Below are 48,203 nucleotides of genomic sequence, written 5' to 3' on the forward strand. Positions count from 1 at the left end.
TATGTGTGCACGAGTGGCTCAGTGGTGGAGTATCGCCTTGCCAAGGCGAGGGTCGCGGGTTCGAATCCCGTCTCGTGCTCGCTTTTTGAGGATATCCAGTATGGATATCCTCTTTTTTTGTGGAAAAAGAGTTTGCGATGCAGATGAAGTGTGGATAAGTAACTAAAATGAAAGGGTCATCAAGTGGACAGCAGGTTTCTTGAGTGTTCGAGCCCTGCTGGGCTTGAACGGTTCGAATGTCTACGCTCCGCTCCGGTCGTCGCAGGCGAACGTCCCCCGGATGTTCTGCGACGCCTCGTGCTCTTTTTTATAAGGATATCCAGTGTGGATGTCCTTTTTTTGTGAAAAAATCATTTACCAGCGGTGTCTATTATAAAAAGTTGCTTGAAAAAGTTTGCACTTTATCGAAAAAGTCACTTGAAAAAGTTTATATTTTATCAAAAAGTCGTTTAAAAAAGTTTGTTATATCTTATATAACTCCCTTGAAAAAATGAATATTCCGTTGTACTCTATAGAAAAGAGGTGAAATCATTATGCTGAAAAGAAAAATTGAAAAAAAATTAATCGCTTGGAAAAACACAGAAAATCGAAAACCATTGATTATTAAGGGGTGCAGGCAATGTGGCAAAACATTTTCTGTTCTTGATTTCGCAAAGAAAAATTATAAAAATGTTGTGTATTTGAATTTTTTTGAAAATCCAGACTATGTTGCTGTATTCTCAGGCTCTCTGGAAGTAGATACGATTGTTATGATGCTCTCGGCCTTACTTGGTAAGGAAGCAGTCTTTGAAAGTGGCAATACTGTTTTAGTCCTGGATGAAATTCAGGAGTGCCCAGAAGCTCGAACAGCTTTGAAATTTTTTCGCATGGATGGGCGTTACGATGTGATAGGTACGGGATCACTTTTGGGTGTAAAAGGATATGGAAAAGAACCAAAATCGGTCCCAGTTGGGTCGGAAACGGTAATTGATATGTATCCACTGGATTTTGAAGAATTCCTGTGGGCAAATGGAATTGAAACTCCGGTGATTGAACTGTTGAAAACATGTTTGCAGAATGAAAAAACAGTTCCGGAAGCATTGCACAAGCGTATGAAACAGTTGCTCTTGCAGTATACAGTTGTTGGCGGCATGCCGGATGTAGTACAGACATTTGTAAGCACAAAACAGATGGACGAAGTTCTACAGATTCAACGAGATATTGTTCGGTCATATGAAGATGATATGATAAAATACGCAGAAAAAAAAGATAAATCAAGGATCAAAGAATGTTTTCAGTCTATTCCTAAACAACTCAGTAAAGAAAATAAGAAATTTCAGTATTCAATTGTCAAAAAGGGATCTACCGCTTCAAAGTATGCTGGAAGCTTGCAATGGATCGAGGATGCAGGTATTATTGTGCGCTGTTATAATCTTAGTATTACGGAACTGCCTTTAGACGGAAATGCAGAAGTAAATACATTTAAAGTGTATATGCGCGATTGTGGTCTGTTTGTCAGCATGTTGGAGGATGGTACGCAATACGATATTCTTCAAGGAAATCTTCATGCTTATAAAGGAGCAGTTTTCGAAAATCTGATTGCTGATATTTTCAGTAAAATGGGAAGAAAACTTTACTATTTCCATAAAGACAGTGGACTTGAGGTGGATTTTGTGATCCGTTATAAAGGTGAATGCACATTGGTAGAGGTAAAAGCATCTACAGGTAATACAAAAAGCACCAGAACAATCCTGAATCATCCTGAAAAATACCATGTCAGTCATGCAATCAAACTTGGAGACTATAATGTTGGACGTGCGGAACAGATACTTACACTTCCACTCTATATGGCATTTTTGCTAAAAGAAATATAAAAGTGTGCATCTTTTTCGGGGAGCTACGTAGCACTGACTTTATCTAGATATTATACTTCGCAATATATCAAAATAAAGCTGATATATTGTGAAGTGATTGTCTCATCATTCTGCTATTCGATCTGTTTACTTCTCCTTTTATGTCTTTCTGTGTTTGGGAATCTCAAAAATCCAAATTTCGACATCTTGTGCAGGAAGAATTGATTCTGCTGTGAAATCCACTTATAATTTCAGATATAAAAGCTTCAATAAAATATATAATCTTACGGAGGAACTGTTTCATGCCAGAAGAAAGATACATAACGATCGTCTCAGAGAGGAAAACGATCGCTTTAAGAGTGAGTACGATCTTATATGTTCTGATGAATGGAAAATACGCAAATATCCATGTGCTGGGAGATCAGGTGTATCGGACGACGATGACTCTTGGGGAGATCGAGGAGAAGATCGGGGACGGATTTTTGCGGGTGCATCGCGGCTGCCTTGTAGCAGTCATGGCAATCCATAACGTCACGGATACCATCAATCTCAGCAATGGGGAATCCCTGGGGTATACGGCCCGTAAGAAAGGGGAGATCATGAAAACACTCCGGAATGCCCAGCAGGACGTGATCCGGGGATTTCAGAATCATGGAGTACCGATGACGGACGATGAGTACCATGACTATTACCGCAGTTTCGATCAGCTCCCATTCGCATTTACGGATATCGAGATGGTATTTGATGAGGAGAAACGCGCAGTTGACTGGATCTTCCGCTATGGAAATCCGGAACTTGCGAGGCTGGAAAAACTGCCGTTAGACCGGCTGATCGGAAATTCATTCGGAAGTCTTTTCAGCAATATGGATTCCAAATGGCTTCGAAGCTATGAGCGGGCCGTCCTTTACGGGGAAAAACTGGAGCTCATCGACTACAGCCCGGAGATCGATACAAATCTGAAGGTCACATGCTTCCCGACTTTTCCGGGGCATTGCGGCTGCATCCTGTTCAATATTTCTGAGATCGAATTCGTGAGGAGCAGATAGCAACGATTCGTTCCCATTACGCGTCTATTCGTTCCAAGTCTATTGATTGGCAAATGAAAAAATTGTAGAATACAGTCAGATATTTGAGCTGATGAAAAGTTCGATATATTTAGGAAAAAATGCCTTATCATGACAGGAAAAAGGATATGACAGTATGAGAAAACGACTTCAAAGGGCAGCCGCGATCGGAATGGCGGCAATCCTGTGTATACAGAATGCGCAGTTTGGTCTGACAACATTTGCGGAGGAGCTTTCCAATTTCGCGAAGATGGAAGGAATATTGAACGCACAGGAAATGCGCACGACACCGTCAGATGCTGCAAAAAATTTGTCAGAGGGGGAGAATGCCGATGATAGTGATACAGGAGAAAACGGAGAGATAAAAGAGAATCCGGATGGAAACTCTGCGGGTCAGGAAAATGAGCAGGGTGATGTGAGGAAAGCGAGTGACTCTAACGCGAAGAAAGAGGAGAACTCCGGGATTGGAGACAATACGAAGAAGGATGAAGCAAAGAAAGACCCTGTAAATGGATCCGAGAAAAGTAAGATCCTCTCCTGGAACTGGGTCGATGAGGAAGCGTATTTCGTGGACGGAAAGATTCTTCTGTCGATAGGCGAGGAGGATCAGGTATCCTTTGACGAGCTTATCACGATGCTCCCGGCTGAGATCGATGCCAAGGTCCTCGGTGCGGAGAAGACTGCGATTACGGAGACGATCCAGATCGAGAACTGGACCAGAAATGCTTATGTGCAGGATTCAGAGGGACGCTGGCCGACAGAGGGTGAATTTACCTTTACAGCTGTCCTTCCGGAAGAATATGAGCTGGCGAAGGAAACGTCGCCGATAGAAGCTGTTGTCGGCCTGGATGGGGATGCGGTGATGGAGATGGAAGTGGATCCTCAAAATAATTTCATCTTTTATACATCTGATGGAAATAATGACCTCTACTATTATATGGACAATGGGGAATTAAAACATCAGGGATCTGAGATCGCAGGAGTTGTTGTAACAAAGGATTCTTCATCAGAAACATATCAAATAAATTTGTCAAATACGACATTGAACAGGTTGTCATTCAGACAAAAAACGTTTGAAGTCATATTAACTGGGGCGGTCAAAATTAATATGCAGGAGGAGAGCTCGAATGCTCCACTAAGGGTTTATGACGGTGCAAATGTTGAAATCAAAGGCAGCGGAACGATGAATATCAATAATTACAAGGACAGATCTGCAGGGATCTATGTGGGATCTGGTTCGTCAAAGTTGATAATTAATTGCAGCGGTGGTGTAAATATACAAACAGAGTTCATGGATGGGGATAAGGAAGGTGTAAATGGTGTTATTCATAATACCGGAACTTTGCATATAAAAGAGGGGACAGTAAGTGTTTCGGGAAACAGCCCCTATGGTCTTTGTAATGCGGGAAATCTGACAATTGACACTGGTGCATGTTTAAAATTGAACTCAGCAGGGATGTACAACGATAGCCAGAGTAACATTGAAAATAATGGTACATTAGAAGTAAATAATCATTCCGCTCTTAAATCTACTTCTATGCTCGTGAATAATGGCAGATGGGTTCAGAATGCGCTTGTAGAATCGGCAGAAAAAACAGCCAGCTCGACTACCGTTATAAAAGTTGGAGTAGAAGGAACAATAGAGGGGAACGGGTCAATTGCAAGAGGAATGAAACCAGATTCTGGATTTACATCGACCTCATCTACTCAGACACTCACCTGGATTTTTGAGATTGACTTGAGCAAGTTTTTCAGCAATCCGAAAGGGCAGACGGTAACATATGCTTTAACTGGAAACTATGATTCGAATGTAAGTAAGATAGAGGGGAATAAGCTGTTTATCACAGAGAATGGCGGTGCAGGAAAGGATTACTCTATTACGGCAACAGCAGCAGGTACAAAGTTCTGGTCAGAGAAGTCTGTGACTATAACGCTGACGGTTCGTCCGCAGGCATTGGCGGGAGTTACAATCAAACCTTATGAAGGTACATATGATGGAAAATCGCATCCAATGGTAACAATAGAAGGTGTAAGCAAACAGGCTAAAATCAAGTATAAATTATGCTATTACAATGGATATAGGTTCAATGTGGAAGATTGGACTGAGACATGTCCGACTGTAACAGATGTGTCTGATGCACCTATAGATGAGAATTTAAAGTACACGATATATGACGAAAAAAGGTTATACATTCATATTATTGACGGCGGGAAAGAGTATCGGACACAGGAGGAAGATAAGATTACCTCAAATGATACTAAGTATTTTAAGGCAAAGATTTATCCAAAAAATCTTTCAGATCGAGATATAGAGGTAACAACAGCGGAAAGCCCAGTATATAATCCGAACGTATCTGGTGGAACAGATGACATTAAATCCTTAATTACAGTGAAATATAAGGGGCAAAAACTAGATGATAAGTTTTGGAAGGTATCAAAGATCACTCATTTAGAACCTAATGGAATGCAGAACAATAGATACGGGGATGGTGGGAATTATACAGTAACCCTGAATGCTCCAGATAAGTATTCCCCTAATAATCTAACAGCGATGGAAGCACTTAATAATTTTATTGGAGACAGGAACATTACTTTCATGATTCAAAAAGAAAAGATTCATCCGATTGTATATAATCATGAAGAAGTAAACAAAAAAGTGTATGATGGAACGACAGATGTTCCGGAGACTATATTAACCCAATTTGAAGCTGCTCCACAATATAAGTTTTATGCTGAAAATGCCGACAATGTGAATCGGAGCAGTATACTGAGATTCAATCGAGGTAGTGGTGGAACTGCTGTTTATTCATCAAAGAATGTCGGAACAAATAATGATGTCATACTGTCTGGTCTGGAGTTGGGATACTGGGTGGTAAATAACTATGAACTGACGACCAACCAACTGACTCTCCAAGGCGAGATCACCAAAGCAACGCTGGATTCCAATTCGGAAGCAAAAGCGCCTCTCCCCTACACCGGAACAGCCCAGCGATCTGAGGTTGTATACGACATCAAGGGAATCGCAGGAGATTCCGGTAAGGGTATTCCTGCGGAGAGAAGCACAAACGCGGAGAATGATGGAACGACAGCGAATCCGATCGATGGTTTAGAGATTCTTTATAAGGTGAATGGTGCTGAAGATAGCACTTACAGCACGGAGGTTCCTTTATTTAAAGAAATCGGCACTCATAAAGTGGATTACAAGGTCACATCCACAAACTATGAAGATCGGACAGGTACTTTTGATGTTCAGATCCAGAAAATGAACCTGGTTAACGCTTATGTTGGATTTGCAAGAACTTCTCAGATCTACAACGGATCTGCGATTGATCCTGGTGTGACTGTAAAGGAATCGGAAACCTCAACAACTGTAATAGCGTCGTCAGAGTACACTGTTGCGTACCAGCGCACGAAGGACGCAGCAGGAAACACAGTAACAGAAGATCCGGTTTCTGCTCCTGAAAATGCAGGAACCCATCATGTGATTGTAACAGCAAAGTCAGACAGTGCTTTTGTTGAAGGAACAAAGACAGTAATTGATGGGGTTACGATTCAGCCGAAACCGATCACAGATAACCAGGGAAATGCAACGGTATCTGTATTGATGACTCCGGAATATTTCATCTATAATACGGAAGAACATCAAGTTGAAGATGGGAATATTAAGGTAACGGATATAGCCAGAAACAAAATTCTTACACAGGGAACTGACTATACGATCATGCGTCCGGTTACTCAGATTCAGACCGCAGGGGAATATACATTTACTTTCAACGGAACTGGAAATTATACAGGCAGCTGCACGAAGAAGATCGAGGTCAGAAAGGCGGATTTTACAAACGCTACGGTTGAGATCAACGGTACTTACACTTACAGCGGAGAAGCTCAGGAGCCGGGTAAAGAGGATCCGACTCAGGTACAGGTAACTCTGGATAATATTCCGGTAAATCCATCCGAGTACACGCTGGAATATGCAAACAACGTAGCAGCTGCAGAGGACAGCAGCAATGCAGCACCGACGGTTACTGTGAAAGCAATCGCTGGTGGTAACTATCAGGGAGCCGTAAGCAAGACTTTTACAATCTTGCGAAAACCTCTGACGGTGACAGCTGAGAACAAGCAAGTAACTTATAAAGAGGACGCACCGGAGTTTACGGCAGTTTATGATGGATTTGTCAATGGCGAAGCATTAGAAAACGTTGGCGGAACGATCAGCTTCCTTTGTGAGTATGAGAACGGAAGTCCGGTTGGCAATTATGAGATTCAGCCGGAGGTTACCGGTCTTGCAAACTACGAGGTGACTGCATATAAGGGAACACTCAGTGTTCAGCCGAGAACACCGGTACTTACAGATTCTGCAAATCTCTACACGACTTGTATTTATGACGGAAAGGCAGTAGATCTGGCTCCGGCAACAGACGGTGATGGCGAGATGAGCAGTGTGATCACGAACAGAGAGACGAACGAAGTCTTAACGTCTGATCCGGTTGATGTCGGGAAATACCATGTTGTTTACAGTTTTGCTGCCGGAAAGAATTACAGTGCCGGAAATGTAGCTTATGATTTTGATATTACACCGGCTCCGTTAAAAATTACGGCGGCAGATCAGAAACTTTTGTATCTGGATGAGATTCCGGAATATACGGCAGATTATGATGGTTTTGTAAACGGCGAGAACCTGGAAAGTGCCGGAGGAACCGTTCGCTTTGATTGTTCTTATCAGAAGGGAACAGCAGTCGGTTCATATCCGATCAATCTGGAGGTTACAGGCCTCAAAAACTATGAGGTAACAACAGAATCCGGAACGATGACGGTTGAAAAGAGAACCCCGGTCTTCACCGATTCCGCGAATCTGTATACAACTCGTGTCTATGACGGAAAAGCTGTGGATCTGACTCCGGCAACGGACGGGGACGGTACGGTGAGCCGCGTGATCACGAACCGGGAGACGAATGAGGTCTTAACGTCTGATCCGGTCGATGTGGGAGAGTACCGTGTGGTTTACCGTGTTTCGGAAGGAAAGAATTACACAGAGGGAAGTGTTTCCTACGACTTTGCGATCACACAGGCTCCGCTTGTGATCACTGCAGAGGATAAGAACGTTGTATTCGGAGCAAAAGCACCGGAGTATACAGTTGTTTATGATGGATTTGTAAACGGCGAGACGGAAGCGGTTCTTACCGGAACTCTGGTTGTAACCTGCGATTACACAGTGGAAAGCCGTGAGTATACTTACGAGATCATTCCGTCCGGACTTTCTGCAAAGAACTACGCGATCACCTGGAAGAATGGCGTTCTGACAGCACGCTATCTGGAGAGTGACAATGACGACTATGAGGAAACTTCCAAACCGGCGAACAGCAAGATGCCGAAATCCGGAACCAACAATCCGGGACAGGGAGCGACCGCGAAGGATGCGAAAAAAGGCTATGTGAATGAAAATTCCGGTATTGTTTCCGGAAAGACACTTACCGAGGAGATGTTAAAGAATGACAACGGAAGCCTGAATGATGGCTACAGTCACTGGATACAGACAAACGCAGGCTGGTGGTTCCGTTACGCAGACGGAAGTTATCCGAAGGCAGCGGGAGCAGTAAATTCCGGATCCGGCAATTCTTCGGCAGCTCAGAGTTATGAGTGGATTCAGATCGATGGAAACTGGTGGTCATTTGATTCGAATGGCTATCTGGGTACCGGATGGATCGTTGATCCGGTTTACGGAAACTGGTTCTACGTGGATGCCAACACCGGAATGAAGACCGGCTGGGTCCAGATCGACGGAAAGTGGTATTACTTTAATCCGGTTTCCGATGGAACAAAGGGAATCATGTTCGCAAACCGCATGACACCGGACGGCTGGTTTGTCCGGGAGGACGGAAGCTGGGATGAGAAGCGGTAATGATACCGAAATCAAGCTCCCATGAAAATTGAAGAAAGACAGGAAAAGGTCGGCACGGGAAATGTGCCGACCTTTTTTCGGATGCAAATCCCCGGAAAACACTTGCAATCCGGCCATTTTCTGATATACTAAACTACATTAACGCTTTATTAAACTAATATAGCAGACTAAAATGAGAGGAAGTATGAAAAATGAATGGAGCGATCATCGGTGTTTTTCTTGTGATCATTGCCTATCTGGTGATGATGCTGGCAATCGGTTTCTTCTATTCTAAAGGGAACAATGACTCCAGCGATTTCTATCTTGGCGGAAGAAAATTAGGTCCTTTTGTGACGGCCATGAGTGCGGAGGCATCGGATATGAGCAGCTGGCTGCTGATGGGACTGCCGGGAGTGGCTTATCTCAGCGGTATCTGTGACGCATCCTGGACTGCGATCGGACTTGCCATCGGTACCTATTTAAACTGGCTGATCGTGGCGAAACGCATCAGGAGATACAGCGCAAAGACGAATTCGATCACACTGCCGGATTTCTTTGCAAACAGGTATTGCGATGACTCGAAACTGTTATTGGGAATTTCTGCAATTTTTATTATTATCTTTTTTGTCCCGTATACAGCGTCCGGATTCGCGGCATGTGGAAAACTGTTCTCCACATTATTCGGAATTCCGTATACGGCGGCTATGCTGATTAGTGCTGTCGTCATTGTCGGTTACACGGCACTCGGTGGATTTATGGCAGCGAGCTTTACGGATCTGATCCAGAGTATTGTTATGACGATCGCGCTTGTCCTTGTGGTATGTTTCGGTGTATCCATGAGCGGCGGAGTTCAGAATGTTCTTGAAAATGCGAAAGAACTGCCGGGCTTTTTATCATTAACAGCTACATATAACAGCGAGGCAGGAACCGCTTCCTCTTATGGAACCATAACAACCGTCTCTACTCTTGCCTGGGGGCTTGGTTACTTTGGAGTTCCGCATGTGCTTCTCCGCTTTATGGCGACGGAAAGCGAGGAGAATATATCACTTTCCAGACGAATCGCGACGGTATGGGTCGTAATCTCTATGGCAGTTGCGATCTTTATCGGCGTTGTCGGTTACAGTCTCTCAAAGAATGGCGTGATGGCAGAGTTAAAGGGATCCGCTTCGGAGACGATCATCATTCAGGTTGCGACACTCTTAAGCCAGCATGGATTCCTCGCGATCGTGGGTGCGGGAATCACACTTGCCGGAATCTTAGCCTGCACGATGTCTACCGCAGATTCCCAGCTTCTTGCTGCATCTTCCGCTGTTTCTGAGAACCTGTTAAAGGGGATGTTTGGCGTAAACCTTACGGAGAAGAGAACGATCCATGTTGCCCGGGCGACGGTCCTCTTTATCGCAGTGATCGCAGTATTTTTGGCAGGAAATCCGGACAGCTCCGTATTTGGAATCGTGTCCTTTGCGTGGGCTGGATTTGGCGCTGTATTCGGACCGGTGGTCCTTGCGGCATTATTCTGGAAACGTTCCAACAGGAACGGTGCTCTTGTCGGCATGATCGCAGGCGGAGTCATGGTATTTGTATGGAAATACTGCGTTCGCCCGTTGGGCGGTGCATGGAATGTGTATGAGCTTCTTCCGGCGTTTATCATTGCAATGCTCTGTCTGATTGTTGTCAGCCTTGCGACCGGTGAGCCGTCAAAGGAGATCCAGGAGGAGTTTGAGGAAGTAAGAGCAGGAAAATAATTGTTACTGTACACGGGTAGGAATTTTCTGAACTGAAAATTCCGTACAATACAGTGGTGGTAGTGGATTTTGCCGATTTGGAATGCGAAGCATCGGCAAAATCAGTTACTGTTTGCGCAAGGCGTGAACAGTAACAAATAATTGCCGGAACAGATCAGTGAAATCGGAAGAAAAGACTGGAAAATTCAGGCGAAAAGAACTATAATACGCATTAAGAGACCTGACAAGTAGGTTTTTGTCAGGCCTTTTTCCTTATAAGAATACTGCAGTGAATTTATGGGATAAAAGAAAAGGAGATTGTGGATAATGGACGAATTACAGAAGAAAATTGTGGATTATGTAGAGGCAAACGGCAAGACATATCAGCAGATCGCTTTGGAGATCCATGAGAAGCCGGAGGTCAGCAATTATGAGTTTTTCGCTTCCAAGCGTCTTGCAGATCAGATTAAGAGCGTGGGATTTGAAGTAGAGATGCCGGCGGCAGGTCACAGAACCGGTTTTGCGGCGAGCTATAAATCCGGGAAACCCGGTCCGGTCATGGTTTTCCTTGCGGAGTACGATGCCCTTGTAGGACTTGGACATGGCTGTGGACATAACCTGTTTGGCGCAACTTCTTCTCTGGCGGCCGCGGCGTTAAAGAGCGTGATCGATGAGGTCGGCGGAGAGGTCCGCCTCTACGGAACGCCTGGAGAGGAAGGCGGAGAAAACGGAAGTGCGAAGGGCAGCTTTGTCCGCGAGGGATATTTCAAGGACGTTGACGCGGCTCTTTCCGCCCATCCGGGAGTTGGACATCGCCTTACAGAAAAAACACTTGGATGTGTTCCGGTCGATATCGAATTCTGGGGCAAGGCATCCCATGCGGCTGCGGCACCGGAACAGGGCATCAATGCCTTGGACGCGCTGATCCAGACCTATAACTCCATCAATGCTCTTCGCCAGCATCTGAGTGATGATGTTCGGATCCACGGGATCATCGTAAACGGCGGACAGGCACCGAACACGGTACCGGATTACGCAGCGGCAAAATTTTACTTAAGAGCAGCCGCATCCAGCACTTTAAAAGATGTTTACGCAAAGGTAGAGCGGATCGTGGAAGCCTCTGCGATGGCCATGGGTGCAAAGGGCAGCATGAAGCCGTATCAGAACTGGGTAGAGAACATGGTTCCGACACCATCCTTTGATGCGGTTTATGAAAAGAATCTGAAGTTGTTTGGGGAGACAGCAGATCCGGCAGGAGAGCGCCTTATGGGATCGACAGATATCGGAAATGTTTCCCAGGTCGTTCCGGCGATCCAGCCGACCATCAATATCAGCGACGAGCCGATCAAGGGCCACAGCAAGGAGATGGTTGCGGCGGCATGCTCACAGAAAGGACTCGATTCGATCCTTCTCGGTGCAAAGGTTCTTGCTTTCACAGCCCTCGATCTGATCCGCGAGCCGGAGACATTAAAAAAGATCAAAGAAGAACATGCCTATGAGGTAGAGCATCAGGCAGACTGACCGGGGAGAACCGCCGTTTCCGGTTCCGGTATATAAAAAGAGTGTGAGCTCCTATATTAACGCAGCTCTTCTGACGGAAAAAACTCAAAACAGGAATAGGATCATGCAGCAGTTTCTAAAGCTGCTGCATCCTATAGCTGATTGGAACCTGATTCTGTGATTTCAAACCAGAATGAGGTTCCTTTTTCGTCGGAATCCACCCCATATTTCATTCCGTGGGCATCTAAGATCGTGCTGACGATAGAGAGACCGATCCCGGTACCCATGCGGCGGCCGCTCTGGTGCTGGCTTCGCTGGTAGCGTTCCCAGATAATCTTTTTGTCGTCTTCTGAAATCGGGACGCCGGGATTCGTTACGGAAAGCCGAAGTGTGTGATCATCTTTGGTTTCCAGGGAGACGGTAATGGTATCGCCTTCCGGAGTATGATTGATGGCGTTGTAGAGTAGATTCCGGAGTACCTGACTGAGCTTTAACGGGTCGGCATATATAAAAACAGACTCTTTGGGTGCTTCAAAGCGGACCTGGATCCCGTAAGTCGCGGCGGCTGCCGCACAGTGGGAGGTCTCGGATTCCGCTAAACCTGTGAAATCAAAGGATTCCGGGCGGAGCCTGATATAGCCGGACTGAAGCTGGGAGTAATCTAAAATATCATTTACCATCTCACTCATCCGGTTGGATTCCTCAATGATAAGGTCCAGATCCTCGTTTCTGGCCGCCTCATCTTTCCAGTGAATGTCCCGGACAAGTTCTGCATAGCCGGAGATCACGGAAAGTGGAGAGCGGAGCTCATGGGAAACATTAGCGATGACTTCCTTTCGAAGAACATCGACGCGGGCCAGAGCCTGGCCGAGAAGTCCGACAGATTCCGCCAGTTCGCCGAGCTCATCCTGGCGGTTTACATCGGCGCGGGCGGAAAAATCATTTTCTGCGAGCCGGTCCACCGTGTGTTTGATTGCAAAGATCGGCTTTGTGAAATATCCGGAGCCCACGGCGGCGAGGATGGACGCGGCGATGGTCAGGACCACGGTGAGAATGATCAGCTGCATCCGGTTGAAGGTAAAGGCTGTATCGGTACGGATCATATTTTCAATCAGAAGATAGGCGTTCTCACCGGCGTAGGTGACAGGGATCCCAATATGGATATTGATTATATGGTGATCGCTTTTTAATACGTTCTGATAGATCTGGCGTGCCTTAACATTGGAAAACTCGTCGGAATTTCTGATGAATTTCCAGATGCCGTATTCAGGCTCATTCTGAACACCGGCAAGGAGATGGCCATAGCTGTAAATATCGGTGAGCTCCCCTGCATCGTCTACGAGAAAGATCGTTCCGTCGATCATCCGGCTCAAAAAAGGCAGAAGACGATCATCTTCCGTCAGGTCCCGGTTTGTCAGGTCGCTCATAACCGGCTGCAACTGTTTTAAGGAGTTGGACAGAGCTGTCTCCGCATAGGTATGTTCGAAGAAAAAGACCTGAACAAACCACATGCAGGCTGCGGTCAGGACAACAAGCCCCATCATCATGCCCCAGAGCTGAAACATCAGACCGGGGCGTTTTTTTCTGTGAATAGCTTTCGGCTCAGATTTTTTTGTTTCATTGATATGTTCCATAATTTTCCTTTATCGGTAATTGCTTTTCAATTCCAGTCAGTATCTGAGGTGTGCCCGGCGGGAGCAGTCAGACAGAATTACCGGATCACGGCATCAGGATCAAATTTATATCCGACGCCCCATACGGTCTGGATCATGGAGCGGTACGGGCCGAGACGGTCACGGACAGATTTAACGTGGGTGTCCACGGTGCGCCCGTCGCCGCAGTAGCTGTATCCCCAGACGTCCTGAAGAAGCTTGTCCCGCCTCATGACAGTTCCGGGATTTTTTGCAAGCTCCAGAAGAAGGTCAAATTCCTTCGGAGCAAGGATCAGCTCCTTCCCGGAGATGGAGGCGGTGCGGGAATCCGGGCGGATCTCAAGCTCTTTATATTGATAGGAGAGAACAGTACTTTTCTTTCCGTTGCGTTTTAAGACCGCGCCCACCCGCGCCATGAGCTCTTTCGGGCTGAAGGGTTTTGAGACATAATCATCCACTCCGAGACCAAAGCCTGTGAGCTTATCGTATTCTTCGTTTCTTGCGGTCAACATGATCACCGGAATCTCGCTGGTCTTGCGGATCCGCTCTAACGTTTCGAAACCGTCGAGTCCCGGCATCATAACGTCCAGGATCACGAGATCGAAATGATCATTCTGCAATTTTTCAAGTGCCGCAAGTCCATCTGCGGCCTCATCACATTCATAATGCTCCACTTCTCCATATGTCCGAACCAGTTTCCTGAGACGGATATCGTCGTCAACGATCAATAGTTTTGACATTAATATTGTACCTCTATTCTATAATTTCATGAATTACACGTATATTTAATAAAAATATACACTTTCATTTGCAGACAATCGGTTTGGACATAAAAGTTTTTTCAACATTTGTGTCATAGCCGGCTGGCATTTCTATCTAAAGATATATCATAAAAATCCCATCTGTGAAAGAGTCCTCACAATTTCCTGAAAATTTCCTCACAAAGTGTTCACAAATGACTTTTATATTATTGGCTATAACATTCAAAGAGGCAGAAAACAACAAGGATCATCAGGAAGGGAGCATATAGGATCATGAAAAAAAGGAACATCATCCTGTGTACGGCAGCAGGAGTCGTTGTAGTTGCAGCGGCAGCAGGTGTAATCGTGATGAAAGGAAACTCGTCGGGCGGCGGAATGCAGGGTGGTATGGGCGGCCCCGGCGGTGGTCCCGGAGGAATGGGCGGTATGCAGCAGGAAAGCCAGAATACCGTGGTCCGTGCGGAGGAGCCGGAGACAGGAAGTATTTATCTGACAACGGAGCTGACCGGGACGGTGGAACCGGATGATGTGGTCCATGTATACGCAAAGGCGTCCGGAGATATCACGGCGGTTTATGTGAAGGCGGGCGATACGGTCACGAAGGGTCAGGTCCTTTTTACGATCGATACGGAGCAGGTTGCAAATGCGAAAAATTCTGTGGATTCCGCGCAGGTAAATCTTCAGAAGGCTCAGAGTGATCTCGCAAGAATGCAGATCCTCTACGATGGCGGCGATCTCTCCGAACAGGAATATGAACAGTATACAAACGCGGTGAAGACGGCACAGCTCCAGTACAATTCCGCGAAGACTTCCTATGATCAGCAGGTCAGCTACAGCAGTGTGACGGCTCCAATCTCCGGAAAGGTGGAAAGTTGCAGCGCGGAAGTTTACGACCGGGCGAATATGAATGGGGAGCTCTGCGTGATCTCCGGCGAGGGCGAGAAGAAGGTGACATTCTATGTCACCCAGAGAATGCTGGAGAACCTTGCGGTTGGCGATTCACTGACAGTAGAAAAGAGCGGAAATACATACAATGCAATGATCGATGAGATCAACACCATGGTGGACGATTCCACAGGAATGTTTAAGGTAGAAGCGCAGCTTACCGATACAGACAACAACGCGGCGACGGGAAGTACCGTGAAGCTCACCGTTACGACGGGAAAAGCTGAAAACGTCATGACGATCCCGGTGGATGCTGTGTATTACAGCGGAGGAAACGCTTACGTCTACCTGTATGAAGATGGAAAGGCGAAAAAAGCGTCCATCGAGGTCGGAATCAACGATGACGATTATGTGGAGGTCATAGACGGACTTTCCGCAGATGACCTTGTCGTGAGCACCTGGAGCAACAATCTGTATGAGGGCGCAGATATCCAGCTTTCCGGAAGCAGCGACAGCCAGGCAGTTCCGGAAGGAGCAGGTGATCAGAACAGCCAGGCAGCCCAGAACGGAGAAGCTGGCGCACCGGATGGTCAGGCAGCTTCGGACGCAGCAGGCCATAACGGCGGAGCAGCCCCGGCAGGTGAGAATGCCCCGGCAGACAGAGCAGGCGGCGAGACACCAGCCGCAGATAACAGCGCTGCCGGCAGCAGTGCATCACAGGAGGGCTGATCATGGGACTTACGAGATATGTATTAAAACGTCCGGTCACAACGATCTTAGCACTGCTCTGTATTCTTGTGTTCGGTATCTCCTCCGTATTCAGTGCCACACTGGAGCAGATGCCGGATACAGATCAGCCGATGTTAATCGTGCGTGCATCATATTCCGGAGCGACACCGGAAGACATGGATGAGCTGGTGACAAAGCCCATCGAGGACCAGGTCAGTACGCTGGAGGGCGTAAAGAGCATGTCATCTACCTCCAACGAGGGAAATGCCATGATCATGCTGGAGTATGATTACGATCAGGATATGGATGATGCCTACAATGAACTGACACGTTCCTTAAACAGCATCCGCGGACTCCCGGAGGACTGTAATACCAGCATCATGGAGATGAACATGAACGGTGGAAACGACATCATGCTTTCCATCACTCATGACACTCAGGAAGACCTCTACGACTATGTAGACCAGAACATCACACCGGTATTTGAACAGCTTTCTACAGTTGCCCAGGTGGAATCCATGGGTGGTTCCTCCGAGTATGTGAAGGTGGAACTCGATCCGGTAAAGATGAAACAATATAAAGTGACGGTGAACCAGATCACAAGTGCCATGGCGGCGTCAGATCTCTCCTATCCGTCCGGATCCGCGGAATACGGCGACCTCTCCCTCTCCGTCACAACATCCGCGAAGGCCGGCACACTGAATGATCTGAAAAAGGTTCCGATCACGACCCAGAGCGGAAAAATCGTCTATCTGGAAGATATTGCCGACGTGTACACCACGGAAGAACAGATGGGCGGTGTGTCCCGCTATAACGGACAGGAGACCATCTCCATCTCCGTATCGAAGAAGCAGGACAGCTCCGCCATGAAGCTTTCCTCAGATGTAAAAGAAACGGTTGAATCTCTGGAGGCAGCAGATTCCGGACTTCATATCGAGATCGCCCGCGACAGCGCCGACAGCATCAAATCCTCCCTCCTGGATGTGGCTCAGACGATGGTTCTGGCAGTTATTATTTCCATGATCATCATCTGGCTTTTCTTCGGTGATATCAAGGCATCCCTGATCGTCGGAAGCTCGATCCCGACCTCCATTCTGGTATCCCTGATCCTGATGACGAGAGTCGGCTTTACCTTAAACGTCATTACCATGAGTGCCCTGGTTCTCGGCGTCGGCATGATGGTCGACAACTCCATCGTTGTTTTAGAGAGCTGCTTCCGGGCCATGGATAAGATGGATGGGCGCGGGTTCGTGGAGTACGCGAAGGCGTCTTTAGAAGGTACCGGTCTGGTTGCCATGTCCGTCCTCGGCTCCACCCTGACGACCTGTGTCGTATTTATCCCTCTTACAACCCTAAACGGAATGAGCGGTCAGATGTTCACACCGCTCGGCTGGACCATCGTATTCTGTATGAGTGCGTCCCTGCTTTCTGCGATCACGGTCGTTCCGCTGACCTATATGCTGTATAAGCCAAAGGAACGGGAAAAAGCACCGTTATCCGGTCTTATGAAGCTGCTTCAGTTCGGATACCGGAAGCTTCTTCCGACGGTACTGAAACATAAAGCCATTGTTATGCTGGGATCGATCGGACTTGTCGCAGCCACACTCTTCCTCGCGAGCGGCATGCAGAGTGAGCTTATGACATCCGATGATAACGGTACAATCTCCGTGACGATCACCACAAGACCGGGTCTTCTCGATGAGAAGGCGGATGATATCCTGACTCAGGTGGAATCCATCGTCAGCAGCCACGAGGATGTGGATTCCTACATGCTCCGTTACAACGGCAGCAGCGGAACCGTCAGCGCTTATTTAAAGGATGACAGGAAGATGAGCACGGATGAGATCGTTGCAGAGTGGGAAGACGAGATGGCAGGTTTTGCAAACTGTACGATCGAGGTCGAGGCGTCTGCGTCCATGAGCTTTATGGGAAGACAGAATGATTATGAGGTGATCCTTGACGGTTCTGATTACGACACGGTGAAGGAGACCGCGGACAAGATCGTGAGCGAAATGGTTGCCAGAGATGATGTAAAGAATGTCCACTCCGATGTGGAGAACACGGCTCCGGTTGTATCCATCAATGTAGATCAGGTGGCGGCTTCCGCGGAAGGTCTCACGGCGGCATCCATCGGACAGCAGGTAAAGCAGATGCTTGATGGAACTGAGATCGCGACCCTGACCATCGACGGAAATGAGGTCAGCGTCAAGGCAGAATATCCGGAAGGCATGTACCGCACGGTCGAGCAGGTAAAGAACATGCTGATCACGACAGGAAGCGGCGGAACCGTAGCGGTTTCCGATGTGGCGGATGTTGTCTTTAAGGATAACCCATCCTCCATCTCCAAGACCGATAAAGCGTACGAGGTTACGATCACGGCGGATTATGTAAACGGAAATGTGAAGAACCTCATCGACAGCGAGGTGGTCCAGCCGAATCTTTCCTCCGGAGTGACCATCGGTACAAACTCCAGAAACCGTATGATGGCGGAGGAATTCTCATCCCTGTATCAGGCCATCGCAGTCGCGGTATTCCTGGTATTCGTAGTCATGGCGGCCCAGTTCGAGTCCCCGAAGTTCTCCTTCATGGTCATGACCACGATCCCGTTCAGCCTTGTCGGTTCCTTCGGACTTCTGAAGCTGACCGGCACGACCATCAGTATGACATCTATTTTAGGATTTCTGATTTTAATTGGTACAGTCGTAAATAACGGTATCCTTTATGTGGATACGGTCAACCAGTACCGGCTGACCATGGATCTTAAGACTGCCCTTGTTGAGGCCGGAGCGACACGTCTCCGCCCGATCTTAATGACAAGCTCCACCACGATCCTCTCCATGATCCCGATGGTGCTCTCCACAGGAAGCAGCGCGTCCACGACGAAAGGTCTGGCGATCGTAAATATCGGTGGTCTGACGGCTGGTATTCTGGTTGCATTATTCATTCTTCCTGTTTACTACGCGATCATGAACGGTAAGAAGGAGAGAAAGGTACTGGATATTTAAATTGGGGTTTAAAATAAAAGGTCATAAAAGAGGATTAAATTAAGGATTAAATTTAAAGGTTTCATTAAAAAAGGTTTAAAAGGATAAAAAGGTTTTGGGAACACCCTGGGGGGAATTTATCCCCAGGGCGGACCTGTATCTGCCGCAGAAAGGAATGGATATCAGCATGAAGAAATGGAAGATTGCAGGCTTGTTCGCTATGGCACTTATGATGAGTGTGACGCCGCTCCAGGCGTTCGCGACCAGCCCGGAATTTGCATATACAGCGGAAAAATGGGCATCTCTCCAGGATAACAAGCTGGAATACGGGGAGATCGCGGACCTGATCCACGAGTACAACACGACAGTCCGCCAGAATGAGTTGGACTACCAGAAATATAAGGGAAAGACCAGCACGGATACCGCAAAGGAGTATTATGATTCCGCAAGCGAGGTATCCGAGCGGATCAGCTACCCGGACGATGACAGCGCAAACTACGCGGGACAGATCGCCCAGGCGTTAAACAGCGAGATCTCCGTGGATAACCTGACGGAGCAGGGCGATAACAACGTGGATGACGGTGAGATCAAGCGCCTTGGATATGAGCAGGCGGAGAAAAGCATCGTGCAGCAGGCACAGAAGCTGATGATCTCCTATTACAGCGGAAAGGCATCTCTGGATACCTTAGAGGACGCAGTGACTCAGGCAGAGACCACATACACCCAGGCGCAGACGAGAAAATCCGCGGGAATGACCCTGCAGTCGGAGGTCGACAATGCGGCGGAGGCGGTTACAAATGCGAAGGCGTCCCTGCAAGCCGCGAAGAGCAGTTTAGAGCAGACGAGACAGCAGCTCATTATCATATCAGGCTGGAACTACAATGATTCCGTGGAGATCGGAAGTCTGCCGGATGTGGACACCTCCGCAGTTTCCTCCATCAATGTGGATTCAGATATCCAGACAGCCATCGCGAACAACTACAGCATTAAAATTACGGAGCGCAGACTTGCGAACTCCCAGTCGGAGAACAACAGAGCGACTTATACAAGCACACTGTCGAATCAGAAAGACACGGTTTCCACAAACGTGAAGAACGCCTACAACAGCCTGGTACTCGCAGAGGACAGTTACGAACAGGCGAAGACGAGCTATGAGCTTGCGGAGAAGGAACGGGCAGCAGCAGAGCTAAGACTCTCCGCCGGAACCATCACAAAGAAGACATATGCGAAGCAGGAATCTGCCTGCCTTTCCGCGAAAACTTCCATGGAATCCGCAAAGTTAAGCTTTCTCACCGCGAAGGTCACATATGACTGGGCAGTGGCAGGACTGGCGTCGGCGTCATAAGTTTCTCTTTGCCGGGAATGATTCCTGTCACAGCAGAAAAACGCAAAATGGCATGGAATGTAGTTTGGGAATGAGTTGATGTGAGGTGAAAGAATGAAAACATATAAAAAATGGATGGGCGGTCTGCTATTCGGCGCGGCAATTTTCGCGGCAGCCGGAGGTGGGAACAACGCGGACGGTATCCCCGGAAATATGCATGGATTGATCGCCGGAGCGTTCTCATCCTGCAAAATCGTATCCTACGCAGCGGAATCCGATTCCGTAGATCCAAGCCAGATCACGAAGATCGAGTACAACGATCTACGGGAACTGATCAAAGCGGGAAACTTTTCCTATCTGCAGAGTCAGGACAGCCAGAACCGCCAGAGTGCGCCCTATGAAAAGATGCACGAGACGTTAAAGGAAGAGTACAACTACTTGAAAAAGATGGCGGACTCCTATAAGAATGACGGCGACACAGAAATGCAGGCACTCTACGAGAATAACGCGAAGAACATCCGCACTTCCATGGCGCAGGTGCAGTCTACGATCAACCGAATGAATTCTGCAAGTCAGGAGAAGACCATGGAGGATCTGGCGGATACCCTGACGGCATCGGCACAGAACCTGATGAACTCCTACAACCAGATGGCAGCCAATGTGGTGGCGATGGAAAAAAATGTGGAGGCGGCGCAGAGTTCCTACGACGCGGCGGTGAAAAAACGGTCGGCTGGTCTCATCAAGGATACGGAGCTGGAGTCGGAGAAGAGCAGCCTGGAACGGCAGCAGAACTCCCTGGCATCCCTGAAAGAGCAGCAGAGTGAATTGAAGGAAAGTCTTCTGACGCTGCTTGGACTTTCCGGGCGCACTGATGTGGAGATCGGCACAGTCCCGGATCCGGATATGGCGGCGATCCGTGCAGTTTCTGTGGAGAATGACCTTCAGACAGCCATCAGCAACGATCCCACCTGGGTCAGCGAGATGAAATCAAAGGTCACCGGAACGGATAACCGGGAGCTCAGAAAGCAGCGGATCAGCGAGGCATCCCAGAACGCGGAGATCAGCCTGAGATCCACATACGAGAATCTTCAGAATGCCGTATCCCAGTATGAGGCAGCGGAGAGCGCCTATTCCGCCGCAAAACAGGCGTGGGATACGGTGCAGAAGAAGCAGGCAGCAGGCATGCTCTCAAAGAATGCCTACATTTCCGGTGAATCCGCATGGCTCTCCGGCGAGGCGGCAATGAACACGGCGAAATTGAACCTTGTTTCTGCCTATGAGTCCTATGTATGGCGGGTGGCCGGTGTTGAGACCGGCGCGTCTGCAGGCGGCGCAGCCATGTCCGCCGGAGTTTCCGGCGGTGGCGGGGCACCGGCCGGAAGATAGGAAAGCGGAAGAGATCTGCTGAACCGTTATAGAAATTTCTTCATACAGTCCCGGAGATTTTCTTCCATCCCGGTGAGCTCATCTGCAATTTCCATAACCGCCTTTGACGCCCCGGAGTACTGATTTTTATAACCGCATATGGTCTTGATCCCCATATTACAGCCGTCAGTGACAATACTGGCGGCTTCTTTGTCACCGCCTTTTGCCATCATGCGCATTTCTGTGGACATCCATGACCAGGCAGAGGCCATTTTTCCCGGTTCTTTTCCCTCTTCCTCCATGGCGCTTAAGGTCTTTTTGATCTTTGCGTCCAGCTCCTGATGTTTTTCATAGCTTTCCGTGATATCCTTCCAGAACTCCTGATCCGACACCATATCCCGGATCTGTTCCAGGCTTTCCGCCGCCATCTTGCAGCCAGAATCACATTCGCGGAGAAGATTGACTGAGTGCTCTTCCATCATTGATCCATCCTTTCCATAATAATTGCCATGCAGTTTCTTCAGACAGCTGATAAAAACAACAGCCATGGATCTGTCTGATATTCATCTGCAAAAAAAGTATGAGAGATACGGGGGAAAATTATGCAGGGCACTTCTGGAATGTCACTGACATGCCATAAGAATTCAAGGGCGGTGGAACGTATTCTGCCGCAGACAGAAAAACTTAAGAAAATGAAAAGCAAAGGACAAGAGGGATCAGTTGAATCCAGACCCCATTTATGTTATGATGTTAACGTTCGAAAACGAATTATGCAGAATATTGGAGGAAAAGCTTGGAAAAGACAGAAGCAGAAAAGATCCTGAAGGAAAAACTGGAAACCGCAGAGAAGATCCTGGTGGGGATCGGCTCTGAGTGGAAGAAAAAAGAAGGCACGGAGGAGGAAGAGGTCCTTCATGCCGCCGAAAAGTTAAAAAATTTTCTGGATGGAAAAGATTATTATATCATAACTTCACTGCCCGGTGAGGATGCGGACCGGCTGGGCTTTTCTGCCGGTCATATGGCAGTTCCCCATAGCGTATCCTTTACGGAAGAAGCGTGGAAGCATTATACCTTATGGCTCTCCTGCACCCTGAACCGGAACACGGTGCTCCTGGAGCTTGGTGAGAACTATAAAGATCCGTCCCTGATCCGCTGGCCCTTTGAGAAGACAGCAATGTTAAACAATAAGGCGTATCTGTTCCGGGTTCATAAGATCTTTTCTCAGGTGCCGGAAGAGCTTTCTGGGAAATCATGTCCGGTGGCGGAGGTATCGTTTAAATTAGTGAATGATTTCTTAGAAAGAGTGTAACTGTTCAGGAGGTTTGAGCACTTGCTGTGTTGACGGTAAGAAAACATAAAATTATGAAGGTACTGAAGCGTTACGAATAAATACAACAAGGAGGAAATATGGCTGCGATCGCAAATGACTGGTTGGTCCCTATGAGCGGGGAATTCAAAAAGCCGTATTACAGGAAATTATACGAGACCGTAAAGAGCGAGTACGAGACAAAGGAAGTCTACCCGGCGCCGGATGACATCTTCAACGCCTTTGCGTTTACTCCGCTCTCAAAAGTAAAAGTAGTGATCCTGGGACAGGACCCGTACCACGAGCCGGGGCAGGCGCATGGACTGAGCTTTTCCGTAAAGCCGTCGGTGGAGATCCCGCCGTCCCTTGTCAATATCTATAAGGAACTTCATGAGGACTGCGGCTGCTATATCCCGAACAATGGATATTTAAAGAAGTGGGCAGATCAGGGTGTGATGCTCTTAAACACAGTACTGACTGTTCGTGCCCATGCGGCCAACTCCCACAAGAATATCGGCTGGGAGGAATTCACGGACGCCGCGATCCGCGTCTTAAACGAGCAGGACCGCCCGATGGTATTTATCCTCTGGGGACGCCCGGCGCAGATGAAAAAGCCAATGCTGACGAATCCGAAGCATCTGATCCTCGAGTCACCGCACCCGAGCCCACTGTCCGCCTACCGCGGATTTTTCGGCAGCAGACCGTTCAGCAAGACAAACAAGTATTTAAAAGAGAATGGAATCGAGCCGATTGACTGGCAGATTGAAAATATCAACTAGCAATCCGGCGTGCGTCAGCGGGTTCGGAAAAATGCGCCGCAAGCTTGCTTGCAGAAGCATTTTTTTGAACCTGTTGACATAGGGCGGATGCCCGAAGCTTCTTGTTTTCATGACAATGAAAACAAGAAGACCGCACGCTATATTCAAAATATAAAGCATAGGAGTGAATATGAGCAACTTTATCGAATTTCTAAAGATCGTCGTATTCGGTGTCGTCGAAGGCTTCACCGAATGGCTTCCGATCAGCAGCACCGGTCACCTGATCCTTGTGGAGAATATCGTCCACCTGAATGTATCAGAAGAATTCATGAACGTGTTCCGCGTCGTGATCCAGTTAGGCGCAATTCTCGCGGTACTGGTCCTGTATTTCAGACGCCTGAATCCATTTGATCGGGGGAAAAAACCGGCACAGAAGCGTGCCACATGGCATCTATGGTTCAAGATCATCATCGCCTGCCTTCCGGCTGCAGTGATCGGAATTCTGCTTGACGAAGTGCTTGATAAGTATCTCTACAATCCATATGTGGTTGCGGCGATGCTAATCATCTACGGTGTCATTTTTATTGCCTTCGAGAACCGCAACCAGCACGCGGAATTCCGCATAAAGAAAGTATCCCAGATTAGTTACCAGACCGCATTTTACATCGGCCTCTTCCAGCTCCTCGCGCTGATCCCGGGTACATCGAGATCCGGCGCAACGATCCTCGGTGCGATGATGCTTGGCTGTTCCAGAACCGCCGCATCGGAGTTCACCTTCTTCCTTGGAATTCCGGTCATGTTCGGTGCCAGTCTCTTAAAGATCCTTCACTACGGCCTGGCATTCTCCGCAATGGAGCTCTTCTTCATGGCAGCTGCCATGGTGATCGCCTTCGTCGTTTCCATGTACTCGATCCAGTTCTTACTCGGATATGTCAAAAAACATGACTTCAAATTCTTCGGATACTACCGCATCGTCCTCGGTGTGATCGTCCTGATCTATTTCGGACTGACTGCGATCCTGACAAAATAAAGAAAAACAAGAGTTTCCCGGAATCCATCCGGATGGGTACAGAATAGCAGCCCACCGATGGATTCCGGGATTTTTTTTGCGTATTACAAAAACACGGGAATTGTGACGCTATTTCACAGAACCGTGCATGTTTCATCACACTTTCATCACATTTCACTGGTACACTATGTCATGTAGTTAAGGAGAGGAAAGAAAAAGAGAGAGTCCTTAAGTACAAAAAGAAACATCGAAAATTTCAACACAGAAAGGAGATTCCTATTATGTATGATGAAAATAAATGGAACGAAGTAAATAATGAAAACGAAAAGAAAAATAATGAACAGCCGGTAAACACGCAGAACACTCAGAACACCCAAAACGGAGCCCAGCAGCCTCAGGGTGAGCATACAGGAAGACAGGTCTACGGAAGACTTGGTTCCGGTACACAGAACGGTCAGCCGTATAACGGAAATCCGAACGGCCAGAACGGTTACTACGGCGGGCAGCAGCATTACGGAAACCAGAACCAGTACACGAACCCGTATCAGCAGTACGACTATTATCAGGGACATGGACAGAATCCGAACGGAAACGGAAACAGCCACCACGCTTCGAAGAAACACTCCTACGCCAAGACGACAGCTCTTGTCACGGCGGCAGCGCTCCTCTTCGGTGTCGTATCCGGCGGAACGATGTACGGAGTCAACCGTGCGGCCAACACCCTGTTGCCGTACCAGAGCTCCCAGGTAAACGAGACCATCGGGCAGACGACCCAGATCCCGGCAGCGAACACATCCACAACTTCCAGCAACGGTGTTGTTATTGAGGATGTCTCCGCGATCGTGGACGCAACCCTTCCGTCTGTCGTATCGATCACAAATACCCAGGTCTACCAGAGCAACACCTGGTTTGGACAATCCCAGACCTACGAAGTCCCGAGCAGCGGTTCCGGCATCATCGTCGGACAGAATGACTCCGAGCTTCTGATTGTTACAAACAACCACGTTGTCAGTGATTCCGAGGGACTTACCGTGACGTTCGCGGATGAGAGCACTGCGGACGCGGCCATTAAGGGCACAGACTCCGAGGCGGATCTCGCAGTGATCGCAGTTCCGCTCGACAAGGTCTCCGCTGACACAAAGGGCAAGATCAAAGCGGCGACACTCGGTGATTCCGATTCCTTAAAGATGGGGCAGGGCGTTATCGCCATCGGCAACGCGCTTGGACTTGGCCAGAGCGTGACAGTCGGACATGTAAGCGCGTTAAACAGAGAGATCAAAGTTGACGATGCGACTAAGACCGTCATCCAGACAGACGCAGCGATCAACCCAGGCAACAGCGGCGGAGCTCTCTTAAACTCCAAAGGTGAAGTTATCGGCATCAACGAAGCAAAGTACGCGGATACAAGTGTTGAGGGCGTCGGCTACGCGATCCCGATCTCCAAAGCAAAAGATATCATCGATGACCTCATGACAAGGACCACAAAGATCGCTGTTTCCGAGGCTGAGCAGGGCTATCTCGGAATCCAGTTACAGAACATTGATGAGTCCATGGCAAAGATGTACGGAATGCCGCAGGGTGTCTATGTCTACAAGATCATGGAAGACTCCGCAGCCGCAGGTTCCGATCTTCACGAGAAGGACATCATTACAAAGCTGGATGGTGAGAAGATCTCCAACTACGCGGACCTTGCAAAGCTTCTGACTTATTATAAATCCGGTGATACTGTAACATTGACTGTCCAGTCTCTTGTAAACGGCAGCTATCAGGAGAGAGAAGTCCAGGTAACCTTAAAGCAGCGTCCGGCTGAGTCTGACAGTGAAAACAGTCAGAGCCAGGGCGGACAGCAGGATCAGAAACCGGCACAGAGCCAGTCTAAGATCGGAAAATAATAAAGAGTCGATATAAAATAGAGAAACAAGACCGCCTCCCTGGAGTGATCACGGGAAAGGCGGTCTTGTTTTGTAAAGGTATAAAGGTTTTATCGAAAAGTTCCTGAAAACATGTTTACAGGAAATTCATGAACGTGGTCAGTACCATGGAGTTGAAGAAGTCAACGAATAAGCTTCCTACTAACGGTACGATGAAGAATGCTCTCGGAGCTGCACCGTAGCGCTCAACGAGTGCTCTCATGTTTGCCATAGCGTTCGGGGTAGCGCCCATACCGAAACCGCAGAATGCAGTTGTCATGGCAGCTGCCTCGTAGTCACGTCCCATAACGTTGAATACAACGAAGTTCGCGTACAGGAACATAACAATCGTCTGAACAAGCAGGATGACGATCATCGGAAGAGCAAGTGCTGCTAACTGCCAAAGCTTTAAGCTCATCATAGCCATGGACAGGAACAGATTTAAGGAAAGTCCGCCGAGGGCGTCAATCTCAACCATCGGAAGTTCTTTGCGCTGGACATCCCAGATATTGCGGATCGCTGCTGCTGCGAGCATAGCGCCGATATAAGTCGGGAATGTCAGGTGGCATACATCCTTGAAGAATGTGAAAATAAGAGTACCGAGACCGATGGCAACTGCTAAAAACATTGCGGATGTTGTGAATTTCTGACCATCAACGGCTGGCATAACCTCAGCTGTCTCGTTGCCTTCCTCAGCTGCTGTGGATTTTAAGTGGAGTTTTTCAACACGGGCACGTGCGATCGGGCCGCCCATCATACTTCCGGATACAAGTCCGTATGTAGCTGCCGCGAGAGCAACTGTGGTAGCGCCTACAACGGCGTAATCTGTTTCAAGAAGCGGTCCGAAGGAACCGGATGTTCCGTGTCCGCCTACTAACGGCATGGAACCCATACATAAGCCGAGCAGCGGATCCAGACCAAAGGCTGCTGCGAGACCGCTGCCAACTGCGTCCTGGATGACACAGATGGCGACTGCGAGTCCGAGGAACAGAAATACCTGAAGTCCGCCCTTTTTCAACAGACGGAAGCAGGCTGTGAATCCGACGCTGCAGAAGAAGACCGTCATGAAGACACTCTGTAATGTTGTGTCAAAGGAGAGTTCCAGAATTCCTGCTGCGTATAACGCCAGATGAGCAAAGGCGAATACGATACCGCCGGCAACCGGTGCCGGGATGCAGTACTTACTTAAGAATGAAAGTTTGTTGACCATGAGTCGTCCGAGACAATAGACGAGAGCGCCGAGGGCGCAGGCCTGGTACATGTCGAGCTGTAAAGTGATCATAAGATTTACCCCCTCTTATATAGTTGTTCACCAGGTAACGGTTCAGTGATTTCACAGTTGCGGTCAAGCCTGTGTTACTTACGGTCGATGCAGGAATGCGCTGACCTGCCAAACAGTTACTTAGTTGCTACAATTCCATGTTAAATTCAAACTACAAAAAACATCAAAAAAATACAGAGGGCAGAGTTCAGATACTGTTAAGGCGAAAGACGATTCTGTCAGAAAATTTACACATGGTTTTTCGGTTGCGGGAAGACTCAATTTGCATTATAATAGGTTATAATTCTGTAAAAACAGGCAGAAAACGCGTGGACAGGCCGCGGCCTGTATCCATGAGAAACGATAGAAGGTTCAGGGAGAAAAAATTTGGAAGACAACAAAAATAACGGATATGAGAAGATCTGCTGCATGTGCAGACGGACGGAGAGTCAGGCAGGAAAAATGATCACGCTGCCGGGCGGATTGCAGGTGTGCCGGGACTGTATGCAGAGATCGTTTGATATGATGATGGGAAGTGGTATGGACTGGACAAAGATGTCCGGGATCACGCCGGAGCTGTTGAAAAATATGTATCTGAATCCGATGGGAGTCGGAGATGAGGCACAGAAGCCGGAGAATACCGGAACTGCTGCGGGTAAGAAAGATGACGTGAGCGAAGCGGAAAAACAGAATTCTGTGGATAATCCGGCTGAAGCAGACACGGATGAGGACGCAGAGCAGACCGTTGTGGATGCTGACGAGACCGAAGATGGCGATGATTTCGAGGAGGACGGTGACGGATCAGAGGGAATTCCATTGGGAAATATTTTCGGAATCCCGGTGGGGCAGATCGACCTCGGCGCCCTCATGGGCCAGGGCCATAAGCGCAGGAAAAAGAAGAAAAAAGTAAAAAAGGAGCTGTTTAAGCTCAGCGAGATCCCGGCCCCCCATGCGATCAAGGCACAGCTCGACGAGTATGTGATCGGACAGGAGCAGGCGAAGAAGGTGATCGCTGTCGCAGTCTACAACCACTATAAGCGTGTATTTTCCAAGACATCCCCGGATGCCGGGAAGTACGGAACCGATATCGACATCGAAAAGTCAAATATCCTGATGATCGGACCTACCGGAAGCGGTAAGACGTATCTCGTAAAGACTCTGGCGAAGCTCCTCGATGTGCCGCTTGCGATCGCGGATGCCACATCCTTAACAGAAGCAGGTTATATCGGTGACGATATCGAGAGTGTTCTCACAAAGCTCCTCGCAGCGGCGGGCGGTGATGTGCAGAAAGCGGAGATGGGCATCGTGTTCATCGACGAGATCGATAAGATCGCAAAGAAGAAATCCACGAACACCCGCGATGTCAGCGGCGAGTCCGTGCAGCAGGAACTGTTAAAGCTTTTAGAGGGTGCGGATGTGGAGGTCCCGGTCGGAACAGGACAGAAGAACGCCATGACCCCGATGGAGATGATCAACACAGACAATATCCTCTTTATCTGCGGCGGCGCCTTCCCGGATCTTGAGAATATTATCAAGGAGCGTCTCACCAATACGACGTCCATCGGCTTCGGCTCCGATCCGAAAGACAAGTATGATAAGGATCCGAACCTTCTTTCCAGAGTTACCAATCAGGATCTCAGGGAGTTTGGCATGATCCCGGAGTTCCTTGGAAGACTTCCGGTGACTGTGACACTTCAGGGATTGACAAAAGACTTCCTCGTGCGGATCTTAAAAGAGCCGAAGAACGCGATCCTGAAGCAGTATAAGAAGCTTCTCGCCATGGACGAGGTAAATCTGGATTTTGACGATGACGCTCTGGAATGGATTGCAGAGCAGGCGTTAAAGAAAGATACCGGAGCCAGAGCACTCCGGGCGATCATCGAGGAGTTCATGCTTGATATCATGTTCGAGATCCCGAAGGATCCGGAGATCGGTTCCGTGACGATCACCCGTGCGTATCTGGAAAAACACGGTGGCCCGCGGATCGAGATGCGGGAGTATTCCGCACCGGAGAAGAAGGAAGCTCTGCCCGGACCAGTGGAAGCGGCGGTGAATGCTAAGGCGCCGCAGGTGCAGTAAATGCAGAAAGGCTGAAAATAAAACAGCGGATGATAAAGAGTCCGTGCAGTTTTTGCAGGGCGGCGTGATTTGAATTATAAATTCCGTAAACGTAAAAATGCCTCATACAGATCCAGTGTTCCATATCCGTATTCACGGTTCGGGTATGTGAGCGCTGGATTTCTTTGTGCTCCGCGGACGAAGATGGATTTCAATACCGGAGTGTTGAGGTACGGATAACTTCTGTTAAGGACACCCCAGTGCAGCAGGATCGCAGCGGCTCCGGCGAGATGGGCGGCGGCAACGGAGGTGCCGGACATTCTCGTGAGGCGTATTCCCGAGGCGGATGCCCCTAAAATATTGACGCCCGGAGCAGCGAGATCCGGCTTGATCTGCCCGGAACGGCTGTAACCGCGGCTGGCATGGATGTAGATACTGTTCCGCGTGTGGTCATAGGCTGTGACGGTGATGGGATACTGGGCATTTCCGGGATCTGTGATGGTCGTGTCGGGATCCGGACGGAGAAAATAAGTCTCATCCGAGATGAAACCCCGTACCGGAAGCCAGAGATGAAAGGTTTCCCGGATGTCCAGAGAGTTCCGGATCAGGATCCGCCAGATCCCGGACATCGGTCTTTCAAAGCGCATGAAGATAAACTGGCTCCCGGCGCTCACGTCGGCGATCTGGGTGTAGACAGTGATCTGAGTCTGCTCCAGAAGAAAGGACAACGTGTTCTCGCCCCGGAGCGAAACGGGAATCTCTTTTGCAATCTCCCCGGTGGGCGAGATAAAACCCACCGTGTAGACACCAACCTCATTTGCCCACAATTCCATGGAAAATCCCGTTTCCTGTTCCCCCACACGAAGTTCCGCTGTGATCTCATCGTATCGGCATTCATGACTGCCTGAAAGTGGTGTCTCGCTCCTGTTTCATTTCCTGCGGCGGTGATGACGGCGGAACCATTTGAAAGGCTGACCTGATTTAAATACTGTCCGAGTCGGCTCGTTCCCATGTGGCTTCCCATATTGGTGCCGAGGGCGATACAGACGACAAGAGGCATGGAGTATTCCCGCGCGAGAGCGTAGAGATAGGAGACGCCCATCAGGATATCATTTTCCTGATATGCGTCAGCCCCGTCCCGGATCAGGTAAAAATCCCGGAGATACTGTTTTGCTGGTTTTAACTTCACCATGGCGATGGATGCCCGCGGAGCTGCCCCGGAAAATCCGGCGCGTTCGTCCCGGTTTCCGGCGGCGATGGAGGCGAGGAAGGTTCCATGCCCGTTTTCGTCCCGGGTTGGAACGATGGAGGCGGGATCATCGGAATTCAGGGCCAGATTGATCTGGGCAGCAGTATATTGGCAGCCGTAAAGGACCGGGAAGAAGGATGAGGTTTCAGAAGACGGCGGGAGTGTCTGGTCCCATATCCCAATGATTCTGGTACTCCCATCCGCGCTCCGAAACAGAGGATCCATATAATGAATCCCGGTATCCACAAATCCAATAAGAACTCCTTCCCCCTGATTGTTCAGCACCGGAAGCTCATCTGCCGCTGTGATCCCCGCAGCATCCATACTTGTGACATCTAAAAGACTATATAGTTTCGGAATTGCCGAATATGTATAGGAGGTATAGGAAAAGGATGTTATCGTGGAGAACGGGATATAGACGACCGCCAGCGTGGAATTCACGAAATCAATGCAGTCTGTCCCCTGTGATCGCATAAAGTTCTCGGGAGAGGTAAAATAGGGCGCGATAAAATCTGCAAACTCTTCCGATGCGACAGAATTTCTACATGCCATGGCTGATACTCCGCAGAAAAATGGTTTATACTGTATATGTATCCAGAATGCAGATAAGACCCGGATCCAAGAAAGATATGGACGGACTCTTTAAAATGTTGTAAGATGATACAAGGGATAGAAGATCAAAAATCCGACGCAGGGCTGCCTGCAGAGGGATTTCTGTATCTGGACCCGGCATCATATCAGTTTAGGAAAGAAAGGGGAATCGCGATGTTTGGATTTTTGACATTCGGAACGACGCTTGCGCTTACAGATCTGGCTGTAAAAAAAGAGATCGAAGCCAGACCAGATGAAGAATTCCCGAAAACCGTAAAAGAATCAGGCGGTCTGATCCGCCTCTACAAAAATCACAATCCGGGCTTTTCCTTCGGATTCATGAAGGAATCCCCGAAACTTGTGGAGATGGTCCCGGTCTGCATGCTGTCGGCGGTAGCCGGTGCATGGGCGTATGTGATCGGAAAGAAGGGACGTGTGCTGGAGAAGACGGCGCTGACCCTGGTGCTGGCCGGCGGAGCGAGCAACCTTTATGACCGGCTCAAACGCGGATATGTGGTGGACTATTTCAGCATCCAGTGGAAGAAACTGAAAAAAGTGGTCTTCAACCTGGGTGATATCTTCATTTTTGCCGGATCGGCCCTGTTTGCGGCAGTCCAGCTCGTGGAGGAGCTCCGCGAAATTCTTCCGAAAGAAAAAATCTTTCTTAAGGAAGAAGAGTAATTCAGGCAGCAGGACACAAAATCCAGCTCACCCATGCTGCAAAACACATCGGCGCAGAAAAGCCGGGACAATGAGGAGAACAGTTTATATGAAGAAACAATATGATTACCTGTTAGTGGGCAGCGGCCTTTTCGCCGGAGTTTTCGCGTACTACGCAAAAAAAGCCGGAAAGACCTGCCTGGTTCTTGAGAAGAGAGAACATGCAGGCGGAAACATCTACTGCGAAAATATCGAGGGCATCAACGTACATCGTTACGGCGCCCATATCTTCCACACCAGCAACAAGGAAGTCTGGAACTTTGTGAACGGCCTCGTGGAATTCAACCGCTACACAAACAGCCCGGTTGCAAACTACAAGGGCGAGATGTATAACATGCCGTTCAACATGAACACCTTCAGCCGCATGTGGGGAATCTCCACTCCGGAGGAGGCAAAAAAGATCATCAATGAGCAGAGAAAGGTCATCAAGGGCGAGCCGAAGAACCTGGAAGAGCAGGCCATCAGCCTTGTGGGAACCCATATCTACCAGAAGCTTGTCAAGGGCTACACTGAGAAACAGTGGGGCAGAGACTGCAAGGAGCTCCCAGCCTTCATCATCAAACGTCTCCCGGTACGCTACACCTACGACAACAACTATTTCAATGACCTTTACCAGGGAATCCCGATCGGCGGCTACAATAAGATCACGGAAAAGCTCTTCGAGGGCTGTGAGATCCGCCTCGGAGCCGACTACCTGGCTGACAAGGAGAAATATGACGCCCTTGCGGACAAGGTCGTATATACAGGAACCATCGACAGCTATTTCGACTACTGCTTCGGAAAACTCCAGTACCGCAGTCTGCGGTTTGAGACGGAGATCTTAGACTGCGACAACTATCAGGGCAATGCGGTCATCAACTACACCGACCGCGAGACTCCGTACACGAGGATCATTGAGCACAAACACTTCGAGTTCGGAACCCAGGAGAAGACAGTCATCACGAGAGAGTACCCGGCGGAGTGGACCGAGGGCATGGAGCCATACTATCCGGTAAACGATGAGAGAAACCAGGAATTATATAAGAAATACGCGGAACTCGCTGGAAAAGAGAAGAATGTGATCTTCGGCGGAAGACTCGCGGAATACCGCTATTACGATATGGATAAGGTTATCGAGTCCGCCCTGTCCTGCGTGAAGAAGGAATTTGGAAATGAATAACCGGCCGAAAACGCCTCACGGGTTCGCCAGACTCATCATTGGCGACGGATCCGCGGTGTCGGAGCAGAAGAACATTATCTGGAATATGATCGGAAGCTTCCTCTACGCCTTTGCGTCCATGGTGCTCTCTATCGCGGTGGTCCAGCTTGCGGGCGAGGACGCGGGCGGAGTGTTCACCTTCGCCTTTACCACCTTCGGACAGCACATGTTCATGGCGGCATACTTTGGGATCCGCCCGTTCCAGATCACGGATACCGGGGAGAAATATACCTTCGGCGATTATCTGGGACTGCGCCTCATCACCTGCGGTCTCGCGATCCTTGTGGGCTTTGGCTACGTCCTTGTCAGCGGATATACCTTTGAGAAGGCAGCTGTCGTTTTTCTGATGGTGGTCTACAAGGTCATCGATGCCCTGGCGGATACATACGAGGCAGAATTTCAGCGGAGCGGAAGACTGTACCTGACGGGAAAATCCAACGCGTTCCGGACGATCCTCTCCGTAACCTGTTTCCTCGGAAGTCTCGCGGTGACAGGAGAGCTTCTGACGGCCAGTATCTGGGCAGTCGGCGCGCAGTTTATGGGATTTTCCCTGTTTGATTTCCTTGTGATCCGGGAACTCCCGAATGTGACATGGAAGTCGGGGCGCGGAAAGAAATTCCAGCTCTTCCGGGATAATATTCTGTTATTTTTCTCGGTGGTTCTGGACTTCTATATCTTTTCCGCATCAAAATACGCCATCGAGGCCCATATGGCAGACCGTGATCTCGCAGTCTACGGCGCGATCTTCATGCCGACCAGCGTAATCAACCTGGTTGCCGGCTTCGTGATCCGACCGTACCTCACAAAGCTCGCGGTGGACTGGGAGACAGGCCACTTAAAAGCATTCCGGAAGATCATCATGAACCTTGCATTGATTATTGCGGCCCTGACCGTTCTCGCGGTGGGCGGTGCGTGGTTATTGGGAATTCCGGTGATCAGCCTGCTGTACCCAAACTTAAGAGAAGGACTTTCCACCTGCCGCATGGCGTTGGTACTGATCATCATCGGCGGCGCCCTCAACGCATTCATGAACCTGTTTTACTATTCCCTTATTATCATGCAGAAACAGAGGTTCATCATCCTGGGCTACGCCTTCGTCAGCGTACTTGCGGTGCTTTCTTCCGGCTGGTTCGTGCGGATGGGAGGAATCCAGGGAGGCGCCTTCGTATACATGCTTTTGATGGCGGCACTGATGGTATTCTTTGGAATTTTCTCTGCAGGATTTATGAAACAGAAAGAGAGAGCTCAAAAACACGATGAAGGTTGATGTGATCATCCCGGTCTATGGTCCGGGAAACAGATTGTTGGAATTATTTGACCGGCTGGGACGCCAGACCGTACCGGTGGACCGGCTGATCATCATGAATACAGAAAAGTACCTGTGGGATAAGTGGACGGAGACCCTGGAACCGGGAAGACTCCCGGAAAATCTCTCCGTGTACCATGTGACGAAGGAAGAGTTTGACCATGGTGCTACAAGAGACGCCGGGATCGGGCACTCCGATGCGGATGTCTGTGTCTGCATGACCCATGACGCGCTTCCAGCGGATACAAATTTGATAAAAGCCCTGACGGACGCACTTTTCTCCGGGGACGATATCGCTGTGGCATATGCGAGACAGCTTCCGGCAACGGACTGCAATATCATCGAGCGCCACACGAGAGATTTTAACTATCCGGACAAAAGCCGGGTCAAGAGACTTTCAGATCTCGACACCCTGGGGATCAAGACCTACTTCTGTTCCAATGTCTGCGCGGCATATAAGCGGGAGATCTATAGGAAACTCGGTGGTTTTATCCGGAAGACGATCTTCAACGAGGACATGATTTTCGCGGCGAAGGCCATGAAGAATGGATACGCGGTTTACTACGCGGCGGACGCGAGAGTGATCCACTCCCATAACTATACAGCGTCCCAGCAGTTCCACAGAAACTTTGACCTGGCGATCTCCCAGGCGGACAATCCCGACGTATTCTCCGGGATCCGGTCCGAGGGCGAGGGCATCCGCATGGTGAAGGACACAGCCCGCTGGCTCGTAAAGACGGGGCACGCGTACCTCGTCCCGAAGCTTGTGGTGGACAGCGGATTCAAGTATCTGGGGTATCTTGCCGGGAAAAGGTATAAGAAGCTGCCAAGAAAATTGGCAGTAAAGCTGTCTATGAACCGCAATTACTGGAAATAGAGCTAAAAATTATGTAAACTGACCTGCTGCCTGCTTCTATATACAAATGGCGGCGCAGTGGCACAACGCAGAAAAAAGTTGTCATTCCGCCTGTGGGGTGGTATGATGTAGTGCGGAAATGCCGAAAATGGCGAAAATACAGCGGTTGTGCAGGAAAAGCATATATTTCTGCTTCAGAAATGAGATGGGTATATGCCGAAAGAGAAATATTGCAGCCGTAAATTTATAAAAATGTGAGGTAAAAAACTATGGGAAAGATCAAAGTTTCTTCCTGTGAAACAGATGGAATGGTAATCGAAGGCCTTCATGTGATCGAGCCGACCGTATTCAACGACGAGCGCGGATACTTCATGGAGACATACAACCAGAACGACTTCAAAGAGGCTGGACTCAACATGGTATTCGTACAGGATAACCAGTCTATGTCCGTAAAGGGCGTACTCCGCGGCCTTCATTTCCAGAAGCAGTTCCCGCAGGGCAAGCTCGTCCGTGCGGTACGTGGAACAGTTTTCGATGTAGCCGTTGACTTAAGAACACACTCCAAGACATACGGAAAGTGGTTCGGTGTTGAGCTCTCCGCAGAGAACAAGAAACAGTTCTACATTCCGGAAGGTTTCGCACACGGCTTTGTCGTTCTCTCCGACGAGGCAGAGTTTGCCTACAAGTGCACCGATTTCTATCATCCGGGTGACGAGGGCGGACTTGCATGGAACGATGAGACGATCGGCGTAAAGTGGCCGATCACACCGGACATGCAGCTCATCATCTCCGAGAAAGACCAGAAGTGGCCGGGATTCAAAGAGATCTTCAAATTTGATCGTTAGCAATTAGCAGTGCGGCACGGAATGCCAGAAGCTTCTTTTTTTCATACAATGAATACAAGAAGCTGGCGCTGCGATAAAGCAGAAAGGTTGTTAAAGCGTGAATTATCTGACTTCATTACTGAAGGAGCTGGTGGCAAAAAGAAAACTGATCTGGGAACTCTCCAAGGCAGATTTCAGAAAACGTTTTGTCGGCTCCTATTTTGGTGTTGTCTGGATGTTTATCCAGCCCATCGTCACCGTCCTGATCTATTGGCTCATCTTCGGTCCCATCGGATTCAAGAGTGCGCCGCCGGTGCCGAACGCCTCCTATGTCCAGTGGCTGGTTCCGGGTATCGCCCCGTGGTTCTTCTTCTCCGAAGCCTTAAACTGCGGAACAGGATGCCTTCAGGAATACAACTACCTGGTAAAAAAAGTAGTATTTAAGGTGGAGATCCTGCCTGTGATCAAACTGATCTCCTGCCTGTTCGTCCATGCGTTCTTTGTTGCAATCATGTTTATCGTATTCCTGGTCAGCGGCAAAAGACCGCAGATTTCCTGGATCCAGATCATTTATTATTCCTTTGCCACATCCATGTACGCTTTGGCGCTCACGTACCTTACGAGTGCGATTCAGGTATTCTTTAAGGATATGGCACAGATCGTCAGCATCTGCCTGCAGTTCGGCATGTGGCTGACCCCGATTATGTACAGCGAGCAGTTATTCCTCGACAAAGGTCTGACGATGGCTCCGATGATCCTGAAGCTGAACCCGTTTTACTATATTGCGGCGGGATACCGTGACAGCATGCTGACGGGAGACTGGTTCTTCATGCGTCCGACACTGACCGTGTATTTCTGGGCAGTGACCCTGATCACCATGTTAGTGGGACTCAAAGTATTCAAGCGGCTCCGTCCGCATTTCTCAGATGTATTGTAGGAGGAAACCATGTCTGCCAATGCGATTACAGTAAAAGACGTGACGAAGGTGTACAGGCTCTACGACAAGCCGATCGACCGCTTGAAAGAATCCTTAAGCCTGACACATAAAAGCTATCACAAAGACTTCTATGCCTTAAATGGTCTGTCCTTCAACGTGGAAAAAGGACAGACGGTGGGCATTATCGGAACGAACGGTTCCGGTAAATCAACGATCTTAAAGATCATCACCGGTGTCCTCACACCGACCACAGGCCAGGTGGACGTTGAGGGAAAGATCTCCGCACTTCTGGAGCTTGGTGCCGGCTTCAACATGGACTACACCGGAATCGAAAATATCTATATGAACGGCACGATGATGGGCTATTCCCGGAAGGAGATGGATGAGAAGTTGCAGGATATCCTGGATTTTGCGGATATCGGCGATTTTGTCTATCAGCCGGTGAAGACATACTCCAGCGGTATGTTCGTCCGTCTGGCGTTTGCGCTCAACATTAATGTGGAGCCGGAGATCCTGATCGTCGACGAGGCCTTGTCTGTCGGAGACGTATTCTTCCAGGCAAAATGTTACCGGAAGATGGAGGAGATCAAGCAGAGGGGAACAACGATCCTCATGGTTACCCACGATATGGGCAGTATCATCAAATACTGCGATAAGGTCGTTCTCTTAAACAAGGGCGAATTCATCGCGGAAGGTGAGCCGGGTCACATGGTGGATCTCTATAAGAAGATCCTGGCAAACCAGCTGGATTCCTTAAATGAAGAACTGGAGAGCGATTATTCCGGCGGGATGTTAGGCGATGAGAAAAAGGCGAAGGCGGAGGAATCCCATTCCGACGGATCCCTCATGAAGGATAAGATCACCATCAACACAGACCGCACCGAGTACGGTGACGGCCGGGCTGAGATCTTCGACCTGGGACTCTTCGACGCGAAAGGAAATCTCACAAACCTTCTGTTAAAGGGAGAGATGTTCACGATCAAGGAGCGGATCCGCTTCCATGCGCCGATCAAGAGTCCGATCTTTACCTACACGATCCGCGATAAAAAGGGAACAGACCTCACCGGAACGAACACCATGTACGAGGGATGCGATATCAAACCGGTGGGGGATGGCGATGTCTACGACGTTTCCTTTACCCAGAAGATGACATTACAGGGCGGCGAGTACCTGCTCTCTATGAGCTGTACCGGCTTCGAGGGCGAGGAACATGTGGTCTACCACCGCCTGTACAACATTGCAAACATTACGGTGATCTCCAACAAGAATACGGTCGGCGTCTACGACATGGAGTCTGAGGTGGAGACATCGCTCACAAGGGCGTAAAAGCGGGAGAAAAAGATGAAGGATTACAGTTATGAACTTCTTGACCTGCTCGAAAAGTATAAAGGAGATGCGGAGGCGGCACTGCGGGGTGAAACAAGCCCGTGGTGTCTCTACGCATTTTCGCCGTTAAGGGAAAACCTTTTCGAGTGGCTGGAAATAGGAAAAAAGGACCGGGTTCTCCAGGTCGGATCCGACTACGGTTCCTGTACCGGGCTCTTTGCGGAGCGCGCCGGTGAGGTGGTCGTTCTGGATCCGTTGGATGAGAACTTGGAGGTGAATCGGAAAAGACACGGAGAGAAGGAAAATCTCTGCCTGGTCCGCGGCGAACTTCCAAAGGCGGGAACAGAGTCTCTTGGATGGAAAGAGTACAAGGGAAAAGAGCGTGCGGCAGAAGAACTGGATGCTCTCTATAAGGATGGCTTTGACTATGTGATCCTGCCGTCCATGCTCTCCGGGACAGAGAAAAACGGGGCAGCAGATCTGCTGGCAAGAGCAGCTGCTCTTGTGAGACCTGGCGGAAGGCTTTTAGCGGCAGCGGAGAATGAGTCTGGTGTCCGCTATTTTATGGGAGCGGAGCCATTTGAGCACTCCTTCCTGGAGGTGGAGTTCCGTGGTCTGTTTGAGGACTTAAAAGAGAAATTTGGCGGAACCGCAATGCTCTACTATCCGGTTCCGGACTACCGTTACCCGATGACCATCTACTCCGACGGCTATCTCCCGCAGACCGGCGATGTGACGAACATCTCCGCCCGTCTTGACGGACCGGGACTCTGGTTCGGAAACGAGGAGAAAGCCATGGCGAACGCATGCAGAAATGGGGACTTCACGAAATTCACGAACTCATTCCTTGGCATGTGGGAAAAGGGGAAGGCATGAGACAGATTTTATTTGTAAAATACAACCGGACCAGAGCGGCGCAGTTCCAGTTAAAGACAGAGATCGTGCGGGAGGACGAAGTTCTCACCGTTGAAAAAACGGCTCTCACAGAGGCTGGCGAGGCGCATATCCGCTCCTTCGGAGAAAAATATGAGAAGATCCGTGATCTGAATCCTGCCATCCGTTTCTTGAAGCCGGAATGGAAAAAGGATAAGAAGACGGTCTCCTTCCAGTACTTAAACGGCAAGACGGTCGGGGATGCCCTGGGCGAGGCTATCGTTATGGGCGAGGTTCCGTATCAGGAGCTTGAGACCGTGATGAAGGTGCTGTTCCCGGAAAATGCAGACGCGAAAATCTTTGAGGCGACACCGGAGTTCGAGACGGTATTCGGAAAAGTTCCGATGATCGACGATAAGGCAGCCGCGGTCTCCAATGTGGATGGGCTCTTCGAGAACCTGATGGTGCCGGAAAACGAGAACTGCATCTACGGAATCGACTATGAATGGGTATTTGATTTCCCAATCCCGGAGAAATTTTTGAAATACCGCGACCTCTTATATTTTTACAGACGCTACGAGAGAGTCCTCAACGTAAAAGAAGAGGATCTCTATGCCCATTTCGGGATCACAGGGGGAGAACTCCAGATCTTTGACGGCATGGAAAAGGCGTTCCAGTCCTATGTCCATGATGCAGGCTCCTTCGGCTACATGAAACAGTACGAGCAGCCGACAAAGACCGTGGAATTTCTTCTTGACCGCGAGAGCGAGCTCTACAAGGTAAAAGACTGGTGCGAGAACTTAAAGCAGGAGATCTCCGAGAAGGACATCACGATCATGAAGCAGCAGGAAGTCCAGCGTCTCACAAACAATCATGTGACGAACCTGGATGCCATCATCGCCAGCCTGAGAAGCGAGAACGCGAGAATGGCGGGAGATCTGCAGTACCTGTCGAAACATGAGGCGATCATGTGGAAAGTTCTCCGGAAATGCCACCGCGCTGTGGATAAAGTCATGCCGAAGGGCACAAGAAAGAGAAAGATCGCGGGGTACTTCAAGAATACCGTCTTCCATCCGGGAAAATACGGAAGGCTGTATTTCACAAAGGACGGAAGAAACAGGATCCGCGGCGACTTTAAGATCGGCGCCGGTTACTTAGAGCATGGAAAACTCCATTTTGACTATGTGGAGCACCCGACCGTGTCCATCGTGATCCCGGTCTACAACCAGATCCACTATACCTATGCCTGCCTGCTCTCAATCTTAGAGAACACGAAGGATGTGACCTATGAGATCATCATCGCCGATGACGTGTCCACGGACGCGACTAAGGAGCTGTCCCTGTACGCGGAGAATCTCGTGATCTGCAGAAACAAGACGAACCAGGGTTTCCTGAGAAACTGTAACCAGGCAGCGAAGGCGGCCCGCGGAAAATATGTGATGTTCTTAAATAATGACACACAGGTAACTCCGGGCTGGCTCTCATCACTCGTGAACCTCATTGAGTCTGATCCGACGATCGGTATGGTTGGCTCCAAGCTGGTCTACCCTGACGGACGTCTCCAGGAAGCGGGGGGAATCATCTGGAGCGACGGCTCCGGCTGGAATTATGGACGTCTTGACGATCCGGAGAAGCCGGAATACAACTACGTGAAGGATGTGGACTATATCTCCGGTGCGGCGATCCTGTTATCCAATGACCTCTGGAAACAGATCGGCGGTTTCGACGAGCTGTTTGCACCGGCGTACTGCGAGGATTCCGACCTTGCCTTCGAGGTGAGAAAAGCCGGATACCGCGTAGTCTACCAGCCATTGTCAAAAGTCATCCACTTCGAGGGCGTCTCCAACGGTACCGACGTAAATGGAACCGGTCTAAAGCGCTACCAGGTGGAGAACAGTAAGAAGCTAAAGGAAAAGTGGGCGGAGGAGTTCAAAAAGCAGTCTGTAAATACAGGCAATCCGAACCCGTTCCGTGCCCGTGAGAGAAGCCAGAAGAAGCCGGTGATCCTTGTCGTGGACCATTATGTTCCGACCTTCGATAAGGACGCGGGTTCCAAGACTACTTACCAGTACCTCAAAATGTTCGTGAAGATGGGATATTCCGTGAAATTCCTCGGAGACAACTTCCTTCACGAGGAGCCGTACTCCACAACACTTCAGCAGATGGGCGTGGAGATCTTATATGGGCCGGAGTACCAGGCAGGTATCTGGGACTGGCTGACAAAGAATAAAGATGAGATCGATTTTGCCTACCTGAACCGTCCGCATATCGCCATCAAGTATGTTGATTTTATTAAGAAGAACACCAATATCAAGGTGATCTACTACGGACATGATCTGCATTTCTTAAGAGAGTACCGGGAGTACGAGCTCACCGGCGATATCAAGAAGAAACGGGAGTCCGATTACTGGAAATCCATCGAATTCTCCCTGATGGAGAAGGCGGCGGTCTCCTACTATCCGTCCTACGTGGAGGAGGAGGCGATCCACGCGATCCATCCGGAGTACAAGATCAAGGCGATCACAGCCTATGTCTATGAGAAATTCCTGGAGAATATCGACAAGGACTTCGCAAAGAGGGAAGGACTGCTGTTTGTCGGCGGCTTCGCGCATCCGCCGAACGCGGACGCGGTTCTCTGGTTCGCAAAGGAGATCTTCCCGCTGATCAGACAGAGGATCGACGTAAACTTCTATGTGGTTGGCTCCAAGGTGACAGACGAGATCAAAGCGCTTGAACAGCCGGGAAGCGGCATCATTGTCAAAGGCTTCGTCACGGAGGAAGAGCTTGCGTCTCTTTATTCCACATCCCGCATCGTTGTGGTTCCGCTGCGCTACGGCGCCGGAGTTAAGGGCAAGGTCGTCGAGGCAGTCTACAATGGAGCTGCCATCGTCACCACATCCATCGGTTCCGAGGGAATCCCGGAGGCGGATCGCGTCATGAAGGTTGCCGACGGACCGGAGGCATTCGCTGACGAGGTAGTCAAGATGTATCAGGATCCGGCAGAATGCCGCAGAATGTGCGAGGAGACCCAGAAATACATCCGCGAGTACTTCAGCGTTGAGGCTGCATGGAAGGTCATCGAGGAGGACTTTACGCCGAAGAAAAAGAGATAGGACTTGGCTGTAAAGTCATATATGGAATCGAATATTGTGATAAGACTCTGCCGGGAATTTATTTCCCGGCAGTCTGTTCACATGAACGAAAATTCCGGCAAAAATCCGGCAGATCCGTCGTGCATGGTGTGAAAGCCTGTGGAATGCGGTTGAAAAGGAGAATATAGTGGAAAAAGACATTATTCATGAAAATTCCAACAATCACAATAAATACATAAATAACGAAAACAGCGGTGAAAAATCCGCGGAACAGGCAGGAGCTGTGCTTCGCGCGATGACTGTGGATGATATTTCCGCTGTGAAGCAGATCGAACAGACCTGCTTTTCGGATGCCTGGTCTGAAAAGCTCCTCTCTGACCTGCTTGAGAGTGAGTGGGACGAGGCCTGGGTGCTGACAGATACAGACGGCACCAGGATCGGATACGCGAATTTCCGCTTCCTCGCCGGCGAAGGCGAGCTCATGAGGATCGCAGTGCTCCCGGAACACAGGGGCTGTGGGGAGTCAAAGAAACTCATGGACCGTCTGGAAATCTCTGCAAAGGAAAAGGAAGCGCCGGACCTGACTCTGGAGGTGCGCGCCGGAAACACACCTGCCATAAACCTTTATAAATCCTATGGTTTTCAGGCGGAGGCTGTGCGGAAAAATTACTATCAGAATCCGGTGGAGGATGCCCTCATCATGTGGAGACGTTCCGTTCCATCGATTCCCACTTAAAATCATGAAAATATCCGCTATACTGTAGGGGACTCCGGAAGAGCCGGGGATAAAGAAGGCGGAGGAAAAGAAACGATGAGAAAATACGGAAAAGATGGCAGGCTGGATTGTGTGATCTGCAACCGCTGTGGGAAAAAACTGGCGGTGAAACATGGGATCGTGCGGGAAGGTGTGTTTACATCAGATCACAGATGGGACTTCTTTTCGGAAAAAGACGGGGAGATCCACCATTTTGACCTGTGCGAGGATTGCTACAACGAAGTGACAGCGGAGTTCCGGGTTCCGGTGGACGTGGAGGATGAGATCGAGCTGCTTTGAAAACGCAGGCGGTATGCGGCAGAAATGCCGTTATGCTGAAACAGGTTCAGACCAGATTGCGCTGCAAGAGCATATTTGAATGTTAGAAGCGGGTACGGGCGGTTGTCTGTACTCGTTTTCTATTGCCGGGTATTCAGAAGAAGCTGACGTCGGCAGTTCTGTACTTCTTGGTCACTGTACACGGGTAGGAATTTTCTGAACTGAAAATTCCGTACAATACAGTGATGGTAATGGATTTTGCCGATTCGGAATGCGAAGCATCGGCAAAATCAGTTACTGTTTGCGCGGCGTGAACAGTAATACTTCTTGCGGTTCCTGCCCAGGAATCAACTTCCATCTCTTGCATATGACCTCCGCTTTATGGTATGATACGTGCAGACTGGATAAATATAAACTTTTATTATCATAGAATGCAGAGGAAAATACATGTTAGATATCTGTTTACTGGGAACCGGCGGCATGCAGCCGCTGCCGTACCGCTGGCTAACGTCCATGATGGCGCGCTGCGATGGTAGCAATCTGCTGATCGACTGCGGCGAGGGAACCCAGATCGCATTGAAAGAAAAGGGATGGAGCCCGAAGCCGGTGGACGTGATCTGCTTCACCCACTACCATGCTGACCATATCAGCGGACTTCCGGGGTTTCTCCTGACCATGGGAAACGCGGAGCGCACGGAGCCGGTACTTCTGGTGGGACCGAAAGGTCTGGAACGTGTCGTTGGTGCCCTGCGCACCATTGCGCCGGAACTTCCGTTCCCGCTTGTGTTTAAAGAACTCACGGAGCCGAGAGAAAAATTTCAGGCGGGTCCCTATGTGGTGGACGCATTCCGCGTAAACCACCGCGTGACCTGCTATGGATATCGCATTACGATCCCGAGAAACGGCAAATTTGATGTGGAACGGGCGAGAGCCCAGGAGATTCCGCAGAAATTCTGGAGCAGACTGCAGAAAGGCGAGACCATCGAGCACGAGGGTAAGATCCTGACCCCGGACATGGTGCTGGGAGAAAAGCGCCGCGGAATTTCCGTTACCTACACGACTGACACGCGCCCGGTTCCGGCAATCGCCGAATATGCCGCGGACAATGACCTCTTTATCTGCGAGGGCATGTACGGTGAGAAGGAAAAAATTGCCAACGCGCGGGAGAATAAGCATATGATGTTCCAGGAGGCGGCAAAGCTCGGTAAAGAGGCGAATCCGCGGGAGATGTGGCTGACCCATTACAGCCCGTCCTTAATGCATCCGGAGGAATATTTAAACGAGATCCGGGAAATCTTCCCGAAAATTAAGACTGCCCGCGACGGCTGGTCTGCTGAACTTGGATTTGATGAGGATTAAGAAATGAAGATACACAGTGTTGAAGAAGATGTATATATACTTGCAATCGAGAGTTCCTGTGATGAGACAGCGGCCGCTGTTGTAAAAAACGGCCGTGAGGTGCTTTCTAACGTGATCTCATCCCAGATCGCGCTCCACACACTTTACGGCGGGGTTGTGCCGGAGATCGCGTCAAGGAAACATATTGAGAAGGTAAATCAGGTGGTTCAGGCTGCCTTAGACGAAGCACACATGACATTAGATGAGATCACAGCCATCGCTGTGACCTACGGACCTGGTCTTGTGGGCGCGCTTCTCGTGGGCGTTGCGGCGGCAAAGGCTATCGCTTACGCCGCAAAGAAGCCGCTGGTGCCGGTTCATCATATCGAGGGACATGTATCCGCAAACTTTATCGAGCACCCGGATCTGGAACCGCCGTTTGTCTGTGAGATCGTGTCCGGCGGACATACGCATCTTGTGATCGTGAAGGACTACGGTGAGTTCGAGATCATCGGACGCACGATGGATGACGCAGCGGGAGAGGCATTCGATAAAGTTGCCCGCGCCGTAGGTCTTGGCTACCCGGGCGGCCCGAAGGTCGACAAGGCGGCAAAAGAGGGAAATCCTCATGCCATGGAATTTCCGCGGGCAAAAGTCGGCGGATCCCAGTATGACTTTAGCTTCAGCGGCATGAAATCCGCTGTATTAAACTATATCAACCAGGCGGAGATGAAGGGAGAGACGATCTGTGTGCCGGATCTCTGCGCTTCCTTCCAGAACGCGGTGGTGGATGTTCTCGTGAGCCGCGCCGTTGCGGCAACAAAGGAGTTTGGCTACAAGAAGCTCGCCATTGCGGGCGGCGTTGCGTCAAACTCTGCCCTGCGCGCAGGCATGAAGGCGGCATGTGAGAAAGCCGAAATCGAATTCTACTATCCGTCACCGATCTTCTGTACCGACAACGCAGCAATGATCGGTGCTGCGGGATACTATGAGTATATCAACGGAGTCCGCGCAGGCTGGGACCTCAATGCGGTGCCGAACCTAAAACTGGGAGAGCGGTAATGGAACAGGTGAAAACAGCAGCCATCGTGCTGGCAGCAGGACATGGAAAGCGGATGCACAGCAAGGTGGCAAAGCAGTATCTTCTCTTAAAGGGGGAACCGGTGGTTGTTCATGCCCTGCGGGCCTTTGAGAAGGCAGGGATGGATGAGATTATTCTGGTGGCCGGAGCAGACGAAGTGGAATTCTGTAAAAGGAATATCGTGGAGCAGTATGGATTTACCAGAGTGAGACAGGTCGTTGCGGGAGGAAAAGAACGGTATGATTCTGTCCGGAATGGACTTTGCGCTTTAAAGGCCGTAGGATTCGCAGAGGACGGTATCGTTCTGATCCATGATGGTGCAAGACCGCTTGTAAACGGAGAGATCATCGCGAGAGCTGTGGATGGTGTCCGGGAGTTTTCTGCCTGTGTGGCATCGATGCCGGTTAAGGATACGATCAAGGCAGCGGATGCGGAGGGATTTTCTGCAAGCACGCCGGACCGCAGTACCTTATGGCAGATCCAGACACCTCAGGCATTCCGCTTCGGTCTGATCTACCGCGCCTACGAGAAGGTATTTGCACCCGGAACAGACCGCAGCCGTATTACGGATGATGCAATGGTAGTGGAACTGATGACGGACACAAAGGTGAAGTTTATCGAGGGAAGTTATTCAAACATCAAAGTGACAACTCCGGAGGATATGATCATCGCGGAGGCTCTTTGTGCTCATAGGGTACAATAGATTCTTTCTATAATAGAAGATATGGATCTGCCAGTGGCAGTCAGAGAAAGGCGTGGTCTTCCGGGAAAAGGAGATCACGCCTTTCTGGCTTAACAGATAAAAGAATTTTAGTACCTATTCAGTACCTTCATAGTTACACGCAAAAATCCATTCCAGATCAGCTTCGCTGATGGGATTTTTGCCCTCCAGCCTATGTTTTCTTACGGTCAGCGCAGCAAGTGCGCAGACCTACTGAACAGTTACGAATTTTAGACTTTTAGAAAAATTCTGAAAAAATTCTTTTCAAAAGGAGAAATGAGTTTATTGGATATATGACATGAGAATACCAGATGTTGATGATTGCAATACATGGGATAGCATATTTTGTATACAATTGGAAAAGAATAAAAAAACGAAAAAAACTTGGAAAAATGCTTGACAAAAATGGTATTGTGGGGTATTATTAATGAGCACGTTTGAGAGAGCGCTTTGGAGAGATATCGAAGTGGTCATAACGAGGCGGTCTTGAAAACCGTTTGTCCGCAAGGGCGCGTGGGTTCGAATCCCACTCTCTCCGCTAACTGTACTGCGGAGCCAGAGAGATGAGTTCCTGGTGCAGAACTGAATATCGATCTTGCAAAAAGCAAGATGTGAGTCAACCAATGCAGAAGTACCCAAGTGGTTGAAGGGGCTCCCCTGGAAAGGGAGTAGGTCGTTAGTAGCGGCGCGAGGGTTCAAATCCCTCCTTCTGCGCTTTAACTTATGAAGAAAAACTTCTTCAAAAAAGTTAAAAAAGTTCTTGACAAACCGGAAACGGTATGATAGAATAAACGAGTTGCCGCTGAGAGCAAGAAACGGCAACGAAACAGTTCTTTGAAAACTGAACAGTATGTAAAACCCTGAAAATTCTTATAAAAATGGTCTCTGGTTTAGACCATGAATGAGAACATTCAGAACAAAACCTAACAAAACAGTAGAACGGTTTAAAAATTAGCCAAGCTAAGTTTTGAATCTGGGTACAAACACTTTAACATGAGAGTTTGATCCTGGCTCAGGATGAACGCTGGCGGCGTGCCTAACACATGCAAGTCGAACGA

Annotated in this window: 35 protein-coding genes, 3 tRNA genes and 1 rRNA gene; 32 read left to right on the top strand and 7 right to left on the bottom strand. The window is 49.2% G+C overall.

Annotated features, from left to right (window positions below; genetic code table 11):
• The first annotated feature begins 7 nt into the window (after window positions 1–7).
• From GPK83_RS16475 to GPK83_RS16500, 6 genes are all read left to right on the top strand, one after another.
• A tRNA-Gly gene (locus tag GPK83_RS16475) sits at window positions 8–79 on the top strand.
• 454 nt (window positions 80–533) lie between these two features.
• Complete coding sequence (locus GPK83_RS16480) at window positions 534–1,853, top strand: ATP-binding protein (RefSeq protein ID WP_117485807.1); 1,320 nt, start codon at window positions 534–536, stop codon at window positions 1,851–1,853.
• A 281-nt stretch (window positions 1,854–2,134) separates the two neighbouring features.
• Window positions 2,135–2,878 carry a LytTR family transcriptional regulator DNA-binding domain-containing protein gene (locus tag GPK83_RS16485; protein WP_215705323.1) on the top strand — a complete coding sequence of 248 codons (744 nt, stop codon included), beginning with the start codon at window positions 2,135–2,137 and terminating at the stop codon, window positions 2,876–2,878.
• Between the two features lie 154 nt (window positions 2,879–3,032).
• Window positions 3,033–8,795, top strand: a complete 5,763-nt coding sequence (locus GPK83_RS16490; RefSeq protein ID WP_215705324.1) for an MBG domain-containing protein — start codon at window positions 3,033–3,035, stop codon at window positions 8,793–8,795.
• A gap of 191 nt (window positions 8,796–8,986) precedes the next feature.
• On the top strand, window positions 8,987–10,519 hold the full coding sequence (locus tag GPK83_RS16495; protein ID WP_215705325.1) for a sodium/proline symporter: 1,533 nt from the start codon (window positions 8,987–8,989) through the stop codon (window positions 10,517–10,519).
• A gap of 306 nt (window positions 10,520–10,825) precedes the next feature.
• On the top strand, window positions 10,826–12,019 hold the full coding sequence (locus GPK83_RS16500) for a M20 family metallopeptidase (protein ID WP_215705326.1): 1,194 nt from the start codon (window positions 10,826–10,828) through the stop codon (window positions 12,017–12,019).
• A 131-nt stretch (window positions 12,020–12,150) separates the two neighbouring features.
• Here GPK83_RS16500 and GPK83_RS16505 read toward each other — a convergent pair whose 3' ends face one another.
• Complete coding sequence (locus tag GPK83_RS16505; protein ID WP_215705327.1) at window positions 12,151–13,632, bottom strand: HAMP domain-containing sensor histidine kinase; 1,482 nt, start codon at window positions 13,630–13,632, stop codon at window positions 12,151–12,153.
• Window positions 13,633–13,709: 77 nt separating this feature from the next.
• The gene (locus tag GPK83_RS16510; RefSeq protein ID WP_117514520.1) at window positions 13,710–14,390 is read right to left on the bottom strand and encodes a response regulator transcription factor; all 681 of its coding nucleotides are present in this window, start codon (window positions 14,388–14,390) and stop codon (window positions 13,710–13,712) included.
• Window positions 14,391–14,684: 294 nt separating this feature from the next.
• On the opposite strand from GPK83_RS16510, the gene GPK83_RS16515 reads away from it, so the two are divergent.
• The 4 genes from GPK83_RS16515 (at window position 14,685) to GPK83_RS16530 (ending at window position 21,719) form a co-directional block, all read left to right on the top strand.
• Complete coding sequence (locus GPK83_RS16515) at window positions 14,685–16,025, top strand: efflux RND transporter periplasmic adaptor subunit (protein WP_215705328.1); 1,341 nt, start codon at window positions 14,685–14,687, stop codon at window positions 16,023–16,025.
• Between the two features lie 2 nt (window positions 16,026–16,027).
• On the top strand, window positions 16,028–19,030 hold the full coding sequence (locus GPK83_RS16520; protein ID WP_215705329.1) for an efflux RND transporter permease subunit: 3,003 nt from the start codon (window positions 16,028–16,030) through the stop codon (window positions 19,028–19,030).
• A gap of 94 nt (window positions 19,031–19,124) precedes the next feature.
• Window positions 19,125–20,354: a TolC family protein gene (locus GPK83_RS16525; protein WP_215705330.1), complete on the top strand. Its 1,230-nt coding sequence runs from the start codon at window positions 19,125–19,127 to the stop codon at window positions 20,352–20,354.
• Between the two features lie 93 nt (window positions 20,355–20,447).
• Entirely contained in the window at window positions 20,448–21,719 is a 1,272-nt protein-coding gene (locus GPK83_RS16530) for a TolC family protein (RefSeq protein WP_215705331.1), read from the top strand.
• Between the two features lie 26 nt (window positions 21,720–21,745).
• On the opposite strand, the gene GPK83_RS16535 is transcribed toward GPK83_RS16530, so the two are convergent.
• Window positions 21,746–22,246, bottom strand: coding sequence for a hypothetical protein (locus GPK83_RS16535; RefSeq protein ID WP_215705332.1), 501 nt, complete (start codon window positions 22,244–22,246; stop codon window positions 21,746–21,748).
• A gap of 245 nt (window positions 22,247–22,491) precedes the next feature.
• On the opposite strand from GPK83_RS16535, the gene GPK83_RS16540 reads away from it, so the two are divergent.
• The 4 genes from GPK83_RS16540 to GPK83_RS16555 all read left to right on the top strand — a co-directional run bounded on the left by GPK83_RS16540 (window position 22,492) and on the right by GPK83_RS16555 (window position 26,663).
• Window positions 22,492–23,007, top strand: coding sequence for a hypothetical protein (locus tag GPK83_RS16540; protein ID WP_215705333.1), 516 nt, complete (start codon window positions 22,492–22,494; stop codon window positions 23,005–23,007).
• Window positions 23,008–23,105: 98 nt separating this feature from the next.
• Complete coding sequence (locus tag GPK83_RS16545; RefSeq protein WP_015553905.1) at window positions 23,106–23,783, top strand: uracil-DNA glycosylase; 678 nt, start codon at window positions 23,106–23,108, stop codon at window positions 23,781–23,783.
• Between the two features lie 169 nt (window positions 23,784–23,952).
• Window positions 23,953–24,792, top strand: coding sequence for an undecaprenyl-diphosphate phosphatase (locus GPK83_RS16550; protein ID WP_215705334.1), 840 nt, complete (start codon window positions 23,953–23,955; stop codon window positions 24,790–24,792).
• Window positions 24,793–25,052: 260 nt separating this feature from the next.
• Window positions 25,053–26,663 carry a trypsin-like peptidase domain-containing protein gene (locus GPK83_RS16555; RefSeq protein WP_215705335.1) on the top strand — a complete coding sequence of 537 codons (1,611 nt, stop codon included), beginning with the start codon at window positions 25,053–25,055 and terminating at the stop codon, window positions 26,661–26,663.
• A 115-nt stretch (window positions 26,664–26,778) separates the two neighbouring features.
• Here the strand turns inward: GPK83_RS16555 and gltS are convergent, their stop codons facing one another.
• On the bottom strand, window positions 26,779–27,963 hold the full coding sequence (gltS, locus tag GPK83_RS16560; protein ID WP_215705336.1) for a sodium/glutamate symporter: 1,185 nt from the start codon (window positions 27,961–27,963) through the stop codon (window positions 26,779–26,781).
• A 366-nt stretch (window positions 27,964–28,329) separates the two neighbouring features.
• Between gltS and clpX the strand changes: the two genes are divergently transcribed.
• On the top strand, window positions 28,330–30,021 hold the full coding sequence (gene clpX / locus GPK83_RS16565; protein ID WP_215705337.1) for an ATP-dependent Clp protease ATP-binding subunit ClpX: 1,692 nt from the start codon (window positions 28,330–28,332) through the stop codon (window positions 30,019–30,021).
• Window positions 30,022–30,095: 74 nt separating this feature from the next.
• On the opposite strand, the gene GPK83_RS17460 is transcribed toward clpX, so the two are convergent.
• A complete protein-coding gene (locus GPK83_RS17460) occupies window positions 30,096–30,728 on the bottom strand; it encodes a S8 family serine peptidase (RefSeq protein WP_345941840.1) in 633 nt (210 codons plus the stop codon).
• Window positions 30,671–31,801 (bottom strand): S8 family serine peptidase, encoded by a 1,131-nt coding sequence (locus GPK83_RS16570; RefSeq protein WP_345941841.1) that lies wholly within the window; start codon window positions 31,799–31,801, stop codon window positions 30,671–30,673. The genes GPK83_RS17460 and GPK83_RS16570 overlap by 58 nt, the downstream gene beginning before the upstream one ends.
• A gap of 213 nt (window positions 31,802–32,014) precedes the next feature.
• Between GPK83_RS16570 and GPK83_RS16575 the strand changes: the two genes are divergently transcribed.
• The 11 genes from GPK83_RS16575 (at window position 32,015) to GPK83_RS16625 (ending at window position 44,026) form a co-directional block, all read left to right on the top strand.
• On the top strand, window positions 32,015–32,521 hold the full coding sequence (locus GPK83_RS16575) for a signal peptidase II (RefSeq protein ID WP_215705338.1): 507 nt from the start codon (window positions 32,015–32,017) through the stop codon (window positions 32,519–32,521).
• 88 nt (window positions 32,522–32,609) lie between these two features.
• Complete coding sequence (glf, locus tag GPK83_RS16580; protein ID WP_117514494.1) at window positions 32,610–33,719, top strand: UDP-galactopyranose mutase; 1,110 nt, start codon at window positions 32,610–32,612, stop codon at window positions 33,717–33,719.
• Window positions 33,712–35,025 carry a lipopolysaccharide biosynthesis protein gene (locus tag GPK83_RS16585; RefSeq protein ID WP_015553897.1) on the top strand — a complete coding sequence of 438 codons (1,314 nt, stop codon included), beginning with the start codon at window positions 33,712–33,714 and terminating at the stop codon, window positions 35,023–35,025. Before glf ends, GPK83_RS16585 begins: the two co-directional genes overlap by 8 nt.
• A complete protein-coding gene (locus GPK83_RS16590) occupies window positions 35,015–35,941 on the top strand; it encodes a glycosyltransferase (protein ID WP_117485453.1) in 927 nt (308 codons plus the stop codon). Before GPK83_RS16585 ends, GPK83_RS16590 begins: the two co-directional genes overlap by 11 nt.
• A gap of 248 nt (window positions 35,942–36,189) precedes the next feature.
• Window positions 36,190–36,765, top strand: coding sequence for a dTDP-4-dehydrorhamnose 3,5-epimerase (rfbC, locus tag GPK83_RS16595; protein ID WP_015553895.1), 576 nt, complete (start codon window positions 36,190–36,192; stop codon window positions 36,763–36,765).
• Between the two features lie 97 nt (window positions 36,766–36,862).
• Window positions 36,863–37,681 carry an ABC transporter permease gene (locus GPK83_RS16600; RefSeq protein ID WP_215705339.1) on the top strand — a complete coding sequence of 273 codons (819 nt, stop codon included), beginning with the start codon at window positions 36,863–36,865 and terminating at the stop codon, window positions 37,679–37,681.
• 9 nt (window positions 37,682–37,690) lie between these two features.
• Entirely contained in the window at window positions 37,691–39,007 is a 1,317-nt protein-coding gene (locus tag GPK83_RS16605) for an ABC transporter ATP-binding protein (RefSeq protein ID WP_015553894.1), read from the top strand.
• Window positions 39,008–39,022: 15 nt separating this feature from the next.
• A complete protein-coding gene (locus tag GPK83_RS16610) occupies window positions 39,023–39,883 on the top strand; it encodes a hypothetical protein (RefSeq protein WP_215705340.1) in 861 nt (286 codons plus the stop codon).
• Window positions 39,880–42,993, top strand: a complete 3,114-nt coding sequence (locus GPK83_RS16615) for a glycosyltransferase (RefSeq protein ID WP_215705341.1) — start codon at window positions 39,880–39,882, stop codon at window positions 42,991–42,993. Before GPK83_RS16610 ends, GPK83_RS16615 begins: the two co-directional genes overlap by 4 nt.
• 166 nt (window positions 42,994–43,159) lie before the next feature.
• Window positions 43,160–43,708, top strand: a complete 549-nt coding sequence (gene rimI / locus GPK83_RS16620; protein ID WP_242990672.1) for a ribosomal protein S18-alanine N-acetyltransferase — start codon at window positions 43,160–43,162, stop codon at window positions 43,706–43,708.
• A 75-nt stretch (window positions 43,709–43,783) separates the two neighbouring features.
• On the top strand, window positions 43,784–44,026 hold the full coding sequence (locus GPK83_RS16625) for a hypothetical protein (protein WP_015553890.1): 243 nt from the start codon (window positions 43,784–43,786) through the stop codon (window positions 44,024–44,026).
• 133 nt (window positions 44,027–44,159) lie between these two features.
• On the opposite strand, the gene GPK83_RS16630 is transcribed toward GPK83_RS16625, so the two are convergent.
• On the bottom strand, window positions 44,160–44,372 hold the full coding sequence (locus GPK83_RS16630) for a hypothetical protein (RefSeq protein WP_117471104.1): 213 nt from the start codon (window positions 44,370–44,372) through the stop codon (window positions 44,160–44,162).
• An 80-nt stretch (window positions 44,373–44,452) separates the two neighbouring features.
• Between GPK83_RS16630 and GPK83_RS16635 the strand changes: the two genes are divergently transcribed.
• The 6 genes from GPK83_RS16635 to GPK83_RS16660 form a co-directional block, all read left to right on the top strand.
• Window positions 44,453–45,364, top strand: coding sequence for a ribonuclease Z (locus GPK83_RS16635; protein WP_015553889.1), 912 nt, complete (start codon window positions 44,453–44,455; stop codon window positions 45,362–45,364).
• Between the two features lie 3 nt (window positions 45,365–45,367).
• Window positions 45,368–46,405: a tRNA (adenosine(37)-N6)-threonylcarbamoyltransferase complex transferase subunit TsaD gene (tsaD, locus tag GPK83_RS16640; RefSeq protein WP_215705342.1), complete on the top strand. Its 1,038-nt coding sequence runs from the start codon at window positions 45,368–45,370 to the stop codon at window positions 46,403–46,405.
• Window positions 46,405–47,127, top strand: a complete 723-nt coding sequence (ispD, locus tag GPK83_RS16645) for a 2-C-methyl-D-erythritol 4-phosphate cytidylyltransferase (RefSeq protein WP_015553887.1) — start codon at window positions 46,405–46,407, stop codon at window positions 47,125–47,127. The genes tsaD and ispD overlap by 1 nt, the downstream gene beginning before the upstream one ends.
• A 470-nt stretch (window positions 47,128–47,597) precedes the next feature.
• A tRNA-Ser gene (locus GPK83_RS16650) sits at window positions 47,598–47,683 on the top strand.
• Between the two features lie 87 nt (window positions 47,684–47,770).
• Window positions 47,771–47,859, top strand: a tRNA-Ser gene (locus tag GPK83_RS16655).
• 275 nt (window positions 47,860–48,134) lie between these two features.
• Window positions 48,135–48,203, top strand: a 16S ribosomal RNA gene (locus GPK83_RS16660); the annotation flags it as partial.

Origin of the sequence: Clostridium sp. MCC328 (assembly GCF_018785465.1) — a bacterium.
GTDB classification, from domain to species: Bacteria; Bacillota; Clostridia; order Lachnospirales; family Lachnospiraceae; genus Pilosibacter; species Pilosibacter fragilis.

Excerpts from the sequence above, each read along its gene's own strand:
- GPK83_RS16495 (WP_215705325.1), top strand. The coding sequence starts at position 8,987 with ATGAATGGAGCGATCATCGGTGTTTTTCTTGTGATCATTGCCTATCTG.
- GPK83_RS16545 (WP_015553905.1), top strand. The coding sequence starts at position 23,106 with ATGGCTGCGATCGCAAATGACTGGTTGGTCCCTATGAGCGGGGAATTC.
- GPK83_RS16550 (WP_215705334.1), top strand. The coding sequence starts at position 23,953 with ATGAGCAACTTTATCGAATTTCTAAAGATCGTCGTATTCGGTGTCGTC.
- GPK83_RS16535 (WP_215705332.1), bottom strand. The coding sequence starts at position 22,246 with ATGGCTGTTGTTTTTATCAGCTGTCTGAAGAAACTGCATGGCAATTAT.
- GPK83_RS16530 (WP_215705331.1), top strand. The coding sequence starts at position 20,448 with ATGAAAACATATAAAAAATGGATGGGCGGTCTGCTATTCGGCGCGGCA.
- GPK83_RS16555 (WP_215705335.1), top strand. The coding sequence starts at position 25,053 with ATGTATGATGAAAATAAATGGAACGAAGTAAATAATGAAAACGAAAAG.
- GPK83_RS16480 (WP_117485807.1), top strand. The coding sequence starts at position 534 with ATGCTGAAAAGAAAAATTGAAAAAAAATTAATCGCTTGGAAAAACACA.
- rfbC (WP_015553895.1), top strand. The coding sequence starts at position 36,190 with ATGGGAAAGATCAAAGTTTCTTCCTGTGAAACAGATGGAATGGTAATC.
- GPK83_RS16485 (WP_215705323.1), top strand. The coding sequence starts at position 2,135 with ATGCCAGAAGAAAGATACATAACGATCGTCTCAGAGAGGAAAACGATC.
- GPK83_RS16510 (WP_117514520.1), bottom strand. The coding sequence starts at position 14,390 with ATGTCAAAACTATTGATCGTTGACGACGATATCCGTCTCAGGAAACTG.
- GPK83_RS16615 (WP_215705341.1), top strand. The coding sequence starts at position 39,880 with ATGAGACAGATTTTATTTGTAAAATACAACCGGACCAGAGCGGCGCAG.
- ispD (WP_015553887.1), top strand. The coding sequence starts at position 46,405 with ATGGAACAGGTGAAAACAGCAGCCATCGTGCTGGCAGCAGGACATGGA.
- GPK83_RS16575 (WP_215705338.1), top strand. The coding sequence starts at position 32,015 with ATGTTTGGATTTTTGACATTCGGAACGACGCTTGCGCTTACAGATCTG.
- GPK83_RS16500 (WP_215705326.1), top strand. The coding sequence starts at position 10,826 with ATGGACGAATTACAGAAGAAAATTGTGGATTATGTAGAGGCAAACGGC.
- gltS (WP_215705336.1), bottom strand. The coding sequence starts at position 27,963 with ATGATCACTTTACAGCTCGACATGTACCAGGCCTGCGCCCTCGGCGCT.
- GPK83_RS16570 (WP_345941841.1), bottom strand. The coding sequence starts at position 31,801 with ATGGCATGTAGAAATTCTGTCGCATCGGAAGAGTTTGCAGATTTTATC.
- GPK83_RS16630 (WP_117471104.1), bottom strand. The coding sequence starts at position 44,372 with ATGCAAGAGATGGAAGTTGATTCCTGGGCAGGAACCGCAAGAAGTATT.
- GPK83_RS16520 (WP_215705329.1), top strand. The coding sequence starts at position 16,028 with ATGGGACTTACGAGATATGTATTAAAACGTCCGGTCACAACGATCTTA.
- GPK83_RS16490 (WP_215705324.1), top strand. The coding sequence starts at position 3,033 with ATGAGAAAACGACTTCAAAGGGCAGCCGCGATCGGAATGGCGGCAATC.
- GPK83_RS16610 (WP_215705340.1), top strand. The coding sequence starts at position 39,023 with ATGAAGGATTACAGTTATGAACTTCTTGACCTGCTCGAAAAGTATAAA.
- GPK83_RS16590 (WP_117485453.1), top strand. The coding sequence starts at position 35,015 with ATGAAGGTTGATGTGATCATCCCGGTCTATGGTCCGGGAAACAGATTG.
- glf (WP_117514494.1), top strand. The coding sequence starts at position 32,610 with ATGAAGAAACAATATGATTACCTGTTAGTGGGCAGCGGCCTTTTCGCC.
- GPK83_RS16605 (WP_015553894.1), top strand. The coding sequence starts at position 37,691 with ATGTCTGCCAATGCGATTACAGTAAAAGACGTGACGAAGGTGTACAGG.
- tsaD (WP_215705342.1), top strand. The coding sequence starts at position 45,368 with ATGAAGATACACAGTGTTGAAGAAGATGTATATATACTTGCAATCGAG.
- GPK83_RS16515 (WP_215705328.1), top strand. The coding sequence starts at position 14,685 with ATGAAAAAAAGGAACATCATCCTGTGTACGGCAGCAGGAGTCGTTGTA.
- GPK83_RS16505 (WP_215705327.1), bottom strand. The coding sequence starts at position 13,632 with ATGGAACATATCAATGAAACAAAAAAATCTGAGCCGAAAGCTATTCAC.
- GPK83_RS16635 (WP_015553889.1), top strand. The coding sequence starts at position 44,453 with ATGTTAGATATCTGTTTACTGGGAACCGGCGGCATGCAGCCGCTGCCG.
- GPK83_RS16625 (WP_015553890.1), top strand. The coding sequence starts at position 43,784 with ATGAGAAAATACGGAAAAGATGGCAGGCTGGATTGTGTGATCTGCAAC.
- GPK83_RS16585 (WP_015553897.1), top strand. The coding sequence starts at position 33,712 with ATGAATAACCGGCCGAAAACGCCTCACGGGTTCGCCAGACTCATCATT.